Raw genomic sequence first — 54,662 nt, 5'->3', positions numbered from 1 at the left:
GCGCGGCGTGGCGCGCGACTCGGCCAGCAGCGCGTCGAAGGCGTCGATCGCGTAGTCGGCGAAGTCGCTGCCGCGCACGTAGGCGTAGCTGTCGAAGAAGCGCATGTCGTTGGTGTCGAAGGCGTACGGCAGCACCAGATGCGGCCGGCCGGCCACGCGCACGTAGTAAGGCAGGTCGTCGTTGTAGGCGTCGCTGTCGTAGAGGAAGCCGCCCTGCTCGACCAGCAGGCGCCGCGTGTTCACCGAGGCCGAGGACTTGGTGTGCCAGCCCACGGGTGCGCGGCCGTGCAGGCGGCGGATGCTCTCCACGCAGCGCGCGATCAGCGCGCGCTCCTCTTCCTCGGCCATGCCCGCATGCGACTCCCAGCGCCAGCCATGGCAGCAGACCTCGAAGCCCTGCTCGGCCGCATCCGTGGCGATCCAGGGCGTGGTCTCCAGCGCCCGCGCACAGGCGTTCAGCGTGAGCGGGATGCCGGCCTCCATGAGCGCGCGCGTGATGCGCCAGTAGCCCACGCGCGCGCCGTACTCGAACTGGCTCTCCATGCACAGGTCGGGCGCGCCCACCACCTCGTGCTTGACCTCGTGGTGGCTTTCGTTGCGCAGATCGCCCGCGCTGAGCGCGAACTCGGCACCCTCCTCCACATTGAGCACGAAGGAGACCGCCAGGCCGGTGTCGCCAGGCCAGCGCAGCTGCGGATAGTTCCAGCGGTAGCCCGAGAAGTCGCGCGCGCTCATGCCAACCTCGCCGCGAAGGTATCGGGCGCAATGCCCGTGGCCAGCCCTTCGCGGTGGATGCCCTCCAGCGCATCGACCACCGGCGCCATCTCGGCCTCGGCCTGGGCGTACCGCGGAGCCAGGTGCGCGAACTCGCGCTCGATCTCGCGCAGCAAAGCGGCTTCGTCGACCGAACGCAGCGCGCCGCCTGCGACCACGACCTCGCCATCGACCATGGAGAAGCCAAGGCCCGCGCCGCGCTCGGCATAGACCAGCTGGCGCACCGGATCGTTGAAGGGCGTGAACGTGACCGTGTCGGTGCGGTAGCCCACGAGGTCGGCGATGGCACCCACGCGCAGCGCCCCCAGCTGCTCGCCGAAGCCCAGCGCGCGTCCGCCCGCCAGCGTGCCGGCGTGCAACGCCTCGTGCGCCGACAACCAGCGCCGGTGGTCGTCGCCGCGCAGCTTGGAGACGGCTGCGGCGCTGCCCAGCACGTTGAGCATGTTGACGGTGACAGTGGAGCACGAGCCGTCCGAGCCCAGGCTCACGTTCACGCCGGCGTCCAGCAACTCGCGCACGGGCTGCACGCCCGAGCCCAGCAGCAGGTTGCTCCAGGGGTTGTGCTGGGCCGTGGCGCCGGTGCGCGCGAGCGCCGCGATCTCGCGCGGGTTCAGCCACACGGCGTGGATCAGGCTGGTGGCGGGCTTCAGGAAGCCGATGCGGTCCAGGTACTCGACCATGGGGCAGCCGTAGAACAGCTGGCCCGTGACGACCTGCAGCCGCGTCTCCTGCACGTGCGTGATGACCGGCAGGGCCAGCTCGTCGGCCAGCGCGCGCACGTCCCGCAGGAAGGGCTCGGTGCAGCGCTGCGGTGCCGAGGCCGAGACCAGCACCCCCACGCGGCGCGATTGCGGATGCCGCGCGCGCGCCAGGTCGCGCACCAGGGCCAGTTGATCGGCCCCCGCCGGCCGCGGCGCGGCGCGCAGCTCGGCCACCAGCGCGGGCGGCACATGGGCCTCAAGAAACGGGAAGTTGTCGACGATGGGCTTGTCCATCATCGCGAAGCCCAGCAGCGCGCGGATGCCCACGTCGTCGTAGGCCTGCAGCACGGCGGCGATGCGCTCGCGGTCGATCGCGCCGCCCAACGCCATGTCGTCCACGATGGTGGTGGCGCCCGTGCGCAGCGATTCGATGGCGCCGACCATGGTGCGCAGGTAGACCTGGCGCGGCGTGAGCGGCACCGGCGTGCGCGTGCGCACCAGCTGCATCCAGAGCTCCAGCGGCAGGTTCTCCGTGCGGCCGCGCTGGAAGTGCTCGTGCGAATGCTGGTGGCCGTTGACCAGGCCGGGCACCAGCAGGTGGTCCCTCAGGTCGACGACCTGCTCGGCCTCGCCCAGGTGGCCCGCCGGCGCGATGGCGGCGATGCGGCCGGCCTCGACCAACAGATCCTGCGGGCCGTCGGACAGCGCGAGCGCATCGCCCAGCAGCACGCGTGCGTTGCGCAACAGGGTGCGTTTCTTGCTCATGGTGTGGCTCCGAATGTTGTGAAAGGTCTGGGATGAACGACGAGCACTGGATGCGCCTGGCGCTGAACGAGGCCCAGGAAGCCTATGCGCGCGGCGACTGGCCGACCGGCGCGGTGCTGGTGCAGGGTGGAAAGTTGCTGGCGCGCGGCCAGAACCGCCAGGTCAGCCAGGGCGACCCCACGCTGCACGCCGAGCCCGATGCGCTGCGCCAGGCCTTTGCGGCCCATGGCCCGGCCGCCGCGCAGGGCGCCACGCTGTACTGCACGATGGAGCCCTGCCCCATGTGCGCGGGCGCGCTCCAGCTGGCCGGCGTGACCACGCTGGTGCTGGCGTTGCGCCACGCCACACTGCGCCGCAGCGACCTGGGCGACTACAGCGTCGAGCGCTTCTGCGCGCTGACCGGCCGTGCCATGGCGCTGCGCGGTGGCGTGCTGGAGGCCGACTACCTCGCGCTGCGTCTTCGCTGGGGCGGCGACCAGGTCCACCACAGCTGAACCGGTGGCTGGCATCACCGCATGTGGCGGGTGATGCCGGCCACGCGCTCCATGAGGACCATCAGCACGAGGGTTGCCGCGATCAGCACGCCCGACACGGCCGCGGCCCGCACATCCAGGTTCGATTCGATGATGTGCCACATGCGGATGGGCAGCACCTCGCTGCGCGCGTCCGACAAGAACAGCGACACGGCCACGTTGTCGAACGAATACATGAAGCCGATGAAGGCACCGGCCAGCACGCCGCGCGCGATCAGCGGCAGCGTGATGGTGCGGAAGACATAGAGCGGCGAGGCGCCCAGCGAGTGGGCGCTCTCCAGCAGCACGCCATCCATCTGCAGCAGGCTGGCCGAGGTGGTGCGCAGGATGTAGGGCGTGGTGATCGCGATGTGGCCCAGCACCAGCGTCGTGAACGACAGGCCCGTGCCCGCGATGTTGAACAGCATCAGCAGCGACAGGCCGATGGCCAGCGCAGGCAGCATCAGCGGCGACAGCAGCACGGCCTCGGCCGCGCGCGCCCAGCCCTCCCTGCGGCGCGCCAGCGCGAGCGCGGCGGCCACGGCCAGCACGGCCGAGATGGCGGTGGCCACGGCCGCCAGCTTGAGCGACAGCACGCCGGCCTCGATCAGTTCGGGCGAATCCCACAGCGCCTGGTACCAGCGCACCGAGTAGCCCGGCGGCGGGAACTTGAGCGAGAAGCCGCTCGTGAACGAAGTGATCAGCACCACCACGGTCGGCGCCAGCAGCAGCACGCCGGCGCAAATGCCCAGCACGCCGAACACGGCACAGAACGAGCGCCGCTCGAAGGCGCCGGCCAGCGATTCGGCCGCACGCGGCGCGGGGGCGGGGCGCACGGGCGCGCCGGAAACGAAGGCATCAGGCATGGACGAATCCCCGGCTGCGGCGGCCCAGCGCGTTGATGGCGACGACCACGGCCAGCACGCTGGCCAGCAGCAGCATCGCGATCGCGGCGGCGAACGGATAGTTGTTGGCCTGGATGGCCTGCTGGTACATGTAGTAGGGCATGAACATCTGCTGCCCGCCGCCCACCAGCGTCTGCGTGACGAAGGCGCTGATGCTGGAGGCGAACACCAGCAGCGCGCCGGCCAGGAGGCCCGGCATGGTGAGCGGCAGCGTGACCTGCCAGAAGGTGCGCCAGTGGCCGGCGCCCAGCGCCAACGAGGCCTGGCGCAGGTTGGCGTCGGTGTTCATGAGCGAAGTGATGAGCGGCAGCACCATGAGCGGCAGCTCGATCTGCGCCAGCGCCACCGTCACGCCGCCCGGCGTGTAGAGCAGCTTGAGCGGCTCGGCGATCAGGCCCCAGTCCAGCAGCGCGGTGTTGACGATGCCCTGGCGTCCCAGGATCACGACCCAGGCGAAGGTGCGCACCACCGAGCTCGTGAGCAACGGCAGCACGATCAGCAGCATGAGCAGGCCCTGCCAGCGCGCGAGTGCCTGGGTGTAGAGGTAGGCCAGTGGAAAGCCGATCACGAGCGTCAACGCCGTGACCTTCAGGCCCAGCCACAGCGTGCCGCCCAGCACCGAGAGGTTGAAGCCGTCGCCCAGAAACTTGGCGTACTGGGCGATGCCGAACTGGGTCATGCCCTGGTCGTCGTGCAGGCTGATCCAGCCCAGCAGCAGCATGGGGGCGAGCACGAAGACCCCGAAGAAGAGGCCCAAAGGCAGCGCCAGGCCCAGCGGCGGCGCGAAACGGGGTGCGGTGGCGCTGGCCATCGCGTCAGCCCGCGAACACGCCAGCGGGGGCACCGGGGCGCAGCCGCACGCCCACCTGTTCACCGGCCTCAAAGCGCATCTGGCCCGCGCTGCGCGGCTGGGTGACCTTGATCGTGCCGCCCGTGGCCAGCGCGAGTTCGTAGACCAGCGAAGGCCCCAGGGGCAGCACCATCTCCACGCGGGCCGGCAGCGCGCCATGGGTGGAGCCGGCCAGCACCAGGTTCTCCGGCCGCGCCGCGACCACCACGCTGCCCACGCGCGAGCAGGGCGCGGCCCGCTCCAGCGAGATCGCGCCGCCGTCCGCGCAGTCCACCACATAGCCGCCCTCGGCGCTGCGCAGCTGGCCTGGCAGCAGGTTGGCCGTGCCGATGAAGGTGGCGACGAACAGCGTGGCCGGCCGGTCGTAGATGGCCTCGGGCGTGTCGAACTGCTCGACCACACCCGCATGCATGACGGCGATGCGGTCGGCCATGGACATGGCCTCCTCCTGGTCGTGCGTGACCAGGATGGTGGTGATGCCGAGCTCGCGCTGGATGCGCCGGATCTCGATCTGCATGTCCAGCCGCAGGTTCTTGTCGAGTGCCGCGAAGGGCTCGTCAAGCAGCAGCACGCGCGGGCGCACGGCCAGCGTGCGCGCCAGCGCCACGCGTTGCTGCTGGCCACCCGACAGCTCGCGCGGGTAGCGCCGGCCGTAGTCGGCCATGCGCACCATGGCCAGCATCCGCGCGGCGGTGTCGCGCGCCTCGGCGGCCGCGACACCGCGTGCGCGCAGGCCGTAGGCCACGTTGTCGGCCACCGTCATGTGCGGGAACAGCGCGTAGTTCTGGAACACGATGCCGGCGCCGCGCTCGTTGGTCGGCAGCGCATCGACGATCTCGCCGCCGATGCGCACATGGCCGCCGCTCTGGCGCAACAGGCCGGCGACGATGCGCAGCAGCGTGGTCTTGCCGCAGCCGCTGGGGCCCAGCAACGCGACGAGTTCGCCGGCCGGGATGTCCAGCGACACGGACTCCACCGCCGTGGCGCCGGCGTAGCGGTGGTGGATCTGGTCGAGAACGATGCCGACACTGGCGGTTCGATCGAAAGCTTGCATGCGGGGGCCCTGGTTGGGATGCGGCACCGGATGCGCCGCGCTGCCTGCGGCAACTCAAGAAACGTGCCACAAGCCGCCACTTCGGCTGGCTACAACCAATGCGCAGATTGGACACAATCTGTTTTTTCATTGGGCACAATTTGGTGCGAAGTGCGCCACATTGGCGCAGCCGCCGCACCGGCTTGGGAGGTGGGCTCGTGAAAACCTTGGATACAGGCGATGGCACAAAGCTTGCGCTGGCATGCCCCGTCCCGCCATCGGGCCGCCCTCGCAACCTAGGAGTCCACCCATGTCCCTGTCCCGCCGCACGCTGCTGCAGGCCGCCGCCGGTTTCGGTGCCGCCCAACTGCCGCTGCACGCCAGCCTGGCGCACGCCCAGTCCAAGACCATCTCGGCCACCACCTACCCGGGCGCCTGGGAGTCGGCGCACCGCAGCATCCTGTTGCCGGCCTTCGCCAAGGCCACCGGGGCCTCGACCAGCCTGGTCTCCTCGCTGGCGGTGGACACGGTCTCCAAGATCGTCGCCTCCAAGGCCAACCCGCCCTACGACGTGGTGATCCTGGACGAAGGGCCCTACCTGGCCGCGCTGTCGCAGGACATCTTCGAGAAGATCCCGGTGGACAAGATGCCCAACCTCAAGGACGTGCCGCCCAAGCTCGTGGACCCGCGCGGCCTGGGCGTGTTCGTGTCGGGGCAGATCATCGGCATCGCCTACAACACCGAGAAGATCAAGAACCCGCCCAAGAACTGGAACGACCTGCTCAAGCCCGAGTACAAGGGCCGCGTGGGGCTGGCCGGCATGGGCTCCACGCTGATGTCGGCCTGGATGGTGGAAATCGCGCGCCTGAACGGCGGCAGCGAGGAGAACCTCGAGCCCGCCTTCCAGTTCGTCAAGAAGCTGCTGCCCAACGTGAGCGCCGTGGCCAGCAACCCCGGCGCGCTGGCCACGCTGTTCCAGCAGGGCCAGATCGACATCTCCGTGCACTACAACAACAACGTGGGCGACCTGCAGGGCAAGGGGGTGCCGGTGGCGCTGGCCAAGCCCGAGACGGGCTGGATCCACATCAAGAGCGTGATGCACATCGTCAAGAACACCAAGAACCCCGACCTGGCTGCCGCCTACATCAACGCCGCGCTGAGCCCCGAGGTGCAGACCCAGATGGCGGCCGCGCCCTACTTCGTCGCGCCGGTCAGCAGCAAGGCACAGTTCAGCCCCGGCCTGCAGGCCTACGCGAAGAACGTGGCAGAGATCGAAGCCATGAACGGTGTGGACTGGGCCAAGCTCAACCCGCGCCGTGGCGAGTACATCGACCGCTTCAACCGCGAAGTCAAGGTGTGAGGCCGCGTTTGCACGTTCTCACTGCACGGCCTGTATCGCGGTCCTGCAGGCCGTTGGTCGGCCGAGCGAAGCGACGGCCCGAACGCCAGGCCGAGCGCAGCGATGGCCCGAATGGTCCCCGCTTGTTCCCCTGTGCCCCTGCCGAGGAGCGCAGCGCCATGGGCTGCGCAAGGGCACCTTGCGCTTCGTTGACTGACTCATTGCACTTGTTCGAGCTGAGTGAACGCAGTGAACGGTGCGAGTTGTGCAATGCAGCCCATGGCGCGAGCACCGCAGGTTGCCCGGAGCGCAGCGGAGGGACAGGGGCACCGGGGTCGCCTTCTTTGCCTACTTTCTTGGGCGATAGCCAAGAAAGTAGGTCGCCGTGCGGGGGCGAAATCCCCGCCTCTGTGCCCAATAGAACGCGCTGCGCATGCACGACCACCAGGGGCCGGGATATGCCCCCGGCAGTGCAGTCACTTTCTCTTGTCTCGCCAAGAGAAAGTAACCAAAGAGAAGGCGACCCCGGTGCCCACGACCCTCCGCTGGCGCTCCGGGCAACCTGCGGTGCTCGCGGCCTGGGCGCATCGTGCAACTCGCTTCGTTCACTGCGTTCACTTCGCTCAAACAAGCACGATGAGTCAGATGTTGAAGCGCGAGGTTCCCCGCGCCGCCCAGGCCACTGTGCTCCTCGGCGTGGGCACAGGGGCCCCGGGAGCGGGGTCACACACGGGCCATCGCTACGCTCGGCCACACGACACCACGGATCGCTGAAATGAAACGAGTATTGCTGGGCATGCTGACGCCCTCGTCCAACACCGCGCTGGAGCCGCTCACGGCCGCCATGCTCGCGGGGCTGCCCGAGGTGTCGGCGCATTTCGCGCGCTTTCGCGTGACCGAGATCTCGCTGCGTGCCCAGGCGCTGGGCCAGTTCGACCTGGAGCCTATCCTGCAGGCGGCGCGGCTGCTGGCCGACGCGCGCGTGGACGTGATCGCCTGGAACGGCACCTCCTCGGGCTGGCTGGGCTTCCAGACCGACGAGGCCCTGTGCGCGCGCATCACCGAAGAGACCGGCATCCCGGCCTGCACCTCGGTGCTGGCGCTCAACGAGGCCATGCAGCTGTCGGGCCGCACGCGCTTCGGCCTGGCCTCGCCCTACCTGGACGACGTGCAGCAGCGCATCGTGGCCAACTACCGCGCCAGCGGCTTCGACTGCGTGGCCGAGCGCCACCTGGACAAGCAGGTCAACTTCGAGTTCTCCGAGGTCACGCCCGCGCAGATCGAGGCCATGGCGCGCGCGCTGGCGGCCGCCGGTCCGCAGTGCATCACCACCTTCTGCACCAACCTGCGCGCCGCGCAGCTGGTGCCGGCCCTGGAGACCGAGCTGGGCATGCCCGTCTACGACACCATCGCCACGGCGGTCTGGAAGTCGCTGCGTCTGGCCGGCGTGGACACGCGCCGCGTCCAGGGCTGGGGACGTCTGTTCAGCGAACTGCCGGGCGGCTGAACACCCGTCCAGCCGCTACCATCTGCCCGCCTTCACCCGCCCACCCCCTACACCACCGTCATCAGGTCCACCATGGCCACCCCTCCGTCCCGGCGCACGCTGCGGCTGTCCTCTCCCCACGCCAGCGGCAAGGCCGCCTCCAAGGACGACATCTACGAACGCATCTACGAGGCCGTGGTCGAGCACCGGCTGCTGCCCGGCACCAAGCTGTCGGAGGAGCGCGTGGCCGAGCTGTTCGCGGTCAGCCGCACCCAGGTGCGCGGCGTGCTGCAGCGCCTGGCCGTGGAGCAGCTCGTGACGCTGATTCCCAACCGCGGCGCCTTCGTGACCACGCCCAGTGCCGAGGAGGCGCACGACGTGCTGGAGGTGCGGCGCACGCTGGAGCCGGCCGTGGTGCGGCGGCTGATCGAGCGCATTGCCGCCGGCAAGGCCAGCACGGCCCTCAAGCAGCTGCGCACGCTGGTCAAGCGCGAGCAGCAGGCCCATGCCAACGGCGACCGGCGCGCAGCCGTGCGGCTGTCGGGCGAATTCCACGTGCTGCTGGCCCAGCTGTCGGGCAGCGCGATCATGGCGCGCATGCTGCGTGAACTGACGCCGCTGACCTGCCTGGCCATCCTGACCTTCGACGCACCCACCGGCGCGGCCTGCCCGAACGACGAGCACACCGTGCTGCTCGACGCGATCGAGGCCGGCGATGCCGAAGCGGCCGTGGCCCTCATGGACGAGCACCTGCACCACATCGAGAAGTCGCTGAACCTGGACGCCGAGGCCGCGCCGGAGATCGATCTGGCGGAAGCTCTTCTGGGCTGACCCATCGGCGACAGTTCGCCCGCAGATTGGATACAAAGTCGGCACGGCCGTTGCTTGCAACGGCCGCATGACGACCACCGACCACACCCCCACCTTCGACCTGCTGCTGCTCGATGCCATCGCGCTGACGGCCGACCCCGCCCAGCCCGAGATCCGCGGCGCCGCCATCGGCATCCACAACGGCCGCATCACCTGGCTGGCCGCCCAGCCGCCCGAGCGCTACGAGGCCGCGCGCGTGCTGCGCCTGCCGGACCACTTTGTCACGCCGGGCTTCGTCAACACCCATGCGCACTCCATCCTCTCCATGGTGCGCGGCGTGGCGGCCGACCTGGGCTTCGCGCCCTCGTACACGCCCGGCATTCCCAAGGGCACACAGGTCAACCCCGCGCAGGCGCGCGCGCTCGCCCGCCTCGGCGCGCTGGAGGCCCTGCTGTTCGGCTCCACCGTGCTGGGCGACAACTTCGTGCATGCCGACGTGACCACCGAGGCCATGGTCGAACTCGGCATGCGGCTGGCGCCGAGCTGGCGCATCCACGACGTGGACTTCGCGCGCGTGGCGCATGGCGACTGGCACCACAGCGCGGCCATCGGCCACGCCACATTGCAGGCCGGCCTGGACCTGCACGCGCGTTGGGCTTCTCACCCGCGCGTGCGCGTGAACCTGGCCGCGCATGCGGTCGACACCTGCTCGGAGGGCTTTTTGCGCGAGGTGGCCGCGGCCTCGCAGCAGCATGGCTTGGTGGTCAGCACCCACCTGGGCCAGAGCCAGGTGGAGGTGGAGCGCGTGCGTGCACGCTGCGGCCGCAGTTCCACCGAGGTGCTGGCCGAGACGGGATTGCTCAACGAACGCCTGATGGGCGGCCACTGCATCTACGTGACGCCCGAGGATGCGGCCCGCATGGCCGCGGCCGGCGCGCACGCCGTGCACATCCCCAAGTGCAACGCCACCTCGGGACGGCTGGCGCCCACGCCCCTACTCAAGCGCGCGGGCGTGAACATGGCGCTGGCCACCGACACCCAGCACGGCGACATGGTGGAACTCATGCGCTGGGCCCTGGTCACCGCGCGTGTGCAGGAGGGCCGCGTGGACGACAGCTGGCAGCCGCGCGACGTGTTCCACATGGCCACGCTGGGCGGCGCCAAGGCCCTGGGGCTGCAGGACGAACTGGGCAGCCTGGCACTCGGCAAGGCGGCCGACCTCGTCGTCTTCGACGCGAACCGGCCGCACCTGCGCCCGCATGTGAACCCGCTGGGCAACCTGGTCCACACGGGCCAGGGCCGCGACGTGTCCATGGTGGTCGTGGACGGCGAGGTCCTCGTGGAGAACGGCCGGCCCACGCGCGTGGACATGGACACGGTCTGCCGCGAAGCCGAAGAGGCCGCCCGTGCCTTGTGGGGCGCCGAGGGCAAGCACTACTGGCGCTGAGCGCACCAAGGCCGGGCACTTTGTATCCAAAGTGGCGCATGGCGTGGATCCATTTCCGTGCCCTGCTCGGCTGGCGCCAGCACCGGTTCAACAGCGAAACCGTTTGGCGCCAAATACTTACAAGATTGGATACAAACTTGGCACATCCCTTGCTGGATGGCTGCAGGTCCCGCCCCCGCGGGCCCGTCCAACCCCAGGGAGCCCCATGTTCAAACTTCTCGCCCGCCTCGCCCTCGCGGCGGCCGCCCTCCTGCCGCTGGCAGGCCAGGCCCAGGACGCCATCAAGCTCGGCTACGCCAAGTGCGCACATTGCACGCCGCTGGCCCTCACCCCGGCCAACGCCAGCAACGTCAAGCTCGAAGCCATCGCCTTCAACACCGGCAACGACGTGCTGACCGCCCTGCTCTCCAAGAGCATCGACGTGGCCCAGGTCACCTACCTGCACTACGCCACCGCGCTCGACAAGGGCTTCGACGTGGTCGCGATCTCGGGCCAGATCAACGGCGGCTCGCAGATCCTCGTGGGCAACGACCTGCCGCTGGCCGAGAACGACTGGGCCGGCCTCAAGAAGCTGATTGCCGAGTACAAGGCCCAGGGCAAGCCCTTCCGCGTGGCGGCCTCGCGCGGCAATGCGCAGGACATCCACATGCGCGGCGCCTTCGCCAGGCAGGGCATCGACATCAACAAGGACGTGCAGTTCGTCAACATCCCGAACCCGTCCGACCACGTGCAGGCGCTGCGCCGCGGCGAGGTCGAGCTGATCTGCTCGGTCGACCCCTTCGCCACCCAGATCCGGGAAGTGAAGGCCGCCAAATTCTTCGCCTTCCCCTACGACCAGGCCGCCGGCAAGCTGACCAACCTGATCGTGACGCGCTCGGACGTGATCGCCGGCCGCGCCAAGGGCGTGGAAGAGACGGTGCGCTCCATCATCAAGGTCAACAAGCTCATGGAGAGCGACAAGGCGCAGTTCATCGACACCATCCAGAAGGTGACGGGCCTGGACAAGGCGATCGCCACCGGCGCCGCCGCCAACCTGTACCCCGACTACGCCATGCACCGCGAATCCGCCGTGGCCATCGCGCAGATGATGCGCGAGCTGAAGTACATCAACAGCGACGTGAGCGCCGCGGTCCAGAAGAACATGGACTACCGCTTCCTGGAAGCCGCCACCGGCCAGCCCAAGTCGGCGCTCGGATATTGAGGACCGCCGCGTGACCCGCAACTGCGCCCTGCTCCGCTTCTACCGCCGCATCGAGCGCGCCCTGGTCCCCGTGGCGCTGCTGATCGGCTGGGAGCTGTTCTCGCGCTCCGGCGTGCTGCCGCCCGCGCTGCTGCCGGCCCCCTCGCAGGTGCTGCTGGCCTGGGCGGACTGGGTTTTCGCGACCGACGGCAACACCCAGACCTACAGCGGCCACTGGCTGCAGGACGTGGCCGCCAGCGCCTCGCGCGTGTTCGCCGGCTTCGCCATTTCCACCGTGCTGGGCATCGCCCTCGGCATGGCCATCGGCTGGTCGCGCACCGTGGAGCGGTTGATCGAGCCCGTGCTGCAGATCCTGCGGCCGGTGCCACCCGTGTCCTGGATTCCGCTGGCCATCATCTGGTTCGGCATCGCCAACAAGCCCGCCATCTTCCTGGTGTTCCTGGGCTCGTTCTTCCCGGTGCTGCTGTCCACCATCCACGGCGTGAAGACCTGCGACCGCAACCTGCTGCGCGCCGGCGCCATGGCCGGCGGCACGCCGGGCAAGCTCTTGCGCCACATCGTGTTCCCGGCCGCGCTGCCCAGCGTGTTCTCGGGCCTGCGCATCGCCATCGGTTCGGCCTGGATGCTGACCGTCACGGCCGAGATGGTGGCCGTCAAGAGCGGCGTGGGCTATGTGCTCTGGGATTCCTACTACTTCCTGCGCTACGACATCGTGATCGCCTCCATGGTCAGCATCGGCCTCCTGGGCTTTCTGAGCGACCTCGCGATCAAGCTGTTCGCCGGCCGCGTGCTGCGTTGGCAGCGCGGCTCCACCCTCCAGGCCAAGGAAGCATGAAATGAGTTTGATCGAAATCGAGCACGTCACGCGCCTGTTCGACGACCCCAAGCGCGGCAGCGCCGTCAAGGCGCTGGACGATGTCAGCGTGCACGTGGCGCGCAACGACTTCCTGTGCCTGCTGGGGCCCAGCGGCTGCGGCAAGTCCACGCTGCTGAACCTCATCGCGGGGTTCGACAAGCCCTCCAGCGGCAGCGTGCGCGTGGGCGGGCAGTCCATCACCGCGCCCGGTGCCGACCGCGGCGTGGTGTTCCAGCAGCCCACGCTGATGCCCTGGCTCACGGTCTGGGAGAACGTGGCCTTCCACCTGACCATGCAGGGCGTGGGCAAGGAGATCCGCCGCAAGAAGGCCCAGCACTACATCGAGATGGTGAACCTGAAGGGTTTCGAGAACCACTACCCGAGCGAGCTGTCGGGCGGCATGAACCAGCGCGTGGGCATCGCGCGCGCGCTGCTCATGAACCCCGAGGTCATCCTCATGGACGAGCCCTTCGGCGCGCTCGACGAGCAGACCAAGATGGAGATGCACGCCGAGCTCGTGCGCATCTGGCGCGACAGCCAGAGCACCATCGTCTTCGTGACGCACGGCATCGAGGAATCGCTGGCGCTGGGCACCCACGTGGCCGTGATGTCGGCGCGGCCGGGCCGCATCCGCGAGATGCTGACCATCGACCTGCCGCGCCCGCGCGACTCGACCAGCCCGCAGTTCAACGACACCAAGCGCCGCATCCTGCAGTTGCTGCGGCCGGAACCCATGGCGGTGCCGGCCTGATGCCGACCTTCATCACGGGCGCCTGCGGCTTCGTCGGCCTGGCGCTGGCCGAGCGCCTGCTGCGGGACGGCCAGGCCGTCGTGGGCTTCGACCGCGCGCCGCTGCCGCCGGCCGCGGCCCGGGCTTTCGCCGCGCTGCCGGGCCGCATCAGCCTGGTGCAGGGCGACGTGCGAGATGCGGCGGCCCTGGAAGCCGCCATGCTCGCGCACCGGCCGCACCGGCTCGTCACGCTGGCCGCGATCACGGCCGACGCGCGGCGCGAGCGCGCCGCGCCCGGCGCGATCTTCGAGGTCAACCTGGGCGGCGTGGTGGCGGCCGTGACGGCGGCCGCAGCCACGGGTGTGCGCCGTGTCGTGCACGCCAGCTCCGGGTCGGTCTACGGCGCGAGCGGCATCGGCGCGCAGGCGCTGCACGAGGACAACACGCCGCTGCGGCCCGAAGGCCTGTACGGCATCTCCAAGCAGGCCGCCGAAGCCGCGGCATGGCGCCTGGCCGCCCTGCACGGCCTGGACCTCGTGGTCGGCCGCCTGGGCACCTGCTTCGGCCCCTGGGAGGCCGACACCGGCGTGCGCGACACGCTCAGCGCGCCGCTGCAGGTGCTGCTGCGCGCAGAGCGCGGCGAGGCCGTGCGGCTGCCGCGCGAGAGCACACGCGACTGGCTCTACGTGCGCGACGCCGCCGCAGGGCTGCAGGCCCTGCTGGACCGTCCGCAGCTGCCGCGCCCCGTCTACAACGTGGCCGCGGGCTTCATGGGCCGCATGTCCGACTGGTGCGCCGCGGTGGCCGCCGCGCACCCGGGCTGGTCCTGGCAGATCGCGGCCGGTGGCGCCGAGCAGGCCGACATCGACTACTACGCGCCCTACGATCGCGCGCCCATGGACATCGCCCACCTGCGCGCCGACACCGGCTTCGTGCCGCGCTACGACCTGCGCACCGCGGCCGACGACTTCTTCGCCTGGCGGCGCGCCACCCAACCCAATTCCGCCCATGCCTGACCCCTACGCCCTCCAGCCCGCCGCGGCGGCCCGCATGGCCGGCCAGGTCTGCATCGTGACCGGCGCGGCCTCCGGCATCGGCCGCGCCATCGCGCGCCTGCTGGCCGCACACGGTGCCAGCGTGGTCGTGGCCGACGTGACCACCGCAGTCATCGAAGGCGGCGCGCCCACCGTGGCGGCCATCGAGGCCGCCGGTGGACGCGCCGCGTTCATCGCCACCGACGTGGCCAGCACGGTAGAGGTCGATGCGCTCGTGGCGCAGACCGTGGCCCGCTTCGGCCGGCTCGACGTGCTGGTCAACAACGCCTGCATCCGCCACGCGCGGCCGCTGCTGGACCTCGAGGAGGCCGACTGGCAGCGGGTGCTCGACGTGAACCTCTCGGGCGTCTACCGCTGCTGCCGCGCCGCCGTGCGCCAGATGCAGGGCCAGGAGCCCGTGGAGGGCGTGCGCGGCCGCATCGTGAACCTGGCCTCGCAGCACGGCATGATCGCCGCGCCCGAGGACCTGGCCTATGGCGTGAGCAAGGCCGGCATCGCCTACCTCACGCGCCAGGTGGCCACCGACTACGCGGCGCAGCAGATCGTCTGCAACGCGGTGGCGCCCGGCAAGATCCAGACCGGCCAGGGCGGCCGCGCGCTCGACCCCGCCGTGATGGACCGCGCCACGCGCCGCACGCCCTGGCCGCGCCTGGGCGAGCCCATCGACGTGGCACGCGCCGTGCTGTTTTTGGCCAGCCGCGATTCCACCTTTACCACCGGCGCCCAGCTCATGGTCGACGGCGGCTGGATGGCTGCATGAGACCACCCCCATTCCCACACACCACACCACCATGTCCGACTTCGACCTCGTGATCCGCAACGCGCGGGCCGTCACCGCCTCCGACAGCTTCGACTGCGACATCGGCATCCGCGCCGGCCGCATCGCCCAGCTGGGCGTCGCCCTGCCTGCGGGCAAGCAGGAGATCGACGCGGCCGGCCGCACGGTGACGCCCGGCGGCGTCGATGCGCATTGCCACCTGGACCAGCCCATGCCGCCGCCCACGCGCACGGCCGACGACTTCGACACCGGCACGCGCTCGGCCGCCTGCGGCGGCACCACCACGGTGATCCCGTTCGCGGCACAGCAAAAGGGCCAGTCGCTGCGCGCCGCGGTGGAGGACTACCGCGCGCGCGCCGCGGGCAAGGCGCACGTCGACTACGCCTTCCACCTGATCGTGAGCGACCCCACGCCCACCGTGCTGCAGGAAGAACTGCCTTCGCTCATCAAGGAGGGCTTCACCTCGTTCAAGATCTACATGACCTACGACGACATGAAGCTCGACGACGGCCAGATCCTGGACGTGCTGGACGTGGCGCGCCAGCACGGCGCGCTGGCCATGGTCCATGCCGAGAATGCCGACTGCATCGAGTGGCTCACGCGCCGGCTGGAGGCCGCGGGCCGCACGGCGCCGCGCTTCCATGCGCATGCCCGGCCCATGCTCGTGGAGCGCGAGGCCACGCACCGCGCGATCGCGCTGGCCGAGCTCGTCGACGTGCCCATCCTGATCGTGCACGTCTCGGGCCGCGAGGCCGTGGAGCAGATCCGCTGGGCGCGCGCGCATGGCCTCAACATCTTCGCCGAGACCTGCCCGCAGTACCTGTTCCTGACGGCCGAGGACCTCGGCATCGACGACAGCTACAAGGGCGCCAAGTGCGTCTGCAGCCCGCCGCCGCGCGACCGCGCCAACCAGCAGGTGATCTGGGACGGTCTCAACGACGGGCTGTTCACGGTGTTCTCGTCCGACCACGCGCCGTTCAAGTTCGACGCGCCCGAGGGCAAGAAGCCGGACCGCCAGGAGGTGGCCTTCCGCCACATCCCCAACGGCATCCCGGGCCTGGAGACGCGCATGGCGCTGCTGTGGTCCGAGGGGGTGCTCGGGGGCCGCATGACGCCGCACCGCTTCGTCGAACTGACCGCCACGGGCCCGGCCAAGGCCTACGGTCTGCACCCGCGCAAGGGCACGATCGCGATCGGCGCGGACGCCGACCTCGTCATCTGGGACGAGCGCGAATTCGTGCTGCGCAATGAACAGCTGCACCACGAAGTGGACTACACGCCCTACGAGGGCATGCGGCTCAAGGCCTGGCCCGGCATCACGCTGTGCCGCGGCGAGGTGGTGTGGGACGGGCAGTTCCATGCGCGCCCTGGCCAGGGCGCGCTGCTCGCCTGCGGCAAGCCTTCCCTGCTGCCCCAACGCCCCAAGGCCTGAGCCCATGCGCCTGCTGATCGTCAACCCCAACATCTCCACCAGCGTCACGGCGCTGATCGAGGCCGAGGCGCGCCGCAGCGCGTCGGCCACCACCGCGCTGACGATGCAGACCGCGCCGTTCGGCGTGGCCTACATCGAGACGCGCTTCGAGGCGCTGATCGGCGCGTACGCCACGGCCCAGGTCGCGGCCGAGCACGCACCCGGCCACGACGCCGTGATCGTCGCCGCCTTCGGCGACCCGGGCCTGGCCGGACTGCGCGAGGTGCTGCCCATGCCCGTGCTGGGCCTCACGGAGTCGGCCCTGGCCAGCGCCTGCCTGCTGGGCCAGCGCTTTTCCATCGTCGCGATCTCCCAGCGCATCAGCGCCTGGTACCGCGAGGTGGTGGAGGCCAACGGCCTCATCGGCCGGCTCGCCAGCATCCGCGCGCTGGACCAGCCGCTCGCCGGCATCGCCAGCGTGCAGACCGACCACGCACTGGCCCTGAAGGCGCTGTGCGAGCGCGCCGTCGCCGAGGACGGTGCCGACGTGATCGTGCTGGCCGGCGCACCGCTGGCGGGCCTGGCGCGCAGCTTGCGCGGGCAGTTGCCGGTGCCTGTGGTCGATGGTGTGTCCAGCGCCGTGCGGCATGCCGAGTCGCTGGTCGCGCTGGCGCCTGGCAAGGCCACGCGCGGCAGCTTCGCGCCGCCGCCGCTCAAGCCCAACGCCGGGCTGCCGGAGGCCATCGCGCGCATGCTGGCGCGCGGCTGATCAGGAATCCAGCGGCGCCATGCCGTGGCGCGCCCGCGCCCGGTCGCAGGCGTCGCTGCCGGCCTCAAACTCGCGGCAGGGCGAGGGCCGCCACTCGTAGATGCCGCAGCCCACGTGCTGGCCGAGCTTGCCGGTCAGCGCGGCGCAGCGGATCGGCACATGGTCGGTGCCGCGCATGCGTGCGGTGTTGCCGTTGACCTCCACGGTCAGGCCGTCGGGCACGCGGCCGCCTTCGCTCTCGAGCTCGTAGACCGAGAAGTCGACGCGGAAGTTGGCGCAGCAGGCGCCGCAGGACTGACAGGGCGAGACGGATTCGGCCATGGCTTCAGACGCCGCGCAGTGCATCGCGGCGGCGCAGCGCCCGGGCGAAGAACACGCCCATGCACAGCACCCCGCAACCGGCCGCGGCCACGACGGCCGTGGAGCCCCAGCGCCCCACCAGCCCGGCGGCCAGCACCACGCCCAGGGACTGGCCCATGAACAGGAAGGTGGAGAACATGGCCACGCCCAGACCGCGCGCCTCGGGCGCCATCTGCGTGGCATTGGTCTGCAGCGTGTTGTGCAGCATGAAGAGGCCGAAGCCCGCGACCAGCGTGGCCACGGGCGCCAGCGCCGGGTGCGGCACGAAGGCCAGGCCGCAGGCGCCCAGTGCGAGCAGCGTGGCCCCCGTCAGCACCAGGCCGCGCTCGCCCAGCCGCGGGATCAACTGGCGCGCGGTCAGCATGTACAGCACGCCGCCCACGCCGGCCAGCGCCACGCTGGCGCCCGAGGCGGCCAGCGACAGCCCCAGGTGCGCATGCAGGTGCGAGGCCCAGATCGCCATCGCACCGAAGGCCAGCGCGCCCTGCAGCAGCGAAACCAGCAGCACGGCCCGTGCATGCGGGCGCCGCCACAGGCTGTGCAGCTGGGCGGCGAAGCCCTGCGGCTGGCCGGCCGCGCCGGCCAGCCCGGCCATGTGGTGCGGACGCTCTTGCTGCGCGCGCCAGTCGCGCCACTGCAGCGTGCCGACCACGCCGAACAGCGCGGTCAGGAACCAGAACGCCCAGCGCCAGCCGAACCAGTCGGTGAACAGGCCGCCCAGCAGCTGGCCGCTGACGAGGCCCAGCGTGGAGCCCAGGCCCAGCAGCGCCAGCGTCTCCTGGCGCTTCTCGTAGCCGACCGCATCGCCGACCCAGGCCAGCGCCATCGGGATCATCGCCGCGGCAGCCACGGCCACGAGCACGCGGCCCAGCACCAGCGTGGCCAGGTCCGGCGCCAGCGCCGACACCACGCTGCCCACGCTGCAGGCCAGCGTGCACAGCGCGATCAGCTTGAACTTGCCGAAGCGGTCACCGAGCGGACCGTAGAACAGCAGGGCCACGCCGTAGGCGATGGCGAAGAACGAGACCACCTGCGCGGCCTGCGCCAGCGAGACGGAGAACTCCTGCGCCAGCGCGGGCAGCATGGCATCGCAGATGCGCTGCACCGACATGCTCGAAAAATTCGACAGGGACAGCAGCAGGATGGAGCGCCGCAGCGCGGGCGTGATGGCGTGGGAATCGGACATGGGACGGGCGGCGCCGGGCACACCGCGGCGCGCAATTCTAGGTTTGCGCCGGCACGCGCAGCTGCAGGCCGACGCCTCGCCCGGCCAGGCCGGGGGCGATGGCCACGCTGCCGCCAAGGCGCAGCGCGGCCTGGCGCACGATGGCCAGGCCCAGGCCCGAGCCGCTGGCTGACTGTCCGGCACCGCGGAAGAAGCGGTCGAACACGCGAGCCCGCTCGGGGGGCGCGATGCCGGGCCCGTCGTCCTGCACGCACAGCGACCAGCCCTGCGCCGGCCCGGCCGACAGCGTGACCTGCACCGTGCAGCCGGGCCCGCCATAGTGCAGCGCGTTGTAGGCCAGGAAGTCGGCGGGCATGCGCTGGGGCTCGGCGACGCGCAGCGTCCAGCGGCCGGCGCCGGCCTTGAAGATGCGGTGCTGCCGGCCGTCGATCTCGGCGTACGAGACCGGGTGCGCGGGCTGTGCGGCATCGGCAGTGAAGCCCGGCGAGGCAAAGACCGTCTGGCCGTCCTGGTCGGCCAGCGCGAAGCGGTAGCGGCCGGTGAAGCGCTGGTCCTGCGGACGCCGCTCGTTGACCCAGCGGGCGGTGGCTGCCAGCGCGGCGCGGGCCTGGGCGGCATCGTCGATCTCGGCCAGGGCGCCGAGCAGTGCATGGCCGAATTTCTGCAGGCTCGGCCCGGTCGCCAGGGCCTGCCGGTTGAGCGCGTACTCGTAGGCCAGCAGCGCGGCCCAGACCACGACGAACGCCAGCAGCACCGACCAGGTGCTGCGCCGCACCAGCGTCGGCTCGGCCAGCCAGGCGGACAGACGCTTCATGGCACGAGCAGATAGCCGACGCCGCGCACGGTCTGGACCGGGCCGTGGACCTCACGCCGTTCGCGCGCACCGGTTCGCACATCGTGATGCCGGTAGACGGCACGGCGGCCTTCGTGGTCAGTTCCAATCTGCGCGACAAGAAGGTCTTCGACCTGTACCGCATCGACGCGCGCAGCGGCGCACGCCAGCTGCTGCAGACCAATCCGGGCAACGTGGCCTGGTGGGGCGTGGACCGCCAGGGCCGCGTGCTCGCCCGCGTCGCACTGGACGGGGCGGACAGCCGGCTGCAAGGGCCGCAGGCCGACGGTCGCTGGCGCGACCTGGCGCAGTGGAGCCGCTGGGAGACGGTGGTGCTGTTCGGCCTGCAGGAGGACGGCCGCCGGGCCTGGGCGCTGTCCAACCGCGGCCGCGACAAGCTGGCCCTGGTGCGCTTCGACCTGGACAGCGGGGCCGAGGAGCTGGTGCATGCGGACCCCGCGGTGGACCTGGACAGCGTGGTCCTGAGCCGCAGGACGCAGCAGCCCCTGGTCATCCATTCCATGCCCGGCTACCCGGCGCGCCGCGTGCTCGACGACGGCCTGGCCCGCCGGCTGGACGTCCTGGCCGGCGACGGGCCGGCCGACGTGCAGATCGCCAGCATGGACGACAGCGAGACGGTGTTGGTGGCGGTCGTGACCACGGACCGCGGCAGCCGCAGCCATCTGCTGCGCGGCGACCGGCCGGCGCAGCTGCTCGGCGAGAACAGCCTCAGCATGGTCGCGGCGGAGCTGGCCAGCACCCGGCCGATCACCGTCACCAGCCGCGATGGGCTGGCGCTGCACGGCTACCTCACGCTGCCGCCCGGCGTGCAGCCGCGCGGCCTGCCCATGGTGCTGCTCGTGCACGGCGGCCCCTGGATCCGGGACCGCTGGGGCAGCGGCGCGACCAACCGCGCGCTGCAGCAGTTCCTGGCCAACCGCGGCTACGCGGTGCTGCAACTCAACTACCGCGGCTCCAGCGGCTACGGCCGGGCCTTCATGGAAAAGGCCATCGGCGAGTTCGCCGGCCGCATGCACGACGACCTGGTCGACGGCGTGCGCTGGGCCGTGGCTTCAGGCGTCGCCGACCCGGCGCGCGTGGCGATCTACGGCGCCAGCTACGGCGGCTATGCCGCACTGGTGGGAGCGACCTTCACGCCCGAGGTGTTCGCCTGCGCCGTCGACGTGGTGGGCATGAGCGACCTGGCCAGCCTGCTCAAGGATGCGCCGCCCTACTGGGAGCTGGGCCGCCCCTGGTGGCACCGCTTCGTGGGCGACCCCGCCAAGGCCGACGACCTCGCGCGCATGCGCGAGAAGTCGCCGCTGTACCGCGCGCAGCAGGCCCGGGGCCCGGTCCTGGTCATGCATGGCGTGAACGATGCGCGCGTCAAGCTGGACCAGTCCGAGCGCATGGTGGCCGCACTGCGCGCGGCCGGCAAACCGGTCGAGTACCTCACCTTCCGGGGCGATGGCCACGGCAACCAGAAGTGGAACAACAACCTGGCCCTGTACCGCAAGACCGAGGACTTCTTGGCCGGCTGCCTGGGCGGGCGCAGCAGCGGCTTCGACTATTACCAGTTGGGGGCGTGGCTGTTCTAGCAGCGCGATACCGAGCCCGCCAGCGCGGCGTGGTGCACGCGGCGCAGTAGCCGGTGGCGGATCAACCCGCTGGCAGGCCGGATCAGCAGCCAATAGGCCCTGAAGCGGCGCTGCGCGGCCGCGTCGCCGCAGTAGATGCGCGTGCGCGTGGTCAGCCGGGTGCCGGCGCCCTCGGGTTCGGCCGTGAATTGCAGCACCAGCTTGGCGATGCCCTTGGCATCGAGCGCGGCGAAGGCCTGCGCATCCGGTAGCGCCACCAGACCGTAGTCGGCCTGCCAGAAGCGGCCGGCCAAGCCGAACGCGAGTTCGCGGTCGCCGTCGCGGCCCAATGGTGTGAAGTCGGCGAGGCTGAAGGCCGGGCGCATGCGCAGCGCCGAAGCCATGCCCAAGCGCGCCCCCATGCGGCTCGGCAGTTCGCGCAGCGCGATGAGGCCGCGGGCCACGGGGTCGTCGACGACCTCGGGCCGCGCCGCGACGTCGAGCACGCGTGCCGGCGGGGCCGGCACATGGCGGCTGTGCTCCTCGGCGAACTGGAACTGCGGCAGGTAGTGCCGCATCAGCTGCATCGCAGGAATCAGGCGATGCGCCCCAGCAGCAAATACTCCATGAGCGCCTTTTGCACGTGCATGCGGTTCTCGGCCTCGTCCCAGACCACGGACTGCGGCCCGTCGATGACCTCGGCCTGCACCTCCTCGCCGCGATGCGCGGGCAGGCAGTGCATGAACAGCGCATCGGGCCTGGCGACCTTCATCATGTCCTCGTCCACGCACCAGTCGGCAAAGGCCTTGCGGCGGGCCTCGTTCTCGGCCTCGTAGCCCATGCTGGTCCAGACGTCGGTGGTCACGAGGTCGGCGCCGCGGCAGGCGTCCATCGGGTCCTTGAACACCTGGTAGCTGTCGGCCGAGCGCAGGCCGGCGACGGACTGGTCGATCTCGTAGCCGCTGGGCGTGCTGACATGGACCTTGAAGTCCAGGATCTCGGCGGCCTGCAGCCAGGTGTTGGCCATGTTGTTGCCGTCGCCGACCCAGGCCACCGTTTTCCCTTGGATCGAGCCGCGGTGCTCGATGAAGGTGAAGATGTCGGCCAGGATCTGGCAGGGATGGAACTCGTTGGTCAGGCCGTTGATGACGGGCACGCGCGAATGCGCGGCGAAGCGCTCGATCTTGTCCTGGCCGAAGGTGCGGATCATGACCAGGTCGACCATGCGGCTGATGACCTTGGCACTGTCTTCGATGGGCTCGGCCCGGCCCAGCTGGCTGTCGCCCGTGGTCAGGTGCACGACGCTGCCGCCGAGCTGGTACATGCCGGCCTCGAAGCTCACGCGCGTGCGCGTGCTGGCCTTCTCGAAGATCATGGCCAGCGTGCGGTCGGCCAGCGGGTGGTGCTTCTCGTAGGCCTTGAACTTGCGCTTGATCAGCGCGGCGCGCGCGAACAGGTAGGCGTACTCGTCGGCCGTGAAGTCGCTGAACTGCAGGTAGTGCTTGATGCTCATGCTGCCACCGGCTCGGCCAGGAACTCTTTGACCAGCGGCGCGAGGATGGCGACGATCTCGTCGGCATCGGCCTTGGTCAGGATCAGCGAGGGCACCATGCGGATGACCGAATCGGCCGTCACGCTGAGCAGGAGACCACGTTCGGCCGCGCGCGCAGTGAGCACGCCGCAGGGGCGGTCCAGCTCCACGCCGATCATGAGGCCCTGGCCGCGGATGTCCTTGACCTGGGCCATGCCCTCGAAGGCCTGCGCCAGCGATTGCTTGAGGTGCGCGCCCACCTGGGCGGCGTTCTCCAGCAGGCCCTCTTCTTCCATGATGCGGATGGTCTCGATGCCCGCGCGCATGGCCAGGGGGTTGCCGCCGAAGGTGGTGCCGTGGTTGCCGGGGCCGAAGATGCCGGCGGCCTTGGGACCGGCGACGACGGCACCGATCGGCACGCCCGAGCCCAGGCCCTTGGCCAGCGGCATCACGTCGGGCACGATGCCGGCCCACTGGTGCGCGAACCACTTGCCGGTGCGGCCCATCCCGCACTGCACCTCGTCGATCATGAGCAGCCAGTCGCGCTCGTCGCAAAGCTTGCGCACCTGCTGCAGGTACTCGGCGCGCATGGGATTCACGCCGCCCTCGCCCTGAATGGTCTCGAAGAACACGGCCACCACGTTGGGGTTGCCTTCGGTCTTGGCCTTCAGCGCGGCGATGTCGTTGAGCGGCACGCGGATGAAGCCCTCGACCAGCGGGCCGAAGCCCTGCTGCACCTTGGTGTTCCCGGTGGCGGACAGCGTGGCGATGCTGCGGCCGTGGAAGGCCTTCTCGTAGACGACGATCTCGGGCTTGTCGATGCCCTTGTCGTGGCCGAACTTGCGCGCCAGCTTGATGGCGGCCTCGTTGGCCTCCAGGCCCGTGCAGCAGAAGAAGGCGTTGGTCATGCCGGCCAGCTCGGTCAGCTTGGCCGCCAGCTTCTCCTGGCCGGGCACGTGGTAGTAGTTGGAGCTGTGGATGATTTTGGTCAGCTGGTCCTGCAGCGCCGGCACCAGCTTGGGATGGTTGTGGCCCAGCGTGTTGACCGCGATGCCGCCCAGCGCGTCGAGGTACTGCTTGCCGTTGGTGTCCCACACACGCACGCCCTGGCCATGCGACAGCGCGATCGGCACGCGGCCGTAGGTGTTCATGACGTGGGGGGAGGTGGGCTCTGCGGCGGCGGTCATGGTGCTGATCTCTCCAGTACAACGGTGCGAAACACGGGGGATTCAGCAAGACCGGCGCCTCTCGGCAGTTGCCTGGGCCCGCTGAACGGCGATTCTAGGCGCAGCGATTGCTCGCTTTTTTGACAAATCCGCATCACAGCTATGCGGCGGACGGCAGGGCAGAGACAGGCGCCTCGGATAAACTCTGGTGCACCGCAGCAAGAGAACGGCACCGTTCTTGCGAGAAGTCCTGCACACAATGCAGCGTCCCAGCGCCTCTTTCCCCATCGACCCCACCAGATGACCCCGCCCCCGTCCAAGGAAGTCTTCATCCAGGGCATCACCCGCGACGGACGCACCTTTCGCCCCAGCGACTGGGCCGAGCGGCTGGCCGGTGTGCTGAGCCAGTTCCGGCCGGGCGGGCCGCAGCCGGGCAGCCACCTGGGCTACTCGCCGTGGTGCGTGCCGACCACGGTGAACGGCATCAAGTGCGTGATCGTGCACCGCGACCTGCGCGATTACGACGTGATGGCCTGGGACTTCGCGATGAACTTCGCGCGCGACAACGAGCTGCAGGTGGCCGAGGCCTGCCTGGTGCCCGAGCCGCCCAAGCGCTGACACCTCTTCCGTTTCATCCGCCCAAGAAAAAAACCGCCCGAAGGCGGTTTCTCTTTTTCTTTGCTGGCAGCGCACCCGGTCAAACGGCGGGTTGCGGATGCAACCCGGGCGGGTTGGCTGGTTTAGGCTGCGGCCGGAGCAGTGGCCAGGGCCTTGACCTTGGCGGCCAGGCGGCTCTTGTCGCGCGCGGCCTTGTTCTTGTGGAAGATGCCCTTGTCGGCGACGGTGTCGACCACGGATTGCATCTTGCCGAACAGTTCGGTGGCCTTCTCCTTGTCGCCGGCGGCCACGGCCTTCTCGACGTTCTTGATGAAGGTGCGGTACTTGGAACGCAGCGAGGTGTTCGCGGCGTTGATCTTGATGTCCTGGCGGACGCGCTTGCGGCCCGACGCCAGGCGCGGGTTCTTCTTCTTCGGCTTGGTTGCCATGGTATGTGTTCCTTAAAGGCTTGAGGATGTTGCCAGCAAAGCCCGCCAGTATAACAGCGGCGTCAAGATCCGGCTGGCGCACCTGGAACGGCCCTGGCCGCTGGCTACACTCGCTGCGGTGAGTCTCCTCAAATCCGCCTCCACGGTCTCGCTGCTGACACTGGCGTCGCGCATCACCGGTCTGGGCCGCGAACTGCTGATGGCATCGCTGTTCGGCGCCAGCGCCATGACCGATGCCTTCAACGTCGCCTTCCGCATCCCCAACCTGTTCCGGCGCCTGTTCGGCGAGGGCGCCTTCAGCCAGGCCTTCGTGCCGGTGCTGGCGGCGAGCAAGGCGCAGGACGGCGAGGCCGCCACCCGGCAGCTGATCGACCACGTGGCCAGTGTGCTGACGGCCATCTTGCTGCTGGTCTGCGTGGCCGGCGTGCTGGCCGCGCCCTTGATGGTCTGGGCGCTGGCCGCCGGCCTGCAGCAGGACGCCGCCGGCTTCGACGCCGCCGTGGTCATGACACGCTGGATGTTCCCCTACATCGGCTGCATGTCGCTGGTGGCGCTGGCCTCGGGCATCCTGAACACCTGGAAGCGCTTCGCCGTGCCGGCCGTCACGCCGGTGCTGCTGAACCTGGCCATGATGGGTTCGGCCTGGCTGGGCGCACCCTGGCTGGCCGCGCGCGGCGTCGAGCCCATCTACGCGATGGCCGGCGGCGTGATGCTGGGCGGCTTGCTGCAACTGGGCGCGCAGGTGCCGGCGCTGGCCGGCCTGGGCCTGCTGCCACGCGTGCGCCTGGGCCTGGCGGGCCTGCGCGCCGCCTGGGCCGACCCGGGCACGCGGCGCATCGCCAGGCTCATGGGCCCGGCCCTGCTGGGCGTGGGCGTGGCCCATGTGTCCATCATGATCAACACCCAGATCGCCTCGCACCTGGCGCCGGGCAGCGTGAGCTGGCTGGGCTATGCCGACCGGCTCATGGAGTTCCCGACCGCGCTGCTGGGCGTGGCGCTGGGCGTGGTGCTGATGCCGCAACTGAGCGGCGCGCACGCGGCCGGAGACACCGCGCGCTACTCCGCCATGCTGGACTGGGGCCTGCGCCTCGTGGTGCTGATGGCCGTGCCCAGCGCCGTGGCGCTGCTGACCTTTTCCGTGCCGCTGGTGGCCACCATCTACCACCATGGCCTGTTCGGCGAGGAAGACGTGCGCCAGACCAGCCTGGCGCTGATGGGCTATGGCGCCGGCCTCTTCGGCCTGGTGGCGATCAAGGTGCTGGCGCCGGGCTTCTACGCGCGCCAGGACGTGCGCACGCCCGTGAAGATCGCGCTCGTGGTGCTGGTCTTCACCCAGCTGCTGAACTTCGCCCTGGTGCCCATGCTGCAGCATGCCGGGCTGGCGCTGTCGGTCGGCCTGGGCGCCACGCTGAACGCGGCGCTGCTGCTGGTCGGATTGCTGCGCCGCGGCAGCTACCGGCCTTCGCCGGGATGGGCGCGCTACCTGTTGCAGGTGGTGGCGGCCAGCGCCGTGCTGGCGATCTTCCTGATCTGGGTCTCGCGCGCCTATCCCTGGACACAGGTCGGCCACGGCTGGCTGCGCATGGGCGGCATGGCGCTGGCCTTGGCGGCCTCGGCCATCGTGTACTTCGGCGCGGCCTGGGCCGCCGGCATCCAGCTCAAGCGCATGCTGCGCCACGGCGTCTGAGGGCATCGGCGTCCTTGCTTGACGCGCCCAGGCCCGTCCATTACAAAGAACCGATGCCGCCCCGCTATTCGATCCCGACCCCGCTCGAGTACTTCACCGCCCTGGTCCAGAGCGACGAGCAATTCCCGCTGCTCGAGGCCTGCGCCAGCTTGGCCCAGGACGAGTACCCCGAGCTGGACGTGCAACAGGTGCTGGGCGACATGGACCAGTTGCAGGCCCGCCTGCAGCGCCGCCTGGCCGCCGACGCGCCGCCACTGCACCGGCTGCGCATGCTGAACCAGTTCTTCTACCGGGAGCTGGGTTTCGGCGGCAACGTCAACAACTACTACGATCCCGACAACAGCTACCTCAATGCCGTGCTGCGCACGCGCATGGGCATCCCGATCTCGCTGGCCGTGCTCTGGATGGAGCTGGCCCAGGGCCTGCACCTGCAGGTGCGCGGCATCAACTTCCCGGGCCACTTCCTGGTCAAGGTCAACCTGCCGAAGGGGCAGGTGGTGATCGACCCCTTCGTCGGCCAGTCGCTGAGCCGCGAGGAGCTGGTCGAGCGCCTGGCGCCCTACAAGCAGCAGCAACAGGCCGAGCACGGCGAGGACTTCGACGTGCCGCTGGGCCTGTACCTGCAGTCGGCCAAGCCGCGTGACATCCTGGCGCGCATGCTGCGCAACCTCAAGGAAATCCACCGCAGCCAGTCGGACGCCCAACGCCTGCTGGCGGTGCAGAACCGGCTCGTGGTGCTGCTGCCCGAGGCCTGGTCCGAGTACCGCGACCGCGGCCTCACGCACGCCGATCTGGGCAACACCGACGAGGCCGTCCTCGATCTGGAGAAGTACCTGGTCTGCGCCGACGAGGCGCGCGACACGGCCGTCATCGCCGACCGCGTCTCCGCGCTGCGGCGCGCACGGCACTGATCAGATCATCGGCGTCACGGCGCCGTCCATGGCCAGGATCGCGCCCGTGATGTAGCTCGCGCGGGCCGAGGCCAGGAACAGCACGGCGTCGGCGATCTCGGCCGGCTCGGCGATGCGGCCCAGCGGCAGCCGCGCGGTGGCGCGGCGCAAGGCCTCCTCCGCTTCGATGCCCTGCAGCCGTGCATCGGCCGCCAAGCCTTCCTTGAGCCGCTCGGTCAGCGTGAGCCCCGGGTTCACCGCGTTCACCCGCACGCCCTTGGCCGCGTAGGCCGCGGCCATGCCGGCCGAGGCCAGCATCAGCGCCGCATTGGCCGCACCACCGGGCATGTGGATGGGGCTGGCCACCTTGCCGCCCGCGCCGATGACGTTGACGATGGCGCCGCCGCCGCGCTCGGCCATGCGCTTGACCAGCGGGTCCAGCACGTGGATGTAGCTGAAGTACTTGGCGTCCATCGCGTCGTGCCAGGCCTGCGGCGTGAGCTCGTCCGGGGGCGTGCGCTTGGCCGCGCCGGCCGAGTTCACGAGCACCTGCACGGCGCCGGCCTGCTGTTCGACGGCATCGACCGCGGCCAGCGCCGCGGCCGCATCGCGCAGGTCGGCCGCGTGGGTTTGCACGCGCGTGCCGGCGTCGGCGAAATCGGCGCGCAAGGCCATCGCGGCGCGCTCCAGGTTGCCGGCATCGCGCGAGACCAGGCTCACGCGCGCGCCCTCGCGCAGGAAGGCCTGGGCGCAGGCCAGGCCGATGCCCTTGCTGCCGCCCGTGATCAAGACATGCTGGCCCGTCAATTGCAGATCCATGGGTCGCTCCGGTGAAGTGGGATGAAAAGGCGCTAAGCGCCGGCCAGGAAGATCTCCTGCAGGTCGCTCAGGAAGTCGAAGCCCTTCTCGGTCGGCCGCACGCGCGCTGCGTCGCGCAGCAGCAGGCCGCGGCGTTCGCCCTCGGCCAGGCCGGCCGCAATGGCCGAGAGCGGCAGGCCCGTGCGCTCGGTGAAGTCCTGCAAGGCGAAGCCCTCGCGCAAGCGCAGCGCATTGAGCATGAACTCGAACGGCAGGTCGGCGCGGCGCACGTCCTCGTCCTGCGCCAGCGCGGCGCCGGCCAGGGCCTGCGCCATGTAGAGCCCCGGCTCGCGCAGCCGCACCTGGCGCACCACGCGGTGCGCGAAGCTGAGCTTGCTGTGGGCGCCCGCGCCGATGCCGAGGTAGTCGCCGAACTGCCAGTAGTTGAGGTTGTGCACGCAGCGGTGCCGGGGGCGCGCATAGGCCGAGACCTCGTAGCGCTCCAGGCCCGCCCGGCCCGTCGCCTCGGTGATCTGGTCCAGCATGCCGTACGCGACATCGTCTTCGGGCAGGACCGGCGGGTGCTTGGCGAAGAAGGTGTTGGGCTCGATGGTCAGGTGGTAGACCGACAGGTGCGGCGGCGCCAGCGCAAGCGCGGTGGCGAGGTCCTGCGCCAGCATCGCGGGCGTCTGGCCCGGCAGCGCATACATGAGGTCCAGGTTGAAGGTGTCGAAGGCCTGGGCCGCCTCTTCCAGCGCGGCGATGGCCTGGCGGCGGTCGTGCACGCGACCCACGGCCTGCAGCAGGCCGTCGTCGAAGCTCTGCACACCGACCGACAGCCGCGTGACACCGGCCGCGCGGTAGGCGCGGAAGCGGTCCTTCTCGAAGGTGCCGGGGTTGGCCTCCAGCGTGATCTCGCAGTCGGCCTCCAGCCGCAGCCGCGCACGCACGTCGCCCAGCAGCCTGTCGATGGCCTGGGGCGAGAACAGGCTGGGCGTGCCGCCGCCGATGAAGACACTGTGCACGGTGCGGCCCCAGACCAGCGGCAGCGCGACTTCGAGGTCGGCGATCAGCGCGTCGATGTAGCGCTGCTCGGGCAGCTCGGCGGGCGCAGCCACCTGCGTCACGGCCGGCGCATCGGCACCGGCCCAGCGCACCACGGCCTCGTCGCCGCGCACGGCGTGCGAGTTGAAGTCGCAGTAGGGGCACTTGCGGATGCACCAGGGCAAATGCAGGTACAGCGCGAGCGGCGGCTGGGCCTGCAGCTGCAGCAGGCCGGGCCGCATGTACTCCGTCAGCGCGCGGGGAGCCTGGCCGGACATCTAGAACCAGCGCTCGCGCATGAGCCGCAGCATCTCGCGCGCGGCCTGGCCGCGGTGGCTGTGGGCGTTCTTGACCTCGGCCGGCAGCTCGGCGAAGGTCTTGCCGAAGGCCGCTATCCACATCACGGGGTCGAAGCCGAAACCGCCCTCGCCCACCGGCGCCTCGGTGATGCGGCCGACCGCGCGGCCGACCGCGATCAGCGGCTCGGGATCCTCCGGGCTGCGCACGGCCACCAGCGTGCTGACCAGCGCGGCGCGGCGGTTCTGCACGCCGCGCATCTGCTCGAGCAGCGCGCGCACGTTGTTGTCGTCGCCCTTGGCATAGCCGAACTGCGTGGCGTAGTAGGCCGTGTCCACGCCGGGCAGGCCGCCGAAGGCATCGACGCACAGGCCGGCGTCGTCGGCCACCGCGGCAAGGCCCGTGTGGCGCGCGGCGTTGCGGGCCTTGGTCAGCGCGTTCTCGACGAAGGTGCGGTAAGGCTCCTCGGCCTCGGGCACGCCCAGTTCGCCCTGGGCCACGAGGCGCACATCCAGCGGCGCGAACAAGGCCTGCAGCTCGGCCAGCTTGCCCTGGTTGTTGGAAGCGAGGACCAGGTCCATGCCCGTCCTCAGCCCGCCAGCGCCTGCAGCTGCAGCGCGATGAGTTCCTGGATGCCTTTGTCGGCCAGCTGCAGCAGCTGGTCCATCTCGGCACGCGTGAAGGCCGCGCCTTCGGCCGTACCCTGCACCTCGACGAAGTGGCCGGCACCGGTCATGACCACGTTCATGTCGGTGTCGCAGGCAGCATCTTCGACGTACTCGAGGTCCAGCAGCGGCGTGCCCTGGACGATGCCGACCGACACCGCGGCGACCGGGTGCACGATGGGCGAGGCGGCGAGCTTGCCCTCGGCCAGCAGCTTGTTGACCGCGTCCTGCGCGGCCACGAAGGCGCCCGTGATGGCAGCGGTGCGCGTGCCGCCGTCGGCCTGCAGCACATCGCAATCCAGGTGGATGGTGCGCTCGCCCAGTCGCTTGAGGTCGAACACGGCGCGCAGGGAGCGGCCGATCAAGCGCTGGATCTCCTGCGTGCGGCCGCTCTGCTTGCCCTTGGCGGCCTCGCGGCTGCCGCGCGTGTGGGTGGCGCGCGGCAGCATGCCGTATTCGGCGGTGACCCAGCCCTCGCCGCTGCCCTTCTGGTGCGGCGGCACCTTTTCCTCGACCGAGGCGGTGCACAGCACGCGCGTCTGGCCGAACTCGATCAGCACCGAACCCTCGGCGTGGATGGTGAAGCCGCGGGTGATGCGCACCGGGCGCAGCTGGTCGGCAGCGCGGCCGCCGGTTCTTGCAAATTCAGTCATGGGGCGATTGTCGCCAAGCGCGAAGCCTGCGCCCGGCGCAGGTCAAATCCGGCGCGCGGCCGTGCGGCGGATGGCGTCGTTGATCTCGGCGATGGAGCGGTCGATGGCGGCTTCGTCCAGCTCGGGCACGGCGGCCTTCGGATCCATCCCCTGCACGGTGGCGGCGAATGCATCGGGTGCCTGGCCGCGCGTGGAAGCGAAGGCATCGGCCGAGCGCCATTCCAGCGCCAGCGCGGTCACGTTGTCGCTGCTATCCCCTGCCGCGCGCAGCGCCTGCTCCACGAGTTCCGGCACGGCCTGCGCCACGGGCATGGCGCCCAGCTGCTCGACGATGCGCTCGTCGCTCACGCTGGACCACAGGCCGTCCGAGCACAGCAGGATCTTGTCGCCGCGCTGCAGCGCCACCGGGCCGGTCAGCTCGTACTCGGGCGCCACGGGCGAGCCCAGGCAGGTGTAAAGCACGTTGCGGCTGACCCGGCCTGCGCGCGCCATGTCGGGCGACATCTGTTCGAGGTAGGAATGGTCGCGCGTGCGCGCCAGCAGCGCGCCGCCGCGCACCAGGTACAGGCGCGAATCGCCGCAATGCACCCAGGTCAGGCTGTCGCCTTGCAGCACAGCCGCCACCAGCGTGGTGCGCGGCGTGTCGGCCAGGCCGCGCTCCTCGCCGTAGCGCAGGATGCGTCGGTGCGAGGCCAGCAGCGCATGCACGAGAAAGTCGCTGGCCCGCGCCAGCTGCGGCGTGGCCTGCTGCTGGTGCAACGCCGAGACCGTCTGCACCGCCAGCTGGGCAGCGGCCTCGCCCTCGGGATGGCCACCCATGCCGTCGGCCAGCACGAACAGGCCGGACTCGCGCGTGTAACAGTAGCCCATGCGGTCCTCGTTCTTGGCCCGGCCACCGCGCCGGCTGACCTGGAAGACCGAGAACCTCATCGCGAGGTCTTGCTCACCGATCCGGCAGGGGGCGTGGCTGCACTCTTCTTGCCATCCGAGACCAGCGTATCGAACTGCATGCGGATCTTCTCGCCCATGGACAGCTTGGTGTAGCGGCGTTCGCCCTCGCGGCTGAGCTCCTTCTGCAGCGCGAACACCGACTGCGGCCGCGACAGCGGGTCCAGCGCCATGCACCACTCGACCACCTCGATCAGGTTGTCCGAGTACACGCCGCGCAGCCGCGCGAGCGAGGCCGTGATGCGGTCTTTCTCGAGCCGCTGCGGCGCCTCGGCCGGCGGAAAGCCCAGCATGCAGGCGTAGATGCAGGCGCCGATGGCGTAGATGTCCGTCCAGGGGCCCATGGTGGCGTCGCGCCGGTACATCTCGGGCGCGGCGAAGCCGGGCGTGTACATGGGGCGGATGAAGTTGCCTTCCTTGTTCAGCACCTCGCGCGCGGCACCGAAGTCGATCAGCACGGCCTTGTCGTCGTCGGTGATGAAGATGTTGGCCGGCTTGATGTCCAGGTGCAGCATCTTGTGCTGGTGCACGATGCGCAGGCCGCGCAGGACCTCGTCGAACAGCGAGCGGATGGTCGACTCGCGGAACACCTTGGGCCGCTTGAGTTCGCGCGAGGTGATGATGAAGTCCTGCAGGGTCGCGCCCTCCAGGTAGTTCATGACCATGTAGACGGTCTCGTTCTCGCGGAAGAAGTTCAGCACGCTGACCACCGAGGGGTGGGCGATCTGCGCGAGCGAGCGACCTTCCTCGAAGAAGCTCTTGAGCCCCAGGCGGTACAGCGAGAGTTTCTCGGACGGCACCACGGGCAGCGTCTGGCCCGGTTCGCGCGAAGCCAGCGAGGACGGCAGGTATTCCTTGACCGCCACCTGGTTGCCTTCGCCATCGATGGCCAAATAGACCATGCCGAAACCGCCAGAGGAAAGTCTGCGCACGACGCGGTAGCCACCGATGACGGTCTCGGGCCGCAACGGCGCCGGCTTGCTCTTGGTCATGGAAAGGGCTGCAATCGTCGCGGAGGGTGGAAGCCGTTATTCTCTGGCCTTTGCAACGACCAGAAACCTTCTCATGCCAGTCTACAGCATGACCGGTTACGCAAGCGCCCAGCAAAGTGGCGCCAGTAACCCCGCGGAAACCGACGCGAAAGTGCAGCCGTCGCGCCGCCTGGGCATCGAGATCCGTGCCGTCAACAGCCGCTTCCTCGACCTCGCCTTCCGCCTGCCCGACGAGTTGCGCCAGCAGGAGCCTGCGCTGCGCGAGCTGCTGACGGCCAAGCTCAAGCGCGGCAAGGTCGAGCTGCGCGCATCCATCGACAGCATCGACACGGGCAGCGTGCCCGAGCCCACGCCGCGCCTGCTGCAGCGTCTCAACAGCGTGCAGGACCAGGTGCGCTCCTGGTTGCCGACCGCCACGCCGCTGTCGGTGGCCGAGGTGATCCGGCTGTCCTCGGCCGAACAGCACGGCGTGGGCGAGCTCGACGAAGAGTTGCTGCCGCTGGCCGAGAAGGTCGTCAAGGAACTGCTGGCCGCGCGCCAGCGCGAAGGCGCACGCCTGGCGGCCATGCTCCACGAGCGCCTGGGCCAGCTGCGCGCGCTGGCGGCGCAGGCCCTGCCGCTGGTGCCGCAATTCGTGGAGCAGCAGCGCCAGCGCTTCCTGGACCGCTGGAAGGAGGCCATGGCGCTGGCCGACGGCGCCACCCTGCCCGAGGCCGCGCAGGACCGCGCGCTGACGGAAGCGACGGCCTTCGCGATCCGCATCGACGTGGCCGAGGAGATCACGCGGCTGGACTCGCACCTGGACGAGATCGAGCGCCTGCTCAAGAAGGGCGGCGAACTCGGCAAGCGCCTCGATTTCCTGATCCAGGAACTGCACCGCGAGGCCAACACGCTGGGCTCCAAGTCCGCCGCGCTGGAGCTCACGCGCATCTCGGTGGACATGAAGGTGCTGATCGAGCAGATGCGCGAGCAGGTGCAGAACATCGAGTAAGTCATCCGGCAGCGCAGGATTGTTCAGCGCGCGGAAACGATGCATTGCCCACGCGCCGGTTTTTCTTTCGAGACGCGGATTCCACAATTCAACCCATCGATGAGACGCATGCAAGACGACTCATCGAGACGCGGCAGACATGGGGTCTGGCCACGCCGAATGGGAAGTTGCATCCACCGTCTCGAAAGGAATCCATCATGAACAAGTTCATCGCCTCCGCCCTCGTCGCTGCCGCCGCTTTCGCCGCCGCCCCCAGCTTTGCCGGTGACAACATCAGCGGTGAAGTGGGCTACGTGCCGCAAGTGAGCAGTGCCAAGAGCAGCCTGACCCGCGAGGCCGTGCGCGCCGATTACCTGCAGGCCGAACGCAACGGCACGCTGCCCGAGTACGGCGAAGGCGCCGACACCGGTGCCGTGGCCACCGCCAAGAGCACGCTGAGCCGCGACGCCGTGCGCGCCGAAGCCGTGTACGCCGTGCGCCATGGACAGCAAGTGGGCGGCGAAGTCTGAACCCAGTCCCGGCTCACGCCGTGGAACGAACCGCCTTCGGGCGGTTTTTGCATTTCTGGGCGATCGACTTGTCCCTGGATGCCGTGGGCAAGGCTGTGGACAAGCACCGTGGAATCCGACGAAACCCTTGCCTGGCGCGGCCTGCGACGCCGTGCCCGCAAAACAGGCAAGCGCGCCCTGCCCGATTCAGGTGTGCAGCTTGCGGCCCAGCAACTGCTCTACCTTGGCCGTCTTGGCCTGCAGGCGGCCGGCCGGGCCTTCGCGCCAGTCCACCTTGAGGTGCAGGCCGATGCGCGTGCAGCCCACCGCGCGCAGATGGTCGAAGCAGGCCTTCACGACGGCGAAGGTCTGGTCCCACTCGCCTTCGAGGATGGTGCCCATGGGCGTGAGCTGGTAGGGCACGCCGCTCCTGTCGATGATGTCGATGATTTGCGCCACATAGGCGCTCACGCTGTCGCCCTCGGCGCGCGGCGACATCTGGAATTCAAGCAGGACCATGGTTGTTTCCTTGGTGGGTTGTTCAGGGGATCAGGAGGCCGTCCTGGCGCAGCGCCTGCGCCAGCCGCTGCGCCCAGTCGCCGGGCGGCTGGCCGGCGCGCAGCGCCTCCGCAGCGACGCTGGTCAGCGCCTCCACACGGTAGCGGCGGGCCTGGCCCAGGCCTTGCTCGAAGGCGTTGGTGGCGGCCGTCAGCGCCACCGGGTCGGCATCGAGCACGATGACCGCATGGGCCAGCACCACGGGTGCGCCGGCCACGTGGCGCCAGGCCTGGGCCGTGCCGACCAGCTTGCGGCCGTGCGCAGCCAGGTTGTAGCGGCCATCGCAGAACGCACCTTCCACGGGCTGCGCCGAAGCCGCCACACCGAGCACGGCCAGCGCGCGGACCAGCCCATCGCAGAGCGCGCGGTAAACCGCATCGGCCTGCACCGGCGCGCCCTTGACCGTGCGCCACAGCAGGCTCAGGTTCCACAGGCCCGGGCCGTGCGGCACCAGGCCGCCGCCGGAAGAACGCACGTGCACGGGGGTACCAGCCGCAGCGCAGCGCGCCTGCCAGGCCGCCCAACCGGGCGCACGTGCGTAGCTGGCCGGCACGGACCATCCCGGTGCGCCCTGCCACAAGTGGGCTTGCGGGGCGGCACCCTCGGCCACGGCCTGGGCCCAGCCGCGCTCGGCCGCGACGCCATCTTCCAGCGGCGCGGCGTGGTGGATCAGCGCGGTGAACGGCGGCAGTGGCATGCGGCGATGCTACCGAAGCCGGCGTGGCCTTCGGACGCGCTTCGCCGGTCAGCGGCCATCGGCTTGCGCGCCGTAGCGGCCAGCGATGTCCACGCCGTCGCGCTCGATCTCGACCTCCAGGTTCTCCAGCACGCGCGAGACCATCATGTAGGTGCCGATCGTCATCAGCAGCTCGACCAGCGCGCGCGGCGACAGCTCGGCCTGCAGGGCCCCGAACAGCGCGGCATCGGCCTTGACCTGCAGCACCACCTGGTCGGTGAAGGCCAGGAGCCGATCCTCCAGCGTGCTGGCCGCGGCAGGCCCGTCCAGCCGCAGCGCCTTGTCGATGCGCGCCTCGCTGACACCCACATGGCGCGCGAGGCGCAGGTGCTGGTGGATCTCGTAGGCCGACCTGCAATGCGCGCCCACGCGCAGGACCACCAGCTCGCGCAGCTGCGGATCGAGCTCGCCCTGCGTCAGCAGGGCGCCCGCCATCTGCAGGAAGCCGGGCAGCACCGTGGGCGCATGGGCCAGCACGCGGTAGACGTTGTAGGCCGGCCGCGTGGCCAACAGGGCCTGCAGCGCGGGCGGAAGGGACTCCGGGGCCAGGGCGGGAATGCGCGACATGCCTCAGTCCAGCTTGAGGCCGATGCGCGCGATGAGCCTGCCCCAGAAATCGGTCTGCTCGCGCATGAAGCTGCCGAACTCCTCGCGCGAACTGGGCCGCGCGCGCAGGTTCAGCTGCACGAAGCGCGCCTGCACCTCGGGCTGGGCCAGCACGGCGCGCAGCTCGGTGTTGAGCCGGTCCAGCACCGCGACCGGCGTGCCGGCCGGCGCCACGACGCCGCTCCAGCCCTCCACCGCGAAGCCCGGGTAGCCCGACTCGGCCACCGTGGGCACGGACTCCAGGCCCGGCAGCCGTGTCGGCGAGGTCACGGCGATGGGCCGCAGCTTGCCGCTCTGGACGAAGGCCATGGTCGGCGCCACGTTCTCGAACACCATGGGCACATGGCCGGCGATCACGTCGGTGATGGCGGGGCTCGCGCCCTTGTAGGGCACCAGCTGCAGCTGGATGCCGGCCGTGTCCTTGAAGACCTCGGCCGTCAGGTGCGGCGAGCCGCCCGGCACGGCGGCGAACTGGTACTTGCCGGGGTCCTTCTTGGCCAGCGCCACGAGTTCCTGGAGGTTGTGGGCCGGCACCTGCGGGTTGACGGCGACGATGTTGGGCAGCATGGCCACCAGCGAGACCGGCGCGAAGTCCTTGAGGTGGTCGTAAGGCAGGTTCTTGTAGAGGTGCGGGTTGATCGCATGCGTGGGGATGGTGCACAGCATCAGCGTGTAGCCGTCGGACGCGGACTTGGCCACGAACTCGGTCGCGATGTTGCCGCTGGCGCCGGGCTTGTTCTCCACCACCACGGGCTTGCCCAGGCGCTCGCCCAGCGCCTGGGCCACGATGCGGGCCGCCAGGTCGGTCGAGCCGCCAGGCGTGAAGCCAACGACCAGGCGGATCGGGCGCTGCGGCCAGCTGTCCTGGGCCAGCGCGGGGGCGGCGGCCAGCGCCGCAGCCAAGGCCAGCGCGGTGAAGGTTCTGCGGTGCATCATGTCTCCTGTGGTTGAGGCAAATCAGCGCTTGCAGCGCTCCAGCGCATCCTTGCGCAGCAGGTCCTTCTTGACCTTGCCCGAGGCCGTGCTCGGGAAGGCGTCGACGAAGAAGTAGCGCTCGGGATACTTCTGGCGCGCGACGCTGGCCGCGTCCAGCAGCGCATTGATGCCGGCGGCGTCCACCGTGGCGCCGGGCCGCGCGATGACGTAGGCGCAGACGGTCTCGCCCAACCGCGCATGCGGCATCGCGACCACGGCGGCGGCCTGCACGGCAGGGTGCTGGTGCAGCAGGTCCTCGACCTCCTTGGCGCTGATCTTCTCGCCGCCGCGGTTGATGAGATCCTTGATGCGGCCCGTGAAGACCACGGCCCCGTCCTGCACGTAGCCGATGTCGCCGGTGTGGAAGAAGCCGTCGGCGTCGAAGGCCTCGGCCGTGTGGCCGGCGTCCGCATAGCCCAGGAACAGCGCCGGGCCGCGCGCGCAGATCTCGCCCTCCTGCCCCGGCGCGGCCAGCCGACCGTCGGCATCGACCACGCGCACCTCGTAGTCGACGATCTCGCCGTCCGTCTCGGCCGCCAGCTTCTCCTGGCCCGGCGCGCACCAGCCCATGGTGATCATCGGCGCCTCGCTGGAACCGTAGACGCGGAACGCGCGGCAGTGGGGCAGCACGCGCGGCACGCGGTAGATGGTCTCGGGTGCCACCGCCGCGCCGCCGCAGGGGAACAGGCGCAGCGAGGGCAAGGTGCGCTGCTGCGCCTCGGCCACGTCCATGAGTTCCTGCAGGAAGGGCGTGGCGCCGATCGTGAAGACCACCTGCTCGCGGTCGATGGTGTCCGCCGCCTGGGCCGCGTCCCACTTCTCCATGAGCACGCAGCGCGTGCCGCCGTAGAACGGCATCTCCAGGCCGTGGCTGAAGCCCGTGACATGCGTGACCGGCGAAGGCATCAGCGTGGTGTCGCCGGGCCGGATGCCCCAGTGCTGCGCGCACATCAGCGTGGCGCGGATCAGGGAGTTGTGCGAGTGCAGAACGGCCTTGGGCCTCCCTGTCGTGCCCGAGGTGTAGAGCACGAGCTTGACCGTGTCCGGCGACACCTCCGGTGCTGTAGCCAGCGGTGCAGCACCGGCGATCAGGTCGCGCAGATCACGCCCTGTGCCGGACGCACCGCGCACTGTCCACACATGCTGCAGGCTCGGCACGTTGGGCGCGATGCGCGCCAGCATGGCGGAGAAGTCGTGACCCCGAAAGTTCTCGGCGATGAAGATGGCCTTGGCCCGGCTGTCCGAGAGGATCAGCTCGACCTCGCGGTCGCGGTAGATCGTCACGATGGGGCAGACCACCAGGCCCAGCAGGCAGCAGGCCACGTCGATGAAGGCGGCCTCGTGCCAGTTCGGCGTCTGGAAGGCGACCACGTCGCCGGCTTGCAGCCCATGGCCCTGCAGCGCGCCGGCCAGCCGCGTCGCGCCCTCCCAGATTTCGCCGGCCGTCACGCCGCGCCCGCCGCAGACCTGGGTCACGCGCTGGGGCTGGTCGCGGGCAGCCTCGCGCACGGCGTCGGCCAGCGTGCGGTTCAGCCATTTGCCTTCGGCCACCCATCGCTGCGCATCGGCCTCGTCCCAACGCACGTTCCAGCCGCTGATGTCTCGTCGCATCTGGTTCTCCTACACCGCGAGGTAGCGGGTCTTCAGTTCGGGGTTCGCATCGAAGGCCGCCCAGTCGCCCGAAAAGACCAGCGTGCCGCTGTCCAGCAGGTAGACGTGCTCCGTGCACTGGCGCGCGTAGGCGATGCTCTGCTCGGCCACCAGCACGGTCAGGCCCAGCTTGTCGCGCGCGGCGCGCACCTCGCGCGCCAGGTCGTGCGCGACCTTGGGCGCCAGGCCCTCGGCTGGCTCGTCCAGCATCAGCAGCCGGGGCGAGGCCATGAGGCCGCGCGCCACCGCCACCAGCTGCTGCTGCCCGCCCGAGAGCTGGTAGCCCAGCCGGTCCAGCAAGGTCGCGAGCAAGGGGAACAGGGCCACGACCTCGGCCACCTGCATGCGCGGGCGGTCCTTGCCGGCCGCATGCCAGGCCAGCTCCAGGTTCTGCCGCACCGTCAGCGTGGTGAAGATGCGCCGGTCCTCGGGCACCAGGGCCAGGCCCAGGCGCGCCCGCGCCTCGGTCGGCAGGCCGGCCAGCTGCTGGCCGTTCAGCCGCACCTCGCCGCGCGCCTGCGGGCCGGCATCCAGCAGCGACTTCATGAGCGTGGACTTGCCGGCGCCGTTGCGGCCCAGCAGCGCCACGCCGCCACGCGTGGGCACGGACAGGTCGATGCCGAACAGCACGCGGCTGTCGCCGTACTGCGCATGCAGGTCGCGCACCTCAAGCATGGCCAGCCCCTTCGTCACCCAGATAGACCTCCTGCACGCGCGCGTCGGCGCGAATCTCCTCGGGGCTGCCCGAGGCGATCAGCTCGCCGTGGTGCAGCACCGAGATGCGGTCGGCCAGGCCGAACACGACCTCCATGTCGTGCTCGGTCATGAGCATGGCCAGGCCGCGCCGGCGCTTGACCTCTTGCAGCAGCCGCACCGAAGCCTGGCGCTCGGCCGCCGACATACCGGCCGTGGGTTCGTCCAGGAACAGCACGGCCGGCTCCAGCGCCAGCACCATGGCCAGCTCCAGCCGCTTGCGGTCGCCGTAGGCCAGCGTGCCGGCCACGGCCTCGCGTTGGGCGGTGAAGCCGGTGTCGTCCAGCAACGCGGCGATGGCCGCGTCGAAGGCTGCGGCGCGCGCGGCCGGCACGCGGCCGAAGGGGTTGCCGCGGCGCGCGCCAGCCTCCAGCGCCACGCGCAGGTTGTCCTGCACGCTGAGTTTGGTGAACACCTTGGCCACCTGGAAGGTGCGGCCGAAGCCACGGTGCACGCGCTGGTGTGCCGGCATGCGCGTGAGGTCCGCGCCCTGGAACAGCACCTGGCCGCGGTCGGCATACAGCTCACCCGTGAGCACCTTGAACAGCGTGGTCTTGCCGGCGCCGTTGGGGCCGATGACCACATGGGATTCGCCCGCGGCGATGTCCAGGCTCACGCCGCGCAGCACGCGGATCGGGCCGTAGGACTTGTCCAGCGTGGTGGCCTGAAGCAAGGTGCTCATCGCCTGTCTCCCCGCTGCGTGAGCCGCGCCAGCAGACCCAGGATGCCGCCCGGCAGCCCCACCACCACGACCAGCAGCAAGAGGCCCGTGACCATGTCCGACAGGCCCACCAGCGTGCGCGTGACGTAGAACACGCAGGACAGCACGAACGCGCCCAGCACCGGCCCCCAGAAGTAGGCGCTGCCACCCAGCAGCGTGTAGAGGATGGGGTTGGTGGAGTTGGACCAATGGGCCAGCTCGGGCGTGACGATCTGCGCCCAGGGCGCGACCAGCGCACCGGCCGTGGCCGTGACGGCGCCCGCCAGCACGAAGATGGCCAGCCGGTGCCGGCGCACCGGAATGCCCAGGAACTCGGCGCGCTCGGGATCCTGCTTGACGGCCTGCAATGCCCGCCCGAAGGACGTGCCGATGAGCCAGCGCACAAAGGCGATGAGCCCGCCGCAGATGGCCACGATGCAGTAGTAGAAGTTGTCGCCGGCCGCCAGGTCGATGCGCCAGCCGCCCAGCGCGAGCACCGGCCGCGCCAGGCCGGCCAGCCCGTCGTTGCGGCCCAGCGCACCGGTGTTGGCGATCAAGAGGTGCAGCAGTTCGGCGAAGGCCAGCGTCAGGATGGCGAAGTACACGCCCTCGCTGCGCCGCAAGGCCACCACGCCCACGGCCGCCGCCAGCACCGCGCCGACCAGCGCCGACAGCGGCAGCACCAGCAGGAACGGCAGCCCGCTGCCCTGCGTCAGCAGCGCCGTGGCATAGGCGCCGGCCGCGAAGAACATGGCCTGGCCGAAGCTCAGCACGCCCGACAGGCCGAACAGCAGGTTGAAGGCCAGGCCGAACACGGCGTTGATCCAGACCATGCCGGCGATGAACACCAGGCCGCGGTTGAGGAAGGCCGGTGCCAGCAGGGCCGCGCCCATGACCAGCAGCAGCACGAGGGCGTCGCGCCGGGGATGGGCGCCCGCGAAGGTCGAAGCCTGCATCGTCAGTGCCTCTTGCCCATGAGGCCCTGCGGCCGGATCAACAGGATCAGCGTCATGGCGACGAAGAACGGCAGCCCCGGCAATCCCGGCAGCACCCATTGCCCCACCGCGTCGATGAGCCCCAGCAGGATGGAGCCGAAGAAGGCGCCGCTGATGCTGCCCATGCCGCCGATGATGATGACGCCGAAGGCCTGGATCACGAAGGCGCTGGCCAGCGTGGGCGACAGGGTCTGGTTGGCCAGCAGCAGGCCGCCGGCCAGGCCCGCCAGCGCGAAGCCGATGGCCACCGTGGCGGTGTAGACCCAGCGCACCTTGACGCCCAGCAGCCGGGCCATCCAGGGGTCCACCGCGATGGCCTTGACCAGCCGGCCCGGGCCGGTGCGGTTCAGGAACACCTCCAGCGCCACGAAGACGACGATGCCCGCTGCGATGATGAACAGCGAGAAGCGCGGCACCACGGCATTGCCGAGCAGCCAGGCGCCGTCCAGCGCGGCCGGCGGCATCACGCTGTGGTAGTTCAGGCCCCAGACCAGCTTGGTCGCGCCCTCGCAGACCAGCAGCAGTGCATAGGTGGCGATCAGCACGTAGGCGTCTTCCACGCCCGCCAGGCGCCGGAGCACCAGCCGGTCCACCGCCAGGCCCAGCAGGGCCACGAACACGCCGGCCACGAGCGAGCCGAACAGGTAGAACGCGATCGAGTTGCCGGCGCCCAGGGCCTGGGCCAATGAGTACGCGCCGTAGGCCCCGATCATGAAGAAGCCGCCGTGCGAGAAGTTGAGGATGTGCAGCGTGCCGAACACCAGCGTCAGCCCGGCGGCGACCAGGAAGGTCGCCATGGCCCAGGTGAGGCTGTTGACCAGCAGCGTGGCGATGTCGGCCAGCAGCATGCGTGGTTCAGGCGGTGCGCAGCGTGAGCTTCTTGCCCGGTGTGGGCGGAAAGATCACGGTCTTGCCGTCGACCTTGACGTACTGCGACACCTTGTAGCCCTTGTCCGTGCTAGCGGGTTCCAGGTAGACCAGCTCCACGTCCTTGATGGCCTGGTTGTCCTCGGCGCGCATGGTGCGCGGGCCGGTCACGGTGTCCCAGGTCAGGCCCTTGAGCGCGGCGATCACGGCCTCGGTGTCGGTGGACCTGGCCTTTTCGATCGCCTGCTTGTAGGCGTACAGGCTGGCATGGGCCTCGGCGGCCCAGCCCAGCGGCTCGCTGTCGCGGGTCTTGGCCGCGTAGTCGGCGACGAAGCGGTCGCTCAGCGCATTGCCCTTGTTGGCCTCGGCGTAGTAGTGCATGCCGGTCCACATCGGCGGCAGTTGCTGCTTGAGGCCACGCGCCACCAGGAACTCGTTGGCCGCGTCGCAGATCACCTTGTAGCGGCCCATCAGATTGAAACCACGCGCCTGCTGGAACATGGTGATGGCGTCGCCGCCGTAGGTGCAGTTGAAGACGCCGTCGGCCTGCTGGCGCAGCGCCTGCGTGATGGAGTTGCGGTAGTCGGAGACGCCGTAGGGCATCAAGATGGGTTCCAGCACCGTGGGCTTCTTGCCCGCGATGGCCGGGTAGAACTCCAGCAGCGCGTCGACGAAGATGCTCCAGGTGGTACGGCCGTACTCGTGGTCGGGCACCAGGCCGGTCCAGCGCGTGATGTCGGGGTACTTCTGCGCCATGAGCTTGGCCTGGGCGCGTGTGCGCGCATCGGGTGCGTCGCCGGGGCGGAACAGGTTGGGCGAGTAGTTCTCGTGGTTCATCTTCTCGGTGCCGGCACCGCAGGTCATGAACACGCCCTTCTCCTGCTGCATGACCGGGCCCAAGGCCAGCACCACGGCGCTGGAGATGCCGCCCGTGTGCAGGTTCACGCCAGCGCCCAGCAGTTCGCGCGCGGCCGCCAGCGCGGCGGCGGGGTTGGCCTTGTCGTCGCGGATCTCCAGGGCCACCTGGCGGCCCAGGATGCCGCCGGCCTTGTTGATCTGCTCGATCGCCACGTCGGCCCCGTTCTTGACATAGGAGCCGATGAACTCCTGCGGGCCGCTGAGCGGCGTGATCAGGCCGATCTTGAGCGGGCCGGATTGCGCGCGCACCAGGCCCGGCAGGCCAGTGGCGGCAGCGGCGGCGAGCGCCGAGGCCTTGAGGACGCTTCTGCGTGGGATGGCGGGCATGGGTGTCTCCTGGGTGTGGTGGTGCGGTGGCGGATGGGGATTCAGCGGCCCGTGAACACGGGGGGGCGGCGCTCGCGGAAGGCGCGCACGGCCTCGGCGTGGTCGGCCGTCAGGTTGGACAGGCACTCGTAGGCCACGCCCGCATCGAAATAGCTGTGGAACAGCTGGCGCAGCGGCAGGTTGGTCGTGACCTTGCTCCAGCGGATGGCCTTGGTGGCGCCCGCCGCCAGGCGCTGGGCCAGCGCGGCCACATGGGCGTCGAGCTCGGCACGCGGCACCACCTCGGTCACGAGGCCGATGCGCTCGGCTTCGGCCGCGGTCATGAGCTCGCCCGTCAGCAAATACTTCTTGGCCTTGGCATAGCCCACGAGCTGCGGCCAGATCAGTGCGCCGCCATCGCCGGCCACGAGGCCCACGCTGACATGCGGGTCGCCGATGCGGGCTTCGGCCGCCATGACGATGATGTCGCTGAGCAGCGCCAGGCTCGCGCCCAGGCCGGTGGCGTGGCCGTTGAGCTTGCAGATCAGCGGCTTCTCCAGGTCGAGCTGGGTGTAGACGATGTCCTTGGCCTCGCGCGCGGTGCGCTCGAACTCGGCGGGCTCGTCGACCGAGCGCTGCATCCAGTCGATGTCGCCGCCGGCACAGAAGGCGCTGCCGTTGCCGGTCAGCACCACGATGTCGGACGCCTCGTCGCGCTGCGCGTCGGTGAACACGCGCGAGAGTTCGTGGTGCAGCCGCGCGTTGACGGCATTGCGCTGCGCGGGGCGGTTCAGCGCGATGGTGAGGATGCGGCCCTCGCGCTGCAATTCGATGCACTCGTAGCTGGAAAAGTCCATGGTGTCCGGTCTCCGTTCAGACGGTCGCGGCCGTGGCCGCGAAAGCCAGGAAGTGCTGCTCGCCGGCCCCGTAGAGCTGCTCGTCCACGCGCACGCGGCGCAGGTAGTGGCTGGCGGCGTACTCCTCGGTGATGCCGATGCCGCCGTGCAGCTGCACGGCCTCCTGCGCGCCGAGCCGCGCGTTCTCGCAGACCAGGGCCTTGGCGGCATGCACGTCGCGCGCGGCAGACACTGCGTCGCCGGCTGCGAGCGCGGCGATGGCCTGGTCCAGCACGGCGCGGCTTTCCTCGACGCGGATGTAGAAGTCCACCATGCGGTGCTGCAGCGCCTGGTAGGAGCCCAGCGGCACGCCGAACTGGCGGCGCGTCTTGAGGTAGTCCAGCGTGAGGTCGAAGGCCGCGCGCAACGCGCCCCAGGCGTCGCAGGCGGTGGCCAGCGCGGCCAGTTGCAACACGGGGCCGGCGGTGAACGGCAGCGCGCCGTCCAGCCGCGTGGCCTGCGCGCCCACGAATTCGACGCTGGCGGCGCCGCGGCCGTCGAGCAGCGGCAGCGGCCGGCGGCGCACGCCGTCCTGCGCGGTGTCGACCTGCCACAGCGCGCCCTCGGCGGCCACGAACAACTGCTCGGCCAGGTCGGCATCGGGCACCAGGGCCTGGCGGCCCGTCAGCGTGCCGCCCTGCGCGGCCATGGCCTGCGGCTCCAGCACACAGGCGGCGCGGCGCTGGCCACCGAGCAGGGGCGGCAGCCAGGCCTGCTGTTGCGCGACGCCGGCGTACCGGCCCACCAGCCAGGGCGCCAGCACGCCGCTGGACAGCCAGGGCTCGTTGAGCAGCGCCTGGCCGGCGCGTTCGGCCAGCAGGCAGATCGAGGAGACGCGCACGCCCAGGCCGCCCTGCTCGGCTTCATTGGCCACGCTGCACCAGCCCATCTGCGCCAGGCCTTCCCAGATGGCCGCATCGAAGCGGCGCGCCGCCGGCGCCAGGCGCTGGCGCTGGGCGAAGGGGTAGCGCTCGGCCAGGTAGCGCTGGGCGGCCTCGTCCAGGGCCGCGTCGGTGTCGTCGAACCAGGTCTTGTGGGTCACAGGCCGAGCTCCGCCTTGCTGATGATGTTGCGCTGGATCTCGTTGGACCCGCCGTAGATGGTGGAGGCGCGGCCGTGCAGGTATTCGCGCACGGCACCGCTGGCATCCATCGGGCCCAGCGGCGAGCGGGCCGCGTCGGCATGCACGTCGGCCGGGTCGTAGACGATGGCGGCCTGGCCCAGCCAGTCGAGCGTGGCCTCGGAGATCTGCTGCTGCAGCTCGGAGCCGCGCAGCTTCATGATGGAGGCCTCCACGCCGGGCGGGCCCGAGGCGTCCATGCGCCGCGCGTAGGACAGGCAGTAGGCGCGCAGCGCGTGCAGCGCCAGTTCGATGCGCGCGACGCGGCGCTCGAAAGCCGGCCGGTCGGTGGTGCTGGCGCTGGGCACCTCGCGCACCAGGCGCTTCAAATGCTCGAGCTGGCGCATGGAGCGGCCGGTCTCGGCCGCCAGGATGCGTTCGTTGCTGAGCAGGAACTTGGCGTAGGTCCAGCCGCGGCCTTCCTCGCCCACCAGGTTCTCGACCGGCACGCGCACATCGTCCAAAAAGACCTCGTTGACATGGTGACAGCCGTCCATGGTGCGGATGGGCTGCACGCGCACGCCGGGGCTGCGCATGTCGATCAGCAGGAAGGAGATGCCCTGCTGCGGCCGCGCCTCCTCGCTGGTGCGCACCAGGCAGAACATCCAGTCGGCCCATTGCACATAGCTGGTCCAGATCTTCTGGCCCGTCACGCGGTAGTGGTCGCCGTGGCGCACGGCGCGGGTCTTCAGGCCCGCGAGGTCCGAGCCCGCGCCGGGCTCCGAATAACCCTGGGCCCACCATTCTTCGGACGCCAGGATGGGCGGCAGGAAGCGCGCCTTCTGCGCCGCCGAGCCGAAGGTGTAGATCACCGGGCCCACGTAGTTCACGCCGAACGGGATCAGCCAGGGCGCGCCGAGCCGCGTGCTCTCCTCCTCGAAGACGAAGCGCTGCAGCGGCGTCCACTCGGCGCCGCCGTGGACGCGCGGCCAGTGGCCCGCGACCCAGCCGCGCGGCGCCAGCGAGCGCAGGAAGTCCAGGTTGTCCTCTTTCGTGAGGAACAGATTGGCCTGCACCTTGGTGCGCACGTGGGCCGGCAGTTCGTGCGCGCAGTACGCGCGGACCTCGGCGCGGAAAGCGTCCTCGGCCTGGCGGTCCTGCGCGGAAGTGGTGGTTTGCAACATAAAATGAACAGTGATTCATTAATCAGTTTCAGCCATTTACCAGGCCCTGGCACTAGGGAAAACACCCGAACGGGGCCGACCGAAACAGGCCAGTAAACTGAAATCGAACCCATGAGCGGCATGCGAGCGCAGGCCCAACAGCAGGAAAGGAATGGATGTGGCAAGCGCAGCAAGCAGCCGGGCGGGAAGGCCGCGCAAGGTCTTCTCCGCAGCGGTGCAAGTCACGCGCGAGGAGCGCGCGGCGCGCACGCGCGAGCAGTTGCTGGTGTCGGCCGCGCGCGTGGTCGGGGAGTTCGGCTACCGCGACGCCTCGATCCAGCGCATCACGGCCGATGCGGGCATGGCGCAGGGCACGTTCTACCTGTACTTCGCATCACGCCAGGCGCTGTTCGACGAGCTGCTGCCGCACTTCGGCCTGCACATGCTCGAGCACGTGCGTGAGCGCGCCCATGGCAAGAGCGACTTCTTCGAGATCGAGGAAATTGGTGCGCGTGCGGTGTTCGAATACCTGCAGGAGAACCCCTGGTTCTGGCGCGTGCTGAACGAGGCCGAGGTCGAGGCACCCGCAGCCTGGGCGCGGCACCACGAAGAGGTGGTGCGGCGCTACCTGAAGTTTCTGAGACGCGCCCGCCAGGCCGGCGTGATCACGCAGTACCGAGAGGACGAGCTCGACACCCTGGCCTATCTGCTGATCGCCGCGCGCGACTACCTGTACCTGTACCACCTGCACCGGTCCAAGCAGAACAGCGGCATTCCCGAATCGGTGGTGCGCACCTACATGCAGTTCGTGCGCAGCGGCCTCAACGCGGGGGCGCCGGGCCGGTAGACCGGACGACCCCGGGGAGCGGGCTCACCCCGGCAACTGGTAATCCTTGAACTGCTGGCGCAGCTGCGTCTTGAGCAGCTTGCCCGTGGCCGTGTGCGGCAGGCTGTCGACGAAGACCACGTCGTCCGGCAGCCACCACTTGACGATGCGCTGGCCCAGGTGGTCGAGCACGCTCTGCCGGTCCACTTCTGCGCCCGGGCGCTTGACCACGACCAGCAGCGGCCGCTCCTGCCATTTGGGGTGCGGCAGGCCGATCACGGCGGCCTCGGCCACGCCGGGGTGGCTCATGGTCGCGTTCTCCACGTCGATGGACGAGATCCACTCGCCGCCGGACTTGATCACGTCCTTGGCGCGGTCCACCAGCTGCAGAAAGCCGTCGGGGTCGATGGTGGCCACGTCGCCGGTGCTGAAGTAGCCCTCCTCGTCGATGGGCGAGCCGCCCTCGCCCTTGAAGTAGCCGCTCGCGATCCAGGGGCCGCGCACCCGCAGGTGGCCGAAGGCCTCGCCGTCCCAGGGCTGCACCTTGCCCGCGTCGTCGACGATCTTGAGGTCCACGCCCCAGACGCCGCGCCCCTGCTTGAGCTTGACCTTGACGAGTTCCTCCGCGTCCATGCCGTCGTGCTTGGGCAAGAGCTTGCTGATCACGCCGATCGGGCTGGTCTCGGTCATGCCCCAGCCCTGCGTGACCTCGGCGCCGAACTGGTTCTCGAAGCGCTCCAGCATGGCGCGCGGCACGGCCGCGCCGCCGATGCCCACGCGCTGGATGCCCAGCTTCTTCGGGTCGATGTCGGGGTTGGCGTCCAGATACTGGAACAGCATGAGCCAGACCGTGGGCACGCCCTGCGAGAACGTGACCTTCTCGTCGCGCATGAGCGTGTACACGCTCTGCCCGTCCAGGTGCGGGCCGGGCAGCACGAGCCGGCAGCCCACCATCGCGGCAGCATAGGGCGTGCCCCAGGCGTTGGCGTGGAACATGGGAACGATCAACATCACGGTCTCGCGCGAGCTCACGCCGAAGGTGTCGGGCGCCAGCTCCATCAGCGTGTGCAGCATGGTGGAGCGGTGCGAGTACAGCACGCCCTTGGGATTGCCCGTGGTGCCCGAGGTGTAGCACAGCGACGACGCCGTGCGCTCGTCGAACTCCGGCCAGGTGAAGGCGTCGCTCTGGCCGCCGATCAGGTCGTCCCAGCAGTGCAGGTTGGGCACGTCGATCTGCGGCATGGCCTCGCGCGTGCACATGCAGACATAGGCCTTGACCGTCTTGAACTTCGAAGCCAGCTTCTCGACCAGCGGCGCGAAGCTCGTGTCGAAGAACATCACCTGGTCTTCGGCATGGTTCACGATGTACTCGATCTGCTCGGGGAACAGCCGCGGGTTGACCGTGTGCAGCACCGCGCCGGAGCCCGAGACGCCGAAGTACAGCGCCAGGTGACGGTAGCTGTTCCAGGCCAGCGTGCCGACACGCTCGCTCTGCTGGACGCCCAGCTTCTTCAAGGCATTGGCAACCTTGCAGGCCTCGCTGCGGATGCCGGCCCAATCGGTGCGGTGCATGCCACCCTCGGGCAGGCGCGAGACGATCTCGGCCTTGGGATGGAAGCGTGCCGCATGCTCGATCAGCGACGAGATCAGCAACGGGCGGTCCTGCATGAGGCCGAACAAGGGGGATGCCATGGCGTGTGTGTCCTCTTTCAACTCGAATGCCGTGCCGGCCGGCGGGCTCGGCGGTGCGCCGGCATGCTAGGCGGCAGCGCCGCCGGCGGCGTCGTCGGAACGGACGATTGCGCCGCCGTGCTGCCTCAACGTCCCAGCACCGGGCCCAGCGGCACGTACTTGGTGCCGTCGAACTGCTGCGGCTGCATGCGCTCGATCGGGTAGAAGTCGTCCGGCGCGGTCTTCAGGTCGATGCCCGGGTACAGCATGGGCAGGTTCAGCTGCAGGTTGGCCGCGACCTTCATGATGTTCTCGCGCGTGAGGTTGTCGCCGGCCCTGCGCAGCACCGCCTCCAATGTCTGGGCCGAGGAATAGCCCAGCACGTTGAGCGAGTCGTTCGGGTCGCCGCCCGGGTAGTACTTGGCCATCACGGCCAGGTACTCCTGCACTTCCTTGGTGTCCTTGTAGTCCGTGGGGTCGCGCAGGTAGGCCGCCGAGATCACGCCCTTGGCGTTTTCGAAGCCGGCCGGCTTGAACACCGAGGTCACCGACTGCGAGACGCTGGCCAGGTAGTGCGTGGGCCTCCAGCCGATCTCGACCACCTTGCGGATGGCCTGGGCCGCGAACTTGGGCGTGGTGATCGAGAAGAACACGTCGGCGCCCGAGCCCTTGAGCGCCACGAGCTGGCTGTCCACCGTCGGGTCCGTCACCTCGTAGGTCTGCTGGGAGACCACCATGGTCTTGGCCTTGTCGCCCAGGCCATCCAGGAAGCCCTTGAGGTAGTCCTTCCCGAAGTCGTCGTTCTGCATCAGGATGCCGATCTTGGCGTCCGGCTTGTTCTTGAGGATGTGCTGGGCGTAGATCTGGCCCTCGGCCTGGTAGGTCGGCTGCCAGCCCATGGTCCATGGGAAGGCCTTGGGGTCGCCGAAGCGCGTGGCGCCCGTGGCCACGAACAACTGCGGCACCTTCTTGGCGTTCATGTAGCGCTGGATCGCCATGTTGTGGGCCGTGCCCAGGGTACCGAACAGCAGCAGCACCTCGTCCTGCTCGACCAGCTTGCGTGCCTGCTCCACGGTGCGCGAAGGCGTGTAGGCATCGTCCAGCGACAGGAAGTTGATCTTGCGCCCGTTGATGCCACCCTCGGCATTGAGCTTGGCGAAGTACGCGCCTGCCGCCTTGCCGATGGTGCCGTACGCCGAGACCGGGCCGCTGTAGGGCACGAGGTGGCCGATCTTGATCTCGGTGTCCGTCGCGCCCGTGTCGTACTTCTTCTGTGCCTGGGCCGTGCCGGCCAGCGCCACCCCCATCGCCAAGGCCACACCGGCTTGGAGGAAACGGCGCAGCGGCCGCGAAACACCATGGTTCATCTTCGAAGTCTCCCGCTGTTCTGAGGGTGTTCCGGGCGGACTGCCCAGGAAATCGGCCGCATCGTAGGCAGGCCCCTCAGGGGGGCACATCGTCGGAACGGACGATTGAGCGCGCCAGCGGGTTGACCCTAGGATGCGCCTGCGACAGGGGCTTTCCAGCGCCGCGGCGATGATCCCGGAAACCACCTGCTCCGAGGAGATCCATGTCCGCTTCCCCCCGCATGCTCGAAGGCCTGCGCGTCGTCGACCTGACGACCGTGATCTTCGGCCCCTACTGCACCCAGATCCTGGCCGACCTGGGCGCGGAGGTCATCAAGGTCGAGCCCGCCGAGGGCGACCACACCCGCATCATCGGCACGCCGGCGAAGACGCCCGGCATGAGCCCGGTGCACCTGCGCCTGAACCGCGGCAAGCGTTCGGTCGATTGGAACCTCAAGAGCGAGGAAGGCCGCACCGCCATGCGTGCGCTGCTGAAGACGGCCGACATCTTCATCCACAACGTGCGCAGCGAGGCGATCGCGCGGGCCGGCCTGTCTTACGAAGAGGTCAAGGCGATCAAGGCCGACATCCTGTACGTGCACTGCACCGGCTTCGACCAGAGCGGCCCCTATGCGGGCCTGCAGGCCTACGACGACATCATCCAGGCCGCCGCGGGCGTGGCCTCGCTGCCGCCCAAGGTCGACGGCAACCCGGCACCGCGTTTCGTGCCCATGACCATGGCCGACAAGGTCTCGGGCCTGCACGCGGCCTACGCCGTGATGGCGGGCGTGGTGCACCGGCTGCGCACCGGAGAAGGCCAGCGCATCGAGGTGCCGATGTTCGAGTCGGTCACGAGCTTCAACCTGCTCGAACACCTGTGCGATGCCACCTTCGTGCCGCCCACCGGCCCGGCCCTCTATCCGCGCCAGATCGACCCGAGCCGCCAGCCCATGCGCACGCGCGACGGCTGGATCGCCATCGCGCCCTACCAGGACGCGCGCTGGCTGCGCTTCTTCCAGGCCGCCGGCCATCCCGAGGAGCTGCAGCGTCCGGAACTGGCCGACAAGGACCTGCGCCGCAAGAACATGCACCTGATGTACCAGGCCGCCGCGCGCATCATGCCCGAGCGCGGCACCGATGAGTGGCTGGACATCCTGCGCCACGCCAACGTGCCGGCCATGCGCGTGAACGAGGTGGCCGACCTGCCGAACGATCCGCAGCTCGTGGCCAGCGGCCTGTTCAGGAAGCGCACCCATCCGACCGAGGGCGACTACCTGGAGGTGGCGCCGCCCGTGCGCTTTTCCGCCTACGACCGCGCCGAGCGCGCCCACGCACCGCATGCCGGCGAACACAGCGCCGAACTGGCGCGCGAACTGGGCGTGCCCGTGCCCACCAAGGGAGAGAAGCAATGAATGTCCAAGAAGCCATCGCCACGCGCCGCTCGGTGCGTGCCTTCCTGCCGACACCGGTGCCCGGCGAGCTGATCCGCCGCGTGCTTGCACAGGCGCTGCGCGCGCCCTCGGGCGGCAACCTGCAGCCCTGGCACCTGCACGCCGTCGGCGGCGAGCGGCTGGACGCGCTCAAGGCCACCATGCGCGAGCGCGTGCAGCAGGCGCCCGGCGGCGAGGCCAAGGAATACAACGTCTACCCGGAGAACCTGCCCTCGCCCTACCGCGACCGCCGCTTCGCCGTGGGCGAGGCCATGTACGCCAGCCTGGGCATCCCGCGCGACGACAAGCCCGCGCGGCTGCGCTGGTTCGCGCGCAACTTCCAGTTCTTCGACGCCCCGCTCGCGCTGTTCTGCACGGTCGACCGGCTGATGGGCCCGCCGCAGTGGTCCGACCTGGGCATGCTGCTGCAAAGCGTGATGCTGCTGCTGCGCGCCGAGGGCCTGGACAGCTGCGCCCAGGAATGCTGGGCGCTGTACCCGCAGACCATCGGCAACTTCCTGGAACTGCCCGAGGGCCGCATGCTGTTCTGCGGCATGGCCATCGGCTACGCCGACCGCAGCCACGCGGTGGACGCGCTGGAGACCGCGCGCGCACCGCTGGCGGAGGTGGCGAGCTTCCACGGCATCTGACGCCGGCGGCCGAGCCGCACACACAACGACAAGGAGGAGACCATGAACATTGCCCGCCGCACGCTGCTGGCGTTCGCTGCCACGCTGGCCTGCACCGGCGCCCTGGCCCAGGGTGCCTGGCCCGACAAAGCCATTCGCCTCATCGTTCCGTACGCGGCCGGCGGCGCGACCGACGGCTTCGCGCGCATCGTCGCCGAAGGCGTGGGCAAGCGCCTGGGCCAGAGCGTGGTGGTCGACAACCGGCCCGGCGCCAACGGCGGCCTGGGCCTGACGGCCGTGCAGCGCGCGCCGGCCGATGGCTACACCCTCCTGTTCACGCTGACCTCCATCGTGCAAAACCCGCTGCTCTACGCCAACGCGGGCTACGACCCGTTCAAGGACTTCGCGCCCGTGTCCGAGGCCGGCCGGCTGCCCATCGTGTTCACCGTCAGCACCAAGCTGGGCGTGGACTCGCTGGCCGGTTTCGTCGAGAAGGCGCGCGCCGCGCCGGGCAAGCTCTCCTACGGCTCCTTCGGCGCGGGCTCCAGCGCGCACCTGTACATGGAGCTGCTGCAGGACGCCGCCGGCATCCAGCTGCTGCACGTGCCCTACAAGGGCGAGGCGCCGGCCATCACCGACCTCCTGGGCGGCAGCGTGGACGCGGTGTTCGTCTCCGCGCGCGGTGTCTCGCCGCACGTGGCGGCGGGCAAGGCCAAGTCCATCGCCGTCGTCGGCACCGCGCGCGCGCCGCTGGCCTCCGAGGTGCCGACCTTCCGCGAGCAGGGCTACACCGCGATGGACCTGGTCGGCTGGTTCGGCATGTTCGCGCCGGCCGGCACGCCCGCGCCCATCGTGCAGCGCATCTCTGAGGCCGTGGCCGAGGTCGCCCGCGACCCGGCGCTCAAACCGCGCATCGAGGCCCTGGGGGTGATCCCGGTCGGCAGCACGCCCGAGCAGCTCACGCAGACCATGCGCGCCGACCAGGCGGTGTGGGGCCAGGTGGTCAAGGACAAGAACATCCGCCTGGAGTGACCCCATGGAACTGACCCAACCCCTTCACAAGGCCCTGCAGGAACGCCCGCAGGCCGAAGCCCTGGTCTGCGGCACGCGCCGCAGCACGTTCGCCCGGTTCGTCGACCGTGTCGCACGCCTGGCCGCCGTGCTGCGCGAACTCGGCGTGGCGCCGGGCGACCGCGTGGGCCTCCTCGCGCTGAACTCCGACCGCTACGTCGAATACCTCTATGCCACCTGGTGGGCCGGCGGCGTCGTCAACCCCGTCAACATCCGCTGGAGCGCGCGCGAGGTCGCCTACTCGCTGGACGACTGCGACACGCGCATCCTGCTGGCCGACCAGCACTTCGGCACCGTGGCGGCCGAGCAGCGCCAGCTCTCCAGGAGCCTCGCGACCCTGGTGCATTTCGGCGATGGCCCGGCGCCCGAAGGCTTCGCCGACGCCGAGGCGCTGCTGGCCGCCGCCACGCCCGTGGCCGACGCACGCCGCGGCGGCAGCGACCTGGCGGCCGTCATGTACACCGGCGGCACCACTGGCCTGCCCAAGGGCGTGATGCTGTCGCACACCAATCTCTATGCCGGCCAGCTGTCGGCCAACATGGCCGCACGCCGGCCCGACGAGGCCGTGGGCCTGAACATGGCGCCCATGTTCCACGTCGGCGGCGCCGGCCTCACGCTGCAGCTCATGATGCGGCTGGCCAAGCAGGTCATCCTGCCGGCCTTCGACGAGCAGGCCGTGCTGCAGGCCCTGCAGACCGAGCGCTGCAGCGAAACCTTCATGGTGCCGACCATGCTCAAGCGCCTGATCGAGCACCCGCGCTTCGCCGAATTCGACACCAGCAGCCTGCAGCTGGTGCTCTACGGCGCCGCGCCCATCGACGACGCGCTGCTGCTGCAGGCGCTGGACAAGCTGCCGCGCGCGCAGTTCTGCCAGCTCTATGGCATGACCGAACTCTCGCCCGTCATCACGGCGCTGCCGGCCTGGTGCCATGC

Annotated in this window: 56 protein-coding genes and 1 pseudogene (1 of these 57 running past the window's edge); 23 read left to right on the top strand and 34 right to left on the bottom strand. The window is 70.0% G+C overall.

Going from position 1 to position 54,662, the window contains the following annotated elements:
- Positions 1-735, bottom strand: partial view of a polysaccharide deacetylase family protein gene (locus IE209_RS01785; RefSeq protein ID WP_189685308.1) — the 5' portion only. Its footprint begins 165 nt before the window's first position; 735 of the gene's 900 nt are visible here — the first part of the coding sequence; the start codon lies at positions 733-735; its stop codon lies beyond the left edge, outside the window.
- Positions 732-2,240 (bottom strand): amidohydrolase family protein, encoded by a 1,509-nt coding sequence (locus tag IE209_RS01780; RefSeq protein ID WP_229882644.1) that lies wholly within the window; start codon positions 2,238-2,240, stop codon positions 732-734. Before IE209_RS01780 ends, IE209_RS01785 begins: the two co-directional genes overlap by 4 nt.
- Before the next feature lie 32 nt (positions 2,241-2,272).
- Here IE209_RS01780 and IE209_RS01775 point away from each other — a divergent pair, with 32 nt between their 5' ends.
- Positions 2,273-2,734, top strand: a complete 462-nt coding sequence (locus IE209_RS01775) for a nucleoside deaminase (protein ID WP_189685307.1) — start codon at positions 2,273-2,275, stop codon at positions 2,732-2,734.
- Positions 2,735-2,748: 14 nt separating this feature from the next.
- Here IE209_RS01775 and IE209_RS01770 read toward each other — a convergent pair whose 3' ends face one another.
- Genes IE209_RS01770 through IE209_RS01760 form a run of 3 tightly spaced genes read right to left on the bottom strand, consistent with a single transcriptional unit; the run spans position 2,749 to position 5,561 of the window.
- Positions 2,749-3,618, bottom strand: a complete 870-nt coding sequence (locus IE209_RS01770; protein WP_189685306.1) for an ABC transporter permease — start codon at positions 3,616-3,618, stop codon at positions 2,749-2,751.
- Entirely contained in the window at positions 3,611-4,468 is an 858-nt protein-coding gene (locus IE209_RS01765) for an ABC transporter permease (RefSeq protein ID WP_189685305.1), read from the bottom strand. The genes IE209_RS01770 and IE209_RS01765 overlap by 8 nt, the downstream gene beginning before the upstream one ends.
- A gap of 4 nt (positions 4,469-4,472) precedes the next feature.
- On the bottom strand, positions 4,473-5,561 hold the full coding sequence (locus IE209_RS01760; RefSeq protein ID WP_189685304.1) for an ABC transporter ATP-binding protein: 1,089 nt from the start codon (positions 5,559-5,561) through the stop codon (positions 4,473-4,475).
- A 289-nt stretch (positions 5,562-5,850) separates the two neighbouring features.
- Between IE209_RS01760 and IE209_RS01755 the strand changes: the two genes are divergently transcribed.
- From IE209_RS01755 to IE209_RS01705, 11 genes are all read left to right on the top strand, one after another.
- Entirely contained in the window at positions 5,851-6,900 is a 1,050-nt protein-coding gene (locus IE209_RS01755) for an ABC transporter substrate-binding protein (protein ID WP_189685303.1), read from the top strand.
- Positions 6,901-7,654: 754 nt separating this feature from the next.
- The gene (locus tag IE209_RS01750) at positions 7,655-8,386 is read left to right on the top strand and encodes a maleate cis-trans isomerase family protein (protein ID WP_189685302.1); all 732 of its coding nucleotides are present in this window, start codon (positions 7,655-7,657) and stop codon (positions 8,384-8,386) included.
- A gap of 72 nt (positions 8,387-8,458) precedes the next feature.
- Positions 8,459-9,196 (top strand): GntR family transcriptional regulator, encoded by a 738-nt coding sequence (locus tag IE209_RS01745; RefSeq protein WP_189685301.1) that lies wholly within the window; start codon positions 8,459-8,461, stop codon positions 9,194-9,196.
- Between the two features lie 67 nt (positions 9,197-9,263).
- Positions 9,264-10,622: an amidohydrolase family protein gene (locus IE209_RS01740; protein WP_189685300.1), complete on the top strand. Its 1,359-nt coding sequence runs from the start codon at positions 9,264-9,266 to the stop codon at positions 10,620-10,622.
- Between the two features lie 205 nt (positions 10,623-10,827).
- Positions 10,828-11,823 carry an ABC transporter substrate-binding protein gene (locus tag IE209_RS01735; RefSeq protein ID WP_189685299.1) on the top strand — a complete coding sequence of 332 codons (996 nt, stop codon included), beginning with the start codon at positions 10,828-10,830 and terminating at the stop codon, positions 11,821-11,823.
- A gap of 10 nt (positions 11,824-11,833) precedes the next feature.
- Positions 11,834-12,658 (top strand): ABC transporter permease, encoded by an 825-nt coding sequence (locus IE209_RS01730; protein ID WP_229882643.1) that lies wholly within the window; start codon positions 11,834-11,836, stop codon positions 12,656-12,658.
- Between the two features lies 1 nt (position 12,659).
- Complete coding sequence (locus IE209_RS01725; protein WP_189685298.1) at positions 12,660-13,430, top strand: ABC transporter ATP-binding protein; 771 nt, start codon at positions 12,660-12,662, stop codon at positions 13,428-13,430.
- Positions 13,430-14,425 (top strand): NAD-dependent epimerase/dehydratase family protein, encoded by a 996-nt coding sequence (locus IE209_RS01720; RefSeq protein ID WP_189685297.1) that lies wholly within the window; start codon positions 13,430-13,432, stop codon positions 14,423-14,425. The genes IE209_RS01725 and IE209_RS01720 overlap by 1 nt, the downstream gene beginning before the upstream one ends.
- Positions 14,418-15,224: an SDR family NAD(P)-dependent oxidoreductase gene (locus IE209_RS01715; RefSeq protein ID WP_229882642.1), complete on the top strand. Its 807-nt coding sequence runs from the start codon at positions 14,418-14,420 to the stop codon at positions 15,222-15,224. The genes IE209_RS01720 and IE209_RS01715 overlap by 8 nt, the downstream gene beginning before the upstream one ends.
- A gap of 31 nt (positions 15,225-15,255) precedes the next feature.
- Positions 15,256-16,674 carry a dihydropyrimidinase gene (gene hydA, locus IE209_RS01710; RefSeq protein WP_189685296.1) on the top strand — a complete coding sequence of 473 codons (1,419 nt, stop codon included), beginning with the start codon at positions 15,256-15,258 and terminating at the stop codon, positions 16,672-16,674.
- Between the two features lie 4 nt (positions 16,675-16,678).
- Positions 16,679-17,422, top strand: a complete 744-nt coding sequence (locus tag IE209_RS01705; RefSeq protein WP_189685295.1) for an aspartate/glutamate racemase family protein — start codon at positions 16,679-16,681, stop codon at positions 17,420-17,422.
- On the opposite strand, the gene IE209_RS01700 is transcribed toward IE209_RS01705, so the two are convergent.
- The 3 genes from IE209_RS01700 to IE209_RS01690 are packed head-to-tail and all read right to left on the bottom strand — an operon-like array spanning position 17,423 to position 19,782.
- Complete coding sequence (locus IE209_RS01700; RefSeq protein WP_189685294.1) at positions 17,423-17,743, bottom strand: YkgJ family cysteine cluster protein; 321 nt, start codon at positions 17,741-17,743, stop codon at positions 17,423-17,425. It lies immediately after the preceding gene.
- Between the two features lie 4 nt (positions 17,744-17,747).
- Entirely contained in the window at positions 17,748-18,989 is a 1,242-nt protein-coding gene (locus IE209_RS01695; RefSeq protein ID WP_189685293.1) for an MFS transporter, read from the bottom strand.
- Positions 18,990-19,005: 16 nt separating this feature from the next.
- On the bottom strand, positions 19,006-19,782 hold the full coding sequence (locus IE209_RS01690; protein ID WP_189685292.1) for a sensor histidine kinase: 777 nt from the start codon (positions 19,780-19,782) through the stop codon (positions 19,006-19,008).
- Between the two features lie 44 nt (positions 19,783-19,826).
- Between IE209_RS01690 and IE209_RS01685 the strand changes: the two genes are divergently transcribed.
- Complete coding sequence (locus IE209_RS01685; protein WP_189685291.1) at positions 19,827-21,398, top strand: alpha/beta hydrolase family protein; 1,572 nt, start codon at positions 19,827-19,829, stop codon at positions 21,396-21,398.
- Here IE209_RS01685 and IE209_RS01680 read toward each other — a convergent pair.
- Genes IE209_RS01680 through IE209_RS01670 form a run of 3 tightly spaced genes read right to left on the bottom strand, consistent with a single transcriptional unit; the run spans position 21,395 to position 24,095 of the window.
- Positions 21,395-21,964, bottom strand: coding sequence for a hypothetical protein (locus IE209_RS01680; RefSeq protein WP_189685290.1), 570 nt, complete (start codon positions 21,962-21,964; stop codon positions 21,395-21,397). The genes IE209_RS01685 and IE209_RS01680 overlap by 4 nt on opposite strands.
- Positions 21,965-21,972: 8 nt before the next feature.
- Positions 21,973-22,890 (bottom strand): ornithine carbamoyltransferase, encoded by a 918-nt coding sequence (gene argF, locus IE209_RS01675; protein ID WP_189685289.1) that lies wholly within the window; start codon positions 22,888-22,890, stop codon positions 21,973-21,975.
- Positions 22,887-24,095: an aspartate aminotransferase family protein gene (locus IE209_RS01670; protein ID WP_189685288.1), complete on the bottom strand. Its 1,209-nt coding sequence runs from the start codon at positions 24,093-24,095 to the stop codon at positions 22,887-22,889. Before IE209_RS01670 ends, argF begins: the two co-directional genes overlap by 4 nt.
- Before the next feature lie 279 nt (positions 24,096-24,374).
- Between IE209_RS01670 and IE209_RS01665 the strand changes: the two genes are divergently transcribed.
- Positions 24,375-24,692: a DUF3579 domain-containing protein gene (locus tag IE209_RS01665; RefSeq protein ID WP_145545015.1), complete on the top strand. Its 318-nt coding sequence runs from the start codon at positions 24,375-24,377 to the stop codon at positions 24,690-24,692.
- A 122-nt stretch (positions 24,693-24,814) separates the two neighbouring features.
- Here IE209_RS01665 and rpsT read toward each other — a convergent pair whose 3' ends face one another.
- Positions 24,815-25,120, bottom strand: coding sequence for a 30S ribosomal protein S20 (rpsT, locus tag IE209_RS01660; protein WP_189685287.1), 306 nt, complete (start codon positions 25,118-25,120; stop codon positions 24,815-24,817).
- 118 nt (positions 25,121-25,238) lie between these two features.
- Between rpsT and murJ the strand changes: the two genes are divergently transcribed.
- Both murJ and IE209_RS01650 read left to right on the top strand, forming a co-directional pair.
- A complete protein-coding gene (gene murJ, locus IE209_RS01655; protein WP_189685286.1) occupies positions 25,239-26,807 on the top strand; it encodes a murein biosynthesis integral membrane protein MurJ in 1,569 nt (522 codons plus the stop codon).
- 53 nt (positions 26,808-26,860) lie between these two features.
- Positions 26,861-27,718 (top strand): SirB1 family protein, encoded by an 858-nt coding sequence (locus IE209_RS01650; protein ID WP_189685285.1) that lies wholly within the window; start codon positions 26,861-26,863, stop codon positions 27,716-27,718.
- Here the strand turns inward: IE209_RS01650 and IE209_RS01645 are convergent, their stop codons facing one another.
- The 6 genes from IE209_RS01645 to IE209_RS01620 are packed head-to-tail and all read right to left on the bottom strand — an operon-like array spanning position 27,719 to position 33,094.
- Positions 27,719-28,516: an SDR family oxidoreductase gene (locus tag IE209_RS01645; RefSeq protein ID WP_189685284.1), complete on the bottom strand. Its 798-nt coding sequence runs from the start codon at positions 28,514-28,516 to the stop codon at positions 27,719-27,721.
- 32 nt (positions 28,517-28,548) lie between these two features.
- Positions 28,549-29,817 carry a radical SAM family heme chaperone HemW gene (gene hemW, locus IE209_RS01640; RefSeq protein ID WP_189685283.1) on the bottom strand — a complete coding sequence of 423 codons (1,269 nt, stop codon included), beginning with the start codon at positions 29,815-29,817 and terminating at the stop codon, positions 28,549-28,551.
- Positions 29,818-30,417 (bottom strand): RdgB/HAM1 family non-canonical purine NTP pyrophosphatase, encoded by a 600-nt coding sequence (gene rdgB, locus IE209_RS01635; RefSeq protein ID WP_189685282.1) that lies wholly within the window; start codon positions 30,415-30,417, stop codon positions 29,818-29,820. It abuts the gene before it with no gap.
- Between the two features lie 8 nt (positions 30,418-30,425).
- Complete coding sequence (gene rph / locus IE209_RS01630) at positions 30,426-31,154, bottom strand: ribonuclease PH (RefSeq protein WP_189685281.1); 729 nt, start codon at positions 31,152-31,154, stop codon at positions 30,426-30,428.
- 42 nt (positions 31,155-31,196) lie between these two features.
- Positions 31,197-32,084 (bottom strand): PP2C family protein-serine/threonine phosphatase, encoded by an 888-nt coding sequence (locus IE209_RS01625; protein ID WP_189685280.1) that lies wholly within the window; start codon positions 32,082-32,084, stop codon positions 31,197-31,199.
- Complete coding sequence (locus IE209_RS01620; protein WP_189685279.1) at positions 32,081-33,094, bottom strand: serine/threonine protein kinase; 1,014 nt, start codon at positions 33,092-33,094, stop codon at positions 32,081-32,083. The genes IE209_RS01625 and IE209_RS01620 overlap by 4 nt, the downstream gene beginning before the upstream one ends.
- Positions 33,095-33,167: 73 nt before the next feature.
- On the opposite strand from IE209_RS01620, the gene IE209_RS01615 reads away from it, so the two are divergent.
- Together IE209_RS01615 and IE209_RS01610 are read left to right on the top strand one after the other, a co-directional pair.
- Positions 33,168-34,085 carry a YicC/YloC family endoribonuclease gene (locus tag IE209_RS01615; RefSeq protein ID WP_189685278.1) on the top strand — a complete coding sequence of 306 codons (918 nt, stop codon included), beginning with the start codon at positions 33,168-33,170 and terminating at the stop codon, positions 34,083-34,085.
- Between the two features lie 197 nt (positions 34,086-34,282).
- Positions 34,283-34,594, top strand: coding sequence for a DUF4148 domain-containing protein (locus IE209_RS01610; protein ID WP_189685277.1), 312 nt, complete (start codon positions 34,283-34,285; stop codon positions 34,592-34,594).
- A gap of 186 nt (positions 34,595-34,780) precedes the next feature.
- On the opposite strand, the gene IE209_RS01605 is transcribed toward IE209_RS01610, so the two are convergent.
- From IE209_RS01605 to IE209_RS01545, 14 genes and pseudogenes are all read right to left on the bottom strand, one after another.
- Complete coding sequence (locus tag IE209_RS01605; RefSeq protein WP_189685276.1) at positions 34,781-35,092, bottom strand: MTH1187 family thiamine-binding protein; 312 nt, start codon at positions 35,090-35,092, stop codon at positions 34,781-34,783.
- Between the two features lie 22 nt (positions 35,093-35,114).
- The gene (locus IE209_RS01600) at positions 35,115-35,828 is read right to left on the bottom strand and encodes a lipoyl protein ligase domain-containing protein (protein ID WP_189685275.1); all 714 of its coding nucleotides are present in this window, start codon (positions 35,826-35,828) and stop codon (positions 35,115-35,117) included.
- 48 nt (positions 35,829-35,876) lie between these two features.
- Positions 35,877-36,434, bottom strand: coding sequence for a carboxymuconolactone decarboxylase family protein (locus IE209_RS01595; protein WP_189685274.1), 558 nt, complete (start codon positions 36,432-36,434; stop codon positions 35,877-35,879).
- Positions 36,435-36,437: 3 nt separating this feature from the next.
- A complete protein-coding gene (locus IE209_RS01590) occupies positions 36,438-37,406 on the bottom strand; it encodes a Bug family tripartite tricarboxylate transporter substrate binding protein (RefSeq protein ID WP_189685273.1) in 969 nt (322 codons plus the stop codon).
- Positions 37,407-37,430: 24 nt separating this feature from the next.
- The gene (locus IE209_RS01585; RefSeq protein ID WP_189685272.1) at positions 37,431-39,059 is read right to left on the bottom strand and encodes an AMP-binding protein; all 1,629 of its coding nucleotides are present in this window, start codon (positions 39,057-39,059) and stop codon (positions 37,431-37,433) included.
- A gap of 9 nt (positions 39,060-39,068) precedes the next feature.
- Positions 39,069-39,773 carry an ABC transporter ATP-binding protein gene (locus tag IE209_RS01580; protein ID WP_189685271.1) on the bottom strand — a complete coding sequence of 235 codons (705 nt, stop codon included), beginning with the start codon at positions 39,771-39,773 and terminating at the stop codon, positions 39,069-39,071.
- Positions 39,766-39,909, bottom strand: a complete 144-nt coding sequence (locus IE209_RS34420; protein ID WP_373305263.1) for an ABC transporter ATP-binding protein C-terminal domain-containing protein — start codon at positions 39,907-39,909, stop codon at positions 39,766-39,768. Before IE209_RS34420 ends, IE209_RS01580 begins: the two co-directional genes overlap by 8 nt.
- A gap of 105 nt (positions 39,910-40,014) precedes the next feature.
- Positions 40,015-40,464 (bottom strand): annotated as a pseudogene (locus tag IE209_RS34415) (ATP-binding cassette domain-containing protein); the annotation flags it as partial.
- Positions 40,465-40,529: 65 nt separating this feature from the next.
- The gene (locus IE209_RS01570) at positions 40,530-41,507 is read right to left on the bottom strand and encodes a branched-chain amino acid ABC transporter permease (protein WP_189685269.1); all 978 of its coding nucleotides are present in this window, start codon (positions 41,505-41,507) and stop codon (positions 40,530-40,532) included.
- Between the two features lie 2 nt (positions 41,508-41,509).
- Positions 41,510-42,394, bottom strand: a complete 885-nt coding sequence (locus IE209_RS01565) for a branched-chain amino acid ABC transporter permease (protein ID WP_189685268.1) — start codon at positions 42,392-42,394, stop codon at positions 41,510-41,512.
- A gap of 7 nt (positions 42,395-42,401) precedes the next feature.
- Positions 42,402-43,658: an ABC transporter substrate-binding protein gene (locus IE209_RS01560; protein ID WP_189685267.1), complete on the bottom strand. Its 1,257-nt coding sequence runs from the start codon at positions 43,656-43,658 to the stop codon at positions 42,402-42,404.
- Between the two features lie 41 nt (positions 43,659-43,699).
- A complete protein-coding gene (locus IE209_RS01555; protein ID WP_189685266.1) occupies positions 43,700-44,494 on the bottom strand; it encodes an enoyl-CoA hydratase/isomerase family protein in 795 nt (264 codons plus the stop codon).
- Between the two features lie 16 nt (positions 44,495-44,510).
- Positions 44,511-45,575 carry an acyl-CoA dehydrogenase family protein gene (locus tag IE209_RS01550; RefSeq protein ID WP_189685265.1) on the bottom strand — a complete coding sequence of 355 codons (1,065 nt, stop codon included), beginning with the start codon at positions 45,573-45,575 and terminating at the stop codon, positions 44,511-44,513.
- Positions 45,572-46,774: an acyl-CoA dehydrogenase family protein gene (locus IE209_RS01545; protein ID WP_229882640.1), complete on the bottom strand. Its 1,203-nt coding sequence runs from the start codon at positions 46,772-46,774 to the stop codon at positions 45,572-45,574. Before IE209_RS01545 ends, IE209_RS01550 begins: the two co-directional genes overlap by 4 nt.
- A 160-nt stretch (positions 46,775-46,934) precedes the next feature.
- Between IE209_RS01545 and IE209_RS01540 the strand changes: the two genes are divergently transcribed.
- Positions 46,935-47,603: a TetR/AcrR family transcriptional regulator gene (locus IE209_RS01540; RefSeq protein WP_189685263.1), complete on the top strand. Its 669-nt coding sequence runs from the start codon at positions 46,935-46,937 to the stop codon at positions 47,601-47,603.
- Between the two features lie 24 nt (positions 47,604-47,627).
- Here IE209_RS01540 and IE209_RS01535 read toward each other — a convergent pair whose 3' ends face one another.
- Positions 47,628-49,274 carry a 3-(methylthio)propionyl-CoA ligase gene (locus IE209_RS01535; RefSeq protein WP_189685262.1) on the bottom strand — a complete coding sequence of 549 codons (1,647 nt, stop codon included), beginning with the start codon at positions 49,272-49,274 and terminating at the stop codon, positions 47,628-47,630.
- Positions 49,275-49,399: 125 nt separating this feature from the next.
- Positions 49,400-50,620 carry an ABC transporter substrate-binding protein gene (locus IE209_RS01530; RefSeq protein WP_189685261.1) on the bottom strand — a complete coding sequence of 407 codons (1,221 nt, stop codon included), beginning with the start codon at positions 50,618-50,620 and terminating at the stop codon, positions 49,400-49,402.
- A gap of 203 nt (positions 50,621-50,823) precedes the next feature.
- On the opposite strand from IE209_RS01530, the gene IE209_RS01525 reads away from it, so the two are divergent.
- The 4 genes from IE209_RS01525 to IE209_RS33710 all read left to right on the top strand — a co-directional run.
- Positions 50,824-52,011, top strand: coding sequence for a CaiB/BaiF CoA transferase family protein (locus tag IE209_RS01525; protein WP_189685260.1), 1,188 nt, complete (start codon positions 50,824-50,826; stop codon positions 52,009-52,011).
- Complete coding sequence (locus IE209_RS01520; protein WP_189685259.1) at positions 52,008-52,679, top strand: nitroreductase; 672 nt, start codon at positions 52,008-52,010, stop codon at positions 52,677-52,679. Before IE209_RS01525 ends, IE209_RS01520 begins: the two co-directional genes overlap by 4 nt.
- 42 nt (positions 52,680-52,721) lie before the next feature.
- The gene (locus IE209_RS01515) at positions 52,722-53,690 is read left to right on the top strand and encodes a Bug family tripartite tricarboxylate transporter substrate binding protein (RefSeq protein WP_189685258.1); all 969 of its coding nucleotides are present in this window, start codon (positions 52,722-52,724) and stop codon (positions 53,688-53,690) included.
- A gap of 4 nt (positions 53,691-53,694) precedes the next feature.
- Positions 53,695-54,662, top strand: a 968-nt coding sequence (locus tag IE209_RS33710) for an AMP-binding protein (protein WP_229882639.1), incomplete at its 3' end; no start/stop codon positions are given.

The organism is Pseudorhodoferax aquiterrae, assembly GCF_014652235.1.
GTDB classification, from domain to species: Bacteria; Pseudomonadota; Gammaproteobacteria; order Burkholderiales; family Burkholderiaceae_C; genus Pseudorhodoferax; species Pseudorhodoferax aquiterrae.
The sequence above is the reverse complement of the archived record's forward strand: the minus strand, read 5'-3'. Positions and strand labels throughout refer to the sequence as shown.

Bases quoted from the DNA above. Each gene is read 5' to 3' on its own strand.
- argF (WP_189685289.1), bottom strand. From the start codon at position 22,890: ATGAGCATCAAGCACTACCTGCAGTTCAGCGACTTCACGGCCGACGAG.
- IE209_RS01725 (WP_189685298.1), top strand. From the start codon at position 12,660: ATGAGTTTGATCGAAATCGAGCACGTCACGCGCCTGTTCGACGACCCC.
- IE209_RS01580 (WP_189685271.1), bottom strand. From the start codon at position 39,773: ATGCTTGAGGTGCGCGACCTGCATGCGCAGTACGGCGACAGCCGCGTG.
- IE209_RS01555 (WP_189685266.1), bottom strand. From the start codon at position 44,494: ATGGACTTTTCCAGCTACGAGTGCATCGAATTGCAGCGCGAGGGCCGC.
- IE209_RS01595 (WP_189685274.1), bottom strand. From the start codon at position 36,434: ATGTCGCGCATTCCCGCCCTGGCCCCGGAGTCCCTTCCGCCCGCGCTG.
- IE209_RS01525 (WP_189685260.1), top strand. From the start codon at position 50,824: ATGTCCGCTTCCCCCCGCATGCTCGAAGGCCTGCGCGTCGTCGACCTG.
- IE209_RS34420 (WP_373305263.1), bottom strand. From the start codon at position 39,909: ATGGAGGTCGTGTTCGGCCTGGCCGACCGCATCTCGGTGCTGCACCAC.
- IE209_RS01665 (WP_145545015.1), top strand. From the start codon at position 24,375: ATGACCCCGCCCCCGTCCAAGGAAGTCTTCATCCAGGGCATCACCCGC.
- IE209_RS01570 (WP_189685269.1), bottom strand. From the start codon at position 41,507: ATGCAGGCTTCGACCTTCGCGGGCGCCCATCCCCGGCGCGACGCCCTC.
- IE209_RS01740 (WP_189685300.1), top strand. From the start codon at position 9,264: ATGACGACCACCGACCACACCCCCACCTTCGACCTGCTGCTGCTCGAT.
- IE209_RS01700 (WP_189685294.1), bottom strand. From the start codon at position 17,743: ATGGCCGAATCCGTCTCGCCCTGTCAGTCCTGCGGCGCCTGCTGCGCC.
- IE209_RS01520 (WP_189685259.1), top strand. From the start codon at position 52,008: ATGAATGTCCAAGAAGCCATCGCCACGCGCCGCTCGGTGCGTGCCTTC.
- IE209_RS01620 (WP_189685279.1), bottom strand. From the start codon at position 33,094: ATGACCAAGAGCAAGCCGGCGCCGTTGCGGCCCGAGACCGTCATCGGT.
- IE209_RS01565 (WP_189685268.1), bottom strand. From the start codon at position 42,394: ATGCTGCTGGCCGACATCGCCACGCTGCTGGTCAACAGCCTCACCTGG.
- IE209_RS01515 (WP_189685258.1), top strand. From the start codon at position 52,722: ATGAACATTGCCCGCCGCACGCTGCTGGCGTTCGCTGCCACGCTGGCC.
- IE209_RS01720 (WP_189685297.1), top strand. From the start codon at position 13,430: ATGCCGACCTTCATCACGGGCGCCTGCGGCTTCGTCGGCCTGGCGCTG.
- IE209_RS01530 (WP_189685261.1), bottom strand. From the start codon at position 50,620: ATGAACCATGGTGTTTCGCGGCCGCTGCGCCGTTTCCTCCAAGCCGGT.
- IE209_RS01670 (WP_189685288.1), bottom strand. From the start codon at position 24,095: ATGACCGCCGCCGCAGAGCCCACCTCCCCCCACGTCATGAACACCTAC.
- IE209_RS01625 (WP_189685280.1), bottom strand. From the start codon at position 32,084: ATGAGGTTCTCGGTCTTCCAGGTCAGCCGGCGCGGTGGCCGGGCCAAG.
- IE209_RS01585 (WP_189685272.1), bottom strand. From the start codon at position 39,059: ATGCGACGAGACATCAGCGGCTGGAACGTGCGTTGGGACGAGGCCGAT.
- IE209_RS01775 (WP_189685307.1), top strand. From the start codon at position 2,273: ATGAACGACGAGCACTGGATGCGCCTGGCGCTGAACGAGGCCCAGGAA.
- IE209_RS01750 (WP_189685302.1), top strand. From the start codon at position 7,655: ATGAAACGAGTATTGCTGGGCATGCTGACGCCCTCGTCCAACACCGCG.
- IE209_RS01765 (WP_189685305.1), bottom strand. From the start codon at position 4,468: ATGGCCAGCGCCACCGCACCCCGTTTCGCGCCGCCGCTGGGCCTGGCG.
- IE209_RS01645 (WP_189685284.1), bottom strand. From the start codon at position 28,516: ATGGATCTGCAATTGACGGGCCAGCATGTCTTGATCACGGGCGGCAGC.
- IE209_RS01615 (WP_189685278.1), top strand. From the start codon at position 33,168: ATGCCAGTCTACAGCATGACCGGTTACGCAAGCGCCCAGCAAAGTGGC.
- IE209_RS01600 (WP_189685275.1), bottom strand. From the start codon at position 35,828: ATGCCACTGCCGCCGTTCACCGCGCTGATCCACCACGCCGCGCCGCTG.
- IE209_RS01745 (WP_189685301.1), top strand. From the start codon at position 8,459: ATGGCCACCCCTCCGTCCCGGCGCACGCTGCGGCTGTCCTCTCCCCAC.
- rpsT (WP_189685287.1), bottom strand. From the start codon at position 25,120: ATGGCAACCAAGCCGAAGAAGAAGAACCCGCGCCTGGCGTCGGGCCGC.
- rph (WP_189685281.1), bottom strand. From the start codon at position 31,154: ATGACTGAATTTGCAAGAACCGGCGGCCGCGCTGCCGACCAGCTGCGC.
- IE209_RS01560 (WP_189685267.1), bottom strand. From the start codon at position 43,658: ATGCCCGCCATCCCACGCAGAAGCGTCCTCAAGGCCTCGGCGCTCGCC.
- IE209_RS01690 (WP_189685292.1), bottom strand. From the start codon at position 19,782: ATGAAGCGTCTGTCCGCCTGGCTGGCCGAGCCGACGCTGGTGCGGCGC.
- IE209_RS01780 (WP_229882644.1), bottom strand. From the start codon at position 2,240: ATGAGCAAGAAACGCACCCTGTTGCGCAACGCACGCGTGCTGCTGGGC.
- IE209_RS01605 (WP_189685276.1), bottom strand. From the start codon at position 35,092: ATGGTCCTGCTTGAATTCCAGATGTCGCCGCGCGCCGAGGGCGACAGC.
- IE209_RS01760 (WP_189685304.1), bottom strand. From the start codon at position 5,561: ATGCAAGCTTTCGATCGAACCGCCAGTGTCGGCATCGTTCTCGACCAG.
- IE209_RS01590 (WP_189685273.1), bottom strand. From the start codon at position 37,406: ATGCACCGCAGAACCTTCACCGCGCTGGCCTTGGCTGCGGCGCTGGCC.
- IE209_RS01770 (WP_189685306.1), bottom strand. From the start codon at position 3,618: ATGCCTGATGCCTTCGTTTCCGGCGCGCCCGTGCGCCCCGCCCCCGCG.
- rdgB (WP_189685282.1), bottom strand. From the start codon at position 30,417: ATGGACCTGGTCCTCGCTTCCAACAACCAGGGCAAGCTGGCCGAGCTG.
- hemW (WP_189685283.1), bottom strand. From the start codon at position 29,817: ATGTCCGGCCAGGCTCCCCGCGCGCTGACGGAGTACATGCGGCCCGGC.
- IE209_RS01755 (WP_189685303.1), top strand. From the start codon at position 5,851: ATGTCCCTGTCCCGCCGCACGCTGCTGCAGGCCGCCGCCGGTTTCGGT.
- IE209_RS01680 (WP_189685290.1), bottom strand. From the start codon at position 21,964: ATGCAGCTGATGCGGCACTACCTGCCGCAGTTCCAGTTCGCCGAGGAG.
- IE209_RS01535 (WP_189685262.1), bottom strand. From the start codon at position 49,274: ATGGCATCCCCCTTGTTCGGCCTCATGCAGGACCGCCCGTTGCTGATC.
- hydA (WP_189685296.1), top strand. From the start codon at position 15,256: ATGTCCGACTTCGACCTCGTGATCCGCAACGCGCGGGCCGTCACCGCC.
- IE209_RS01715 (WP_229882642.1), top strand. From the start codon at position 14,418: ATGCCTGACCCCTACGCCCTCCAGCCCGCCGCGGCGGCCCGCATGGCC.
- IE209_RS01650 (WP_189685285.1), top strand. From the start codon at position 26,861: ATGCCGCCCCGCTATTCGATCCCGACCCCGCTCGAGTACTTCACCGCC.
- IE209_RS01735 (WP_189685299.1), top strand. From the start codon at position 10,828: ATGTTCAAACTTCTCGCCCGCCTCGCCCTCGCGGCGGCCGCCCTCCTG.
- IE209_RS01705 (WP_189685295.1), top strand. From the start codon at position 16,679: ATGCGCCTGCTGATCGTCAACCCCAACATCTCCACCAGCGTCACGGCG.
- IE209_RS01610 (WP_189685277.1), top strand. From the start codon at position 34,283: ATGAACAAGTTCATCGCCTCCGCCCTCGTCGCTGCCGCCGCTTTCGCC.